Annotated in this window: 45 protein-coding genes and 1 tRNA gene (1 of these 46 running past the window's edge); 17 read left to right on the top strand and 29 right to left on the bottom strand. The window is 74.9% G+C overall.

Going from position 1 to position 57,671, the window contains the following annotated elements:
• The 8 genes from QK440_RS16575 to QK440_RS16540 all read left to right on the top strand — a co-directional run.
• Positions 1–22, top strand: the final stretch of a protein-coding gene (locus QK440_RS16575; protein WP_282793867.1) for an NACHT domain-containing protein. The gene continues 3,215 nt to the left of window position 1, outside the view; only the last 22 of its 3,237 coding nucleotides appear in the window; its start codon lies off the left edge, out of view; the stop codon is at positions 20–22.
• Between the two features lie 308 nt (positions 23–330).
• Positions 331–2,676: an ATP-binding protein gene (locus QK440_RS16570; protein WP_282793866.1), complete on the top strand. Its 2,346-nt coding sequence runs from the start codon at positions 331–333 to the stop codon at positions 2,674–2,676.
• 6 nt (positions 2,677–2,682) lie between these two features.
• Positions 2,683–4,284, top strand: a complete 1,602-nt coding sequence (locus tag QK440_RS16565; RefSeq protein ID WP_282793865.1) for an ABC transporter substrate-binding protein — start codon at positions 2,683–2,685, stop codon at positions 4,282–4,284.
• Between the two features lie 306 nt (positions 4,285–4,590).
• Complete coding sequence (locus QK440_RS16560; protein ID WP_282793864.1) at positions 4,591–5,727, top strand: radical SAM protein; 1,137 nt, start codon at positions 4,591–4,593, stop codon at positions 5,725–5,727.
• Between the two features lie 257 nt (positions 5,728–5,984).
• Entirely contained in the window at positions 5,985–8,126 is a 2,142-nt protein-coding gene (locus QK440_RS16555) for a DegT/DnrJ/EryC1/StrS family aminotransferase (RefSeq protein ID WP_282793863.1), read from the top strand.
• Positions 8,123–9,496: a hypothetical protein gene (locus tag QK440_RS16550; RefSeq protein ID WP_282793862.1), complete on the top strand. Its 1,374-nt coding sequence runs from the start codon at positions 8,123–8,125 to the stop codon at positions 9,494–9,496. Before QK440_RS16555 ends, QK440_RS16550 begins: the two co-directional genes overlap by 4 nt.
• Positions 9,497–9,582: 86 nt before the next feature.
• Positions 9,583–10,731 carry a hypothetical protein gene (locus tag QK440_RS16545; protein WP_282793861.1) on the top strand — a complete coding sequence of 383 codons (1,149 nt, stop codon included), beginning with the start codon at positions 9,583–9,585 and terminating at the stop codon, positions 10,729–10,731.
• Positions 10,732–10,935: 204 nt separating this feature from the next.
• Complete coding sequence (locus QK440_RS16540) at positions 10,936–11,772, top strand: phytanoyl-CoA dioxygenase family protein (protein ID WP_282793860.1); 837 nt, start codon at positions 10,936–10,938, stop codon at positions 11,770–11,772.
• Positions 11,773–11,790: 18 nt separating this feature from the next.
• Here the strand turns inward: QK440_RS16540 and QK440_RS16535 are convergent, their stop codons facing one another.
• Together QK440_RS16535 and QK440_RS16530 are read right to left on the bottom strand one after the other, a co-directional pair.
• Entirely contained in the window at positions 11,791–12,792 is a 1,002-nt protein-coding gene (locus tag QK440_RS16535) for a Gfo/Idh/MocA family oxidoreductase (RefSeq protein ID WP_282793859.1), read from the bottom strand.
• A 13-nt stretch (positions 12,793–12,805) separates the two neighbouring features.
• Entirely contained in the window at positions 12,806–13,828 is a 1,023-nt protein-coding gene (locus QK440_RS16530; protein WP_282793858.1) for a zinc-binding dehydrogenase, read from the bottom strand.
• 423 nt (positions 13,829–14,251) lie between these two features.
• On the opposite strand from QK440_RS16530, the gene QK440_RS16525 reads away from it, so the two are divergent.
• Positions 14,252–15,865 carry a glycoside hydrolase family 3 N-terminal domain-containing protein gene (locus QK440_RS16525; RefSeq protein WP_282793857.1) on the top strand — a complete coding sequence of 538 codons (1,614 nt, stop codon included), beginning with the start codon at positions 14,252–14,254 and terminating at the stop codon, positions 15,863–15,865.
• A gap of 221 nt (positions 15,866–16,086) precedes the next feature.
• Here the strand turns inward: QK440_RS16525 and QK440_RS16520 are convergent.
• The 18 genes from QK440_RS16520 to QK440_RS16435 all read right to left on the bottom strand — a co-directional run bounded on the left by QK440_RS16520 (position 16,087) and on the right by QK440_RS16435 (position 39,031).
• Positions 16,087–16,174: transfer RNA gene (locus tag QK440_RS16520), tRNA-Leu, on the bottom strand.
• Between the two features lie 244 nt (positions 16,175–16,418).
• On the bottom strand, positions 16,419–17,519 hold the full coding sequence (locus tag QK440_RS16515) for a sugar phosphate isomerase/epimerase (protein WP_282793856.1): 1,101 nt from the start codon (positions 17,517–17,519) through the stop codon (positions 16,419–16,421).
• Between the two features lie 220 nt (positions 17,520–17,739).
• On the bottom strand, positions 17,740–19,143 hold the full coding sequence (locus tag QK440_RS16510; RefSeq protein WP_282793855.1) for a nucleotide pyrophosphatase/phosphodiesterase family protein: 1,404 nt from the start codon (positions 19,141–19,143) through the stop codon (positions 17,740–17,742).
• The gene (gene eboE / locus QK440_RS16505; protein ID WP_282793854.1) at positions 19,140–20,345 is read right to left on the bottom strand and encodes a metabolite traffic protein EboE; all 1,206 of its coding nucleotides are present in this window, start codon (positions 20,343–20,345) and stop codon (positions 19,140–19,142) included. The genes QK440_RS16510 and eboE overlap by 4 nt, the downstream gene beginning before the upstream one ends.
• A gap of 3 nt (positions 20,346–20,348) precedes the next feature.
• Positions 20,349–21,197, bottom strand: a complete 849-nt coding sequence (locus tag QK440_RS16500) for a TatD family hydrolase (protein ID WP_282793853.1) — start codon at positions 21,195–21,197, stop codon at positions 20,349–20,351.
• Entirely contained in the window at positions 21,197–21,934 is a 738-nt protein-coding gene (locus QK440_RS16495; RefSeq protein WP_282793852.1) for an EboA domain-containing protein, read from the bottom strand. Before QK440_RS16495 ends, QK440_RS16500 begins: the two co-directional genes overlap by 1 nt.
• On the bottom strand, positions 21,931–23,010 hold the full coding sequence (locus QK440_RS16490) for a sugar phosphate isomerase/epimerase family protein (protein ID WP_282793851.1): 1,080 nt from the start codon (positions 23,008–23,010) through the stop codon (positions 21,931–21,933). The genes QK440_RS16495 and QK440_RS16490 overlap by 4 nt, the downstream gene beginning before the upstream one ends.
• Complete coding sequence (locus QK440_RS16485; RefSeq protein WP_282793850.1) at positions 23,007–23,960, bottom strand: SCO3242 family prenyltransferase; 954 nt, start codon at positions 23,958–23,960, stop codon at positions 23,007–23,009. Before QK440_RS16485 ends, QK440_RS16490 begins: the two co-directional genes overlap by 4 nt.
• A 3-nt stretch (positions 23,961–23,963) precedes the next feature.
• A complete protein-coding gene (locus QK440_RS16480) occupies positions 23,964–25,385 on the bottom strand; it encodes an inositol-3-phosphate synthase (protein WP_282793849.1) in 1,422 nt (473 codons plus the stop codon).
• A gap of 133 nt (positions 25,386–25,518) precedes the next feature.
• Positions 25,519–27,090 (bottom strand): ThuA domain-containing protein, encoded by a 1,572-nt coding sequence (locus tag QK440_RS16475; protein WP_282793848.1) that lies wholly within the window; start codon positions 27,088–27,090, stop codon positions 25,519–25,521.
• Between the two features lie 15 nt (positions 27,091–27,105).
• The gene (locus QK440_RS16470; RefSeq protein ID WP_282793847.1) at positions 27,106–29,553 is read right to left on the bottom strand and encodes a PQQ-dependent sugar dehydrogenase; all 2,448 of its coding nucleotides are present in this window, start codon (positions 29,551–29,553) and stop codon (positions 27,106–27,108) included.
• A gap of 464 nt (positions 29,554–30,017) precedes the next feature.
• A complete protein-coding gene (locus tag QK440_RS16465) occupies positions 30,018–31,016 on the bottom strand; it encodes a sugar phosphate isomerase/epimerase family protein (RefSeq protein ID WP_282793846.1) in 999 nt (332 codons plus the stop codon).
• Between the two features lie 103 nt (positions 31,017–31,119).
• The gene (locus QK440_RS16460) at positions 31,120–32,535 is read right to left on the bottom strand and encodes a Gfo/Idh/MocA family oxidoreductase (RefSeq protein WP_282793883.1); all 1,416 of its coding nucleotides are present in this window, start codon (positions 32,533–32,535) and stop codon (positions 31,120–31,122) included.
• Between the two features lie 294 nt (positions 32,536–32,829).
• Positions 32,830–33,876 carry a substrate-binding domain-containing protein gene (locus QK440_RS16455; protein ID WP_282793845.1) on the bottom strand — a complete coding sequence of 349 codons (1,047 nt, stop codon included), beginning with the start codon at positions 33,874–33,876 and terminating at the stop codon, positions 32,830–32,832.
• Between the two features lie 12 nt (positions 33,877–33,888).
• A complete protein-coding gene (locus QK440_RS16450; RefSeq protein ID WP_282793844.1) occupies positions 33,889–34,908 on the bottom strand; it encodes an ABC transporter permease in 1,020 nt (339 codons plus the stop codon).
• Positions 34,905–36,521, bottom strand: coding sequence for a sugar ABC transporter ATP-binding protein (locus QK440_RS16445; protein ID WP_282793843.1), 1,617 nt, complete (start codon positions 36,519–36,521; stop codon positions 34,905–34,907). Before QK440_RS16445 ends, QK440_RS16450 begins: the two co-directional genes overlap by 4 nt.
• Before the next feature lie 119 nt (positions 36,522–36,640).
• The gene (locus QK440_RS16440; protein WP_282793842.1) at positions 36,641–37,822 is read right to left on the bottom strand and encodes an ROK family transcriptional regulator; all 1,182 of its coding nucleotides are present in this window, start codon (positions 37,820–37,822) and stop codon (positions 36,641–36,643) included.
• A gap of 261 nt (positions 37,823–38,083) precedes the next feature.
• A complete protein-coding gene (locus QK440_RS16435) occupies positions 38,084–39,031 on the bottom strand; it encodes a beta-ketoacyl-ACP synthase III (RefSeq protein ID WP_282793841.1) in 948 nt (315 codons plus the stop codon).
• 105 nt (positions 39,032–39,136) lie between these two features.
• Here QK440_RS16435 and QK440_RS16430 point away from each other — a divergent pair, with 105 nt between their 5' ends.
• Both QK440_RS16430 and fdhD read left to right on the top strand, forming a co-directional pair.
• Positions 39,137–39,337, top strand: coding sequence for a hypothetical protein (locus QK440_RS16430; protein ID WP_282793840.1), 201 nt, complete (start codon positions 39,137–39,139; stop codon positions 39,335–39,337).
• 5 nt (positions 39,338–39,342) lie between these two features.
• The gene (gene fdhD, locus QK440_RS16425; protein WP_282793839.1) at positions 39,343–40,206 is read left to right on the top strand and encodes a formate dehydrogenase accessory sulfurtransferase FdhD; all 864 of its coding nucleotides are present in this window, start codon (positions 39,343–39,345) and stop codon (positions 40,204–40,206) included.
• A 199-nt stretch (positions 40,207–40,405) separates the two neighbouring features.
• Here fdhD and QK440_RS16420 read toward each other — a convergent pair whose 3' ends face one another.
• A complete protein-coding gene (locus QK440_RS16420; protein ID WP_282793838.1) occupies positions 40,406–40,852 on the bottom strand; it encodes a MarR family winged helix-turn-helix transcriptional regulator in 447 nt (148 codons plus the stop codon).
• A gap of 92 nt (positions 40,853–40,944) precedes the next feature.
• On the opposite strand from QK440_RS16420, the gene QK440_RS16415 reads away from it, so the two are divergent.
• The 3 genes from QK440_RS16415 (at position 40,945) to QK440_RS16405 (ending at position 45,367) form a co-directional block, all read left to right on the top strand.
• The gene (locus QK440_RS16415; protein WP_282793837.1) at positions 40,945–41,868 is read left to right on the top strand and encodes a zinc-binding dehydrogenase; all 924 of its coding nucleotides are present in this window, start codon (positions 40,945–40,947) and stop codon (positions 41,866–41,868) included.
• A gap of 228 nt (positions 41,869–42,096) precedes the next feature.
• The gene (locus QK440_RS16410; RefSeq protein ID WP_282793836.1) at positions 42,097–44,046 is read left to right on the top strand and encodes a sialidase family protein; all 1,950 of its coding nucleotides are present in this window, start codon (positions 42,097–42,099) and stop codon (positions 44,044–44,046) included.
• An 85-nt stretch (positions 44,047–44,131) separates the two neighbouring features.
• Positions 44,132–45,367, top strand: coding sequence for a hypothetical protein (locus QK440_RS16405; protein ID WP_282793882.1), 1,236 nt, complete (start codon positions 44,132–44,134; stop codon positions 45,365–45,367).
• Here QK440_RS16405 and QK440_RS16400 read toward each other — a convergent pair.
• Positions 45,303–46,382, bottom strand: a complete 1,080-nt coding sequence (locus QK440_RS16400) for a bile acid:sodium symporter family protein (protein WP_282793835.1) — start codon at positions 46,380–46,382, stop codon at positions 45,303–45,305. The genes QK440_RS16405 and QK440_RS16400 overlap by 65 nt on opposite strands.
• Before the next feature lie 239 nt (positions 46,383–46,621).
• Between QK440_RS16400 and QK440_RS16395 the strand changes: the two genes are divergently transcribed.
• Positions 46,622–47,488, top strand: a complete 867-nt coding sequence (locus QK440_RS16395; RefSeq protein ID WP_282793834.1) for a LysR substrate-binding domain-containing protein — start codon at positions 46,622–46,624, stop codon at positions 47,486–47,488.
• A 16-nt stretch (positions 47,489–47,504) separates the two neighbouring features.
• On the opposite strand, the gene QK440_RS16390 is transcribed toward QK440_RS16395, so the two are convergent.
• Complete coding sequence (locus tag QK440_RS16390; RefSeq protein ID WP_282793833.1) at positions 47,505–48,482, bottom strand: Lrp/AsnC family transcriptional regulator; 978 nt, start codon at positions 48,480–48,482, stop codon at positions 47,505–47,507.
• A 142-nt stretch (positions 48,483–48,624) separates the two neighbouring features.
• Between QK440_RS16390 and QK440_RS16385 the strand changes: the two genes are divergently transcribed.
• Both QK440_RS16385 and QK440_RS16380 read left to right on the top strand, forming a co-directional pair.
• The gene (locus tag QK440_RS16385; protein WP_282793832.1) at positions 48,625–50,142 is read left to right on the top strand and encodes an MFS transporter; all 1,518 of its coding nucleotides are present in this window, start codon (positions 48,625–48,627) and stop codon (positions 50,140–50,142) included.
• 214 nt (positions 50,143–50,356) lie between these two features.
• On the top strand, positions 50,357–52,183 hold the full coding sequence (locus QK440_RS16380) for a long-chain fatty acid--CoA ligase (protein WP_282793831.1): 1,827 nt from the start codon (positions 50,357–50,359) through the stop codon (positions 52,181–52,183).
• 51 nt (positions 52,184–52,234) lie between these two features.
• Here QK440_RS16380 and QK440_RS16375 read toward each other — a convergent pair whose 3' ends face one another.
• The 6 genes from QK440_RS16375 to QK440_RS16350 form a co-directional block, all read right to left on the bottom strand.
• Positions 52,235–53,347 carry a PQQ-dependent sugar dehydrogenase gene (locus tag QK440_RS16375; RefSeq protein WP_282793830.1) on the bottom strand — a complete coding sequence of 371 codons (1,113 nt, stop codon included), beginning with the start codon at positions 53,345–53,347 and terminating at the stop codon, positions 52,235–52,237.
• 54 nt (positions 53,348–53,401) lie between these two features.
• Positions 53,402–54,229, bottom strand: coding sequence for a Tat pathway signal sequence domain protein (locus QK440_RS16370; protein WP_282793829.1), 828 nt, complete (start codon positions 54,227–54,229; stop codon positions 53,402–53,404).
• Positions 54,230–54,309: 80 nt separating this feature from the next.
• Complete coding sequence (gene pqqE / locus QK440_RS16365) at positions 54,310–55,344, bottom strand: pyrroloquinoline quinone biosynthesis protein PqqE (RefSeq protein WP_282793881.1); 1,035 nt, start codon at positions 55,342–55,344, stop codon at positions 54,310–54,312.
• A 152-nt stretch (positions 55,345–55,496) separates the two neighbouring features.
• Positions 55,497–55,769, bottom strand: coding sequence for a pyrroloquinoline quinone biosynthesis peptide chaperone PqqD (gene pqqD, locus QK440_RS16360; RefSeq protein WP_282793880.1), 273 nt, complete (start codon positions 55,767–55,769; stop codon positions 55,497–55,499).
• 80 nt (positions 55,770–55,849) lie between these two features.
• Complete coding sequence (gene pqqC, locus QK440_RS16355) at positions 55,850–56,563, bottom strand: pyrroloquinoline-quinone synthase PqqC (protein ID WP_282793879.1); 714 nt, start codon at positions 56,561–56,563, stop codon at positions 55,850–55,852.
• Between the two features lie 128 nt (positions 56,564–56,691).
• The coding region (locus QK440_RS16350) for an MBL fold metallo-hydrolase (RefSeq protein ID WP_349239297.1) at positions 56,692–57,671 on the bottom strand (980 nt) is incomplete at its 5' end.

The following is a 57,671-nucleotide window of genomic DNA, read 5'->3' as shown; positions in this document are numbered from 1 at the left end:
GCTGCTCCGGCCCCGGCACTGAGAGCACCCCGGGCGGCCGTACCGGGACGGGACCCTGCGCCGCCGCCCCGGCCGTGACCCCGCGTATACCTCACGCCTGACGCGTTCCGCCGCGATACGCCCGATCCAACACGCGGAAAGCCCTGGCCAGGGGAGGGTGGTGGGTGTAACTTCTGGGGCCTTCCCGGCAGTTGACAGGCTTCGGGCGGCACCGGCGAGGAGGGGTTCTCCGGGCAGTCGACGGCATCGGGCGGCACCGGCGAGGAGGGCGCGGGACCCGGCAGGGACGGCGGCGGCAGGCAGCGACGGACGGGAGCGGTATCCGGCGAGATGCACACATCCGAAACGCCTCGGCTGTACGCACGCGATCCGCTTCTGCACCACCTCGTACCGCGCCTCACCGGCCTCGCCTACGCCGAACGCGCCCGGGTGCCCTGGGAGCACACCAAGGACCTGCCGGTCGTCCTGCTCACCGGACGGCACGGCATGGGGCGCACCGCGGTCCTGGAGGCCCTGGAGCGGCACTACGCGGGGCGGCTGCCGCTCGCGCGCGTGGACACCGCCGCCTCCGGGCTGGTAGTCGAGCTCCTTGAGGAGCTGGTGCGCTCGCTCGCGCCCGGCCTGAGCCGGCGCTTCCCCCTGCTGCTGCCCGGTCTGGTCGCCGTCTTCGGCGGCTACGACGACGGCCGGGACGAGCGGGGCCGGGCCACCGCGCGGATCGCGCGGCTGCTCGTCGCCTGCGGCCTGGAGTCGGGGACGGAGGCGGCCGTCGGGCAGGCGTGGGACACCCGGCTGCGGACCCGGCTCGCCGGGGCGGGCACCGGAGGACGGGACGGAGCGGGGCAGGGGCCGGGCGGCCCAGCCGGAGGCGGCCCGGACTCGGGCGGCTTCGGAGCCGACGGGCCGGGGCGGGGCGGGGGTCCGAGGCAGGGCAGCGGGCTAGCGCACGGCAGTGGGCCGGAGCACGGCAGCGGGCCGGGGCAAGGCGGGTGGGCTGGTGTCGGTGGGCTCGGGCACGGCACCGGGCCGGGGCAAGGCGGGTGGGCTGGTGTCGGTGGACTCGGGCACGGCAGCGGGCCAGGGCAAGGCGGCGGGCCGGGCCTGGAGCGGCGGGCCGTCGTGCGCGCCGTGCTCACCGACTACTTCGAGCGGTACGCGCGCGGCCGCGCCGCCGCCCCGCTGCGCCAGTGGTACCAGGACCGGTACGCCGAGACCCCGGCCACCGCGCCCGGCGACGCCCCCGGCTCCGGCGGCTCCGGTGGCTCCGGCGGCCTGGAGGGCCTGGTGCGGCTCGCCGACTGGTTCCACCGGGGTGGCGACTACCGGCACGCCGCCGAGCAGACGCTCGTCCACGCCTTCCTGGAGGACGTGGCCGCCGCCCGCACCAAGTGGCAGCGCCTGAACCGCGACCCGCGCCCGCTCGCGCTGCTCGACAACACGCACTCCCCCGCCGGGGCGCGCCTGCTCGACCTGGTCCTGGAGTACCGGGCCCGGCCGGGCCCGGCCCGCCACGACCCGCTCGTCGTCGTCGCGACCCGGCTCGGCGACGCGCCCCCGCAGGCGGCCGAGGCCGTCCACCGCGAGCTGCCCGACCTGGTGACCTCCACGGGCTGGCTGCGCACGGGGCACGCGCCCTCCGCCGGCCTGGTCGTCGTACCGCTCACCCCGCTCAGCCGGGCCGACATCCTGCTGATGCTGGACGCCGCCTCCGCTCCCCTGCACCCCTATCTGGCGTCCGCCCTGCACACCCTGACCGGCGGCCACCCGCTGGCGAGCCGGGTGCTCTGCGACGCCGTCCTCGCCCACGCCGCCGCGTCCCGCGAGCGGCCCGGGACGCCCCCGCTGTCCCCGCGCAAGCTGCTCGACCTGACCACCGAGGACGGCCACCCCGTCAGCCGGGTGATCCTGGAGCGGCTGCTGCCTTCGCCGCACCAGCGCGCCCGGCTCGTACCGCTGTCGCTGGCCCGGGACAGCACGGCCGCGCAGGCCCTCGCCGAGCACCTGCGCCTGGAGGGGCCGGAGCAACTGCCCGCGAACGCCGCCGCCGACTACCTGGAGGCCGAGCACTGGCAGCGCGACACCCCGCAGGACCGGCCGCTCGCCGCCGACCCCCTGCTGCACACGCTGCTCGTGCACGAGGCCCGGCGCACCTCGCGGGGCGCCGACTCGCGCCGCGGCTGGCAGGAGATCCACGGCTTCCTGCGCCGCCACCACACCACGCGCGGCGAGGACAGCGAGGCCGACGCGCTGCGGCACACGCTCGCCGCGGGGGACGCCAGGACGGTGGTGGCCGCGCTCTCCGAGGAGTTCCAGTCGGAGCAGGACCGGCAGAGCGCGCTGCGCTGGCTGACGTGCCTGGCGTACGCGGCCACGGCCCCGCCGCCGCCCGCCGCCGACTGGGCCGACGAGCGGGCCGCGATGGCCGCGGGCGCGCACGACGACCGCTACCGCGACATAGACGAGATCGACCGCTGCATCAACAGGCTGCTGCACGGCCTGTGGTACCTGTCCGACGCGGCCGCGGAACCGGAGGCCGACCTGTGCGCCGACATCGGCGCAGAGCTCGCGTTCCTGTCGCTGCGCCACCGGACCTGGCGGGCCGTGCTCGGCCAGGCCGCCCGCACCTGGCCGGCCGCCGCCCGCGACAAGCGTCCCCTGCCGCTGCCGGAACTGTGAGGAAGCATGCGTCTGAGCCGCCGCCGCAACGGGTTCGGTCCCCTCGACAAGGCCGTCGCCGTCCTGGTGCCGCTGGTGCTCGTCGCCGTCGGCGTGGTCGTCTACCTGGCGCTGCGCCCCGACGACTGCGCGGGCGGCCTGGTGAAGCGCGACGGCGAGTGCGTGGGCGTCACGGACGGCGCCTTCGAGGCCGACGACGGCCTGGAGGAGCTGATCCGGGCGGTCGCGGACGAGAACGCGCGCGTCCGGCGCGCCTGGGAGGACCCCGAGCAGGGGCAGGCCCCCATGCCGTACGGGCGGATCGCGCTGATGATGCCGTTCACGTCGGACGACGCGAGCGCCATGACCGCGGACATGATCCGCCGCGCCCTGGCGGGCGCGCACGCCGCCCAGATACGGGCCAACAGCGGCAGCGGGCCGCACTACCAGCTCCTGCTGGCACCCGACGGCAAGGACCTCGACCAGTGGCAGCCGGTCGTCGACGACCTCGTGGACCTCGCGGACGACCGGCGCTCGCCGCTCGTCGGCGTGACGGGGCTGCCGAGCAGCACGCCCGAGACCCGGAACGCGATGAAGGCGCTGAGCGCCCGGCGCATCGCGACCGTGGGCCCGGTCATCACGTCCGCCGACATGAACGCCCCCTATTTCTTCAAGACCTCACCGAACAACAGCATGTTCGTGGACGCGCTCGATCACTATCTGAAGAAGAACAAGGGCGCCGGAAAGGGGTTCCTCGTCTACGACAGCCGCCCCGACGACGTGTACGCGCGCAATCTCCACCGGCTGCTGGAGAAGAAATTCGGCACGGCCTACGGGCTGCGCCAGCGGTCCGCCTCCTTCCTCGGTTCGACCGGGCCCGCCGCCGGTATCCCGCAGCGATTCCAGTCCGCCGCGCAGAAGATCTGCCTCACCCAGTCCGACACGGTATTCTTCGCGGGCCGCGACCAGGATCTCCCGGCACTCGTGAAACGCCTGTCACAGGAGCCGTCCTGTGACCGCAGCCGCCCCGTGCGCATCCTGAAAGTCGGCATCGGCCTCGAGCCGACCCTGACCACGGACGAACTCACGCAGATGCTGCGGGAAACCAGGACGCGTATCGTCGCGGCCTCCTCGGTGACGCCCGCCTGGTGGACGCGCGCCCTGCGGCCCGCCCCGGGCGCGCCCGCGGGCCTCGGGGGTTTCCTGCGGGTCTTCAAGGACCTCGACGAGCGGTACGGCATCGGCGAGAAGGCCCTCGACGACGGCTACGCGATCATGTACCACGACGCGTTCACGCTGCTGGCCGACGCCTACGACAAGTCGTACTCCGAAGCGAACGAGAAGCAGGACGGCGACGCCGGGACCACGTCCCCCACGCGCACGCCCACCAAGGACGACGTCTACAACACCCTTATCAACGCGGGCCTCGTCGAGCGCGACGGGCGGCTCCTGTGCACCAACTGCCTCCAGGGCGCCGCCGGCACGTACGCCTTCGAGCAGTCGGCCGAAACCCGGCAGTGGCCGATGTGCAAGCCCGTACCGGTCATCGAGCACCCGGCGCCGCGGGGCACCCGCGCGGCGTCGACGTACCGGACCTTCGAGGACACCTTCCGCCACCCCTGCCCCTGAGGCCCGGCGGCCCGCGCGCCGCGCCCGCCGGTACCGGCGTCCCCTCACCTGCGCCGGGGCTCCAGGCACATGACAACCACACGTGCCGAACACATTTGGCCGGAATCCACGGCGCGTTGGATGTTTACTCAACTTCCTGGTTGTCTAGACCCGTTGACACTTCTGGAAGCGCTCTCCTACCGTCACGAAGGTCGCTCGGACAACGCTAAACACCGCCAAAAGCGTGTGGAGGGGTTCGTGAACAGCACTGAAGGTGCCCGCGATATCGAAATGGCCGCCCCCCGGAACCGCGAAGGTCTCCCCGAGGTGAGTCTCGACCAGGCGCACTCCCCCCAGAAAGTCCTGGCCCACGGCGACCTGCTGCGCCGATTCGTGGCCGACGAGGAGATCAAACCGGTCCACATGCGGATCGGCATCATGGGCGCCTGCAATATGCGTTGCAATTTCTGCAACTTCCATTCGCCCAACGAGGAGCAGTTCTACGACCTGTTCTCGTTCAAGGACTCCATCACCACCGACAAGGCGATCACCCTGCTCAAGGAGTTCGCCGAGAACGACGGCCGCGCGGTGACCTTCTGCGGCAGCGGCGAGTGCACCATCCACCCGGGCTACGCGGACATCTGCGCCGCCGGGCACGGGGTGGGCCTGCGCATCGGCCTGATCACCAACGGCTCCCGGCTCGGCCGCCCGAAGGTCGCCGACGCCGTCGTCAACACCCACACCTGGGTGCGGGTCGGCATGAACGCGGGCACCGAGGCCACGTTCAACGACATCACGCGCGACCGCGAGCAGACGTTCTCGAAGTTCATCGACAACATCGGCCACCTGCGCGAGAACGCCGTCGCCCCCGACTTCCGCATCGGGTTCAACTACGTGATCACGATGCAGAACTACCGCGAGATCGTGGCGGCGGCGCGGATCGCCCAGGCCTCCGGGGCGCACTACGTCCGCTTCGAGCCCGAGTTCTACAGCGCGATGGGGCACGAAACGATCGAGACGGTCATGGAGGAGATCTCCGCCTCCCTCGTCGAGGCCGCCGCGCTGTCGACGGACTCCTTCGAGGTCTCGGTGCCCAAGCTGGACCGCGGCCCGATGGACCAGGTCGAGGCCGTCGAGGGTGACTTCGAGCGCTGCCACTACAGCCGCTTCGTGACGGCGGTCGGCGCCGACGGCCATCTGTACCCCTGCCCGCAGGTGCACCTCAACAGCCGGTACCGCATCGGCGACGTCGTCGACCTCGGCTACCCGCAGGTCCTCGAGGGCGGCCCGCGCGCCGAGTGGGAGGCCACCAACCCGCGCCGCACCGACCTGTGCAAGTCCTGCTTCTACCGGCCGCAGAACGAGCTCCTCGAACTGCTGAAGCGGGGGCAGATCAAGCTGGACGAGGCGCTGACCCAGTACGCCCTCGAAGTCCCCGAAACCCTGCACGCCGACTTCGTCTAGCCGCCCGCTTCCCACCCGCCCGCCCTTTCCGGCGACATCGAGCCCCTGCCGCTTCCCGCTCGAGGGCGCTCCCGCCTCCCGCCCCCTCCGGGGCGCCGAGCGCGGGGGTTCCGGCCCGTCCCGCGTTCGAGGACGAGGCGCGGAGCACCGAGAAAGCGGGGCCCAGGGGCGGCAGCCCCTGGTTCGGGAAGGGGCGGGCCCGGGGCGCCCCGCGCAGGCACCCACCACCCGCACCCACAGGAGCGAGCCCCACCCTCATGCAGAGCACCCACGCCCACCACCTGCTCACCACCGAGCCCACGCTCCGCTTCACCCCGGCCACACCCCACCCCGCCTGGTCCCGCGCCGTACGCGGCGTCGTCGCCCGCCTCGCCCGCGCCGAGCGCGCCCCGCTGACCGCCAAGGCCACCGCCACGACCACCGCAGACGGCCTGCGCCGCGAGCGCCTGACCTTCGACTCCCCGCTGCGCGGCACCTTCCACGGCACCGTCACCGCGCCGCAGGACGCCACCGGGCCACGCCCCGCCGTGCTGGTCCTCGGCGGCAAGAACGCCCGCATGGAGCAGCTCACCGGCGAGACAACCCCGGACTTCCCCGACCGCAACGTCGCCGAGCACCTGGCCCGCGCCGGCTTCGTCACGCTCTCCTTCGAGCACGGCATCGGCGACGGGCTCGACGAGGAGCGCCGCGCGGGCCGGGACGAGGGCGCCCTGCTCGCGCACGCGTTCGCGCTGACCGGCCGCTCGCTCCTGGGCGCGCTCGTCGGCGACGCGCTGGGCGCCCTCGACGTCCTCGCCGCGCACCCGCTGACCGTCCCCGACCGCGTCGGCCTGTTCGGGCACAGCCTGGGCGCGGCGGTCGCCCTGCACACCGCGCTGCTCGCGCCCCGCCCCCTGCCGGTGTGCGCGGCCAGCCACCTGGGCAGCTACCCGGCGCTGTACCACCGGCTGCTGACCGGCTACGAGGGCGCCGTGCTGCCCGGCGTCCTGGAGTACGCCGACCTGCCCGACCTGTACGGCGCGCTCGCCCCGGCCCCGCTCCAGCTCCAGTACGGCACCGCCGACCCCTACCTCGAACCGGCCGACGCGCGCGCCGCCGCCGAGGCCGTCCGCCGCGCCCACACCGCGGCCGGAGGCGACCTGGAGGTGCGCGAGCTGGCGATGGGCCACGGCACGCACGTCCGGTACACCACCGAGTTCTTCGCCCGGACGCTGGCCGGACCGCCGCCCGCACCCGCCGACGTACCCGCGCAGCGCGTCCACTTCGACGTCTCCGACCGGCGCGCGGTCCTCGACCGGGTGGACGCCGCGCTCGCCTCCGGACACCTCACCCAGGGCCCGGAACTGGTCCGCTTCGAGGGGCTCGCGCGGACCTGGACCGGTGCCGAGAGCGTGGCCGTGGCGTCCGGCGCCGCGGCGCTGGAGATCGCCCTGCGCGTCATCGGCGTGGCGGGCCGCACCGTGCTCGTCCCGGTGAACACGTTCTTCGCCACGGCGGCGGCCGCGGTGCGGGCGGGCGCCACCGTGCGCTTCCTGGACATCGAGCCGGACGGCCTCGGCCCGGACCCGGAGGCGCTGCGCGCCGCGCTGGACCGCCATCCGGACACGGCGGCGGTCCTTCCCGTCCACATCGGCGGCATCGTCTCGCCCGCCCTGGACGAGGTCCTCGCGCTGTGCGCGGAGCGCGGCGTGCCGGTCGTGGAGGACGCGGCGCACGCGCTCGGCGCCACCCTGCGCGGCCGGTTCGCGGGCTCCTTCGGCCGCTTCGGCGCGTTCTCCTTCTTCCCCACCAAGGTGGCGGTCAGCGGCGAGGGCGGCCTGGTCACCTGCCCCGGCGGGGACGCGGCGGCCGACGCCGAGCAGGTACGGCGCTGGCGCGACCACGGCAAGAGCGCGCAGGGCTCCACGCTGCACGACCGGCCGGGCGGCAACTGGCGCATGAGCGAGCTGCACGCCGCCGTCGGCGCGGTCGACCTGGAGCGCTTCGGCCGCACCCTGGCCACCCGCCGCGAACTGGCGGGCGCCTACGACGCGTTGCTGGCCGACGTGCCCGGCCTGCGGGCGCACGTGGTGCCCTCCGACGCGCGCAGCAACTACTACAAGTACCTCGCCCGCCTGGACGCGTCCGTCGACCGTGCCGCGCTGAAGCAACGCCTGCGGGAGCGCCACGGTGTGGCCCTCGCGGGCGAGGTGTACGACCACCTCCTGTGCGACCAGCCGTACTTCGCCGACGCCGCGGCGCCCCCCGGCGGCGGAACCACCTCGTCCGCTGCGGCGGAGGACCCGTACCCGCAGGCCCGCCGGTTCGCGCGCCACCACATCGCGCTGCCGCTGTACCCGACGCTCACCCGGGACGAGCAGACGCGGGTGGTCGCGGCCCTGCGCGCCGAGCTGTCGTGACCGCCGCACCGGAGGCCCCCGTCGTCCCCGCCTTCCGGCAGGGGGCGTGGCGCGACTCGCTGGACACCGCACCCCTGCCGGGCTCCCCCGCCCGGCGCCTGGCGCTGGTCCCGGAGATCGTGGCGCACGCCGACCGCCGCTGGTGGGAGGCGACCGGCGCGACGCTGCCGCCGCTCACCGGCCGCCGCGCGCGGATCCTCACCGCGCTGGACCTGTTCGCGCACGGCACGGTGACCGTCGGCGGCCTCGGCCCGCAGAGCGCGGCGGAGTTCCGTAGGGCGCTGTGGCAGAGCGCGGGGCTCCCGGAGCCGCTGGTGGACCGCTGGTGCGGCATGCTGCGCGAGGGCGCCGACCGCCGCGAACCGCCGGATTCCGACGGGGCGCTGGCCCTGGTGGCGCTGCCCGGCAACACCTTCACCTGCCTGGACTCCGTCCTCGACCAGGCCGAGCGGTCGGCCGCGGTGTGGGTGCGCCCGAGCCGCCGCGAGCCGCTGTCGGCGGCCCGCCTGGTCGCCGCGCTGCTCGCGGCGGACTGGCCCCCGGAGCGGATCGGCCTCTACCCCGGCGAACAGCGCGCCCTGCACGGCCTGGTGAAGCTCACCGACCGGCACGTCGTGTACGGCGGCGCCGGCCTCGCCGCCTCGGTGCGGACCGCGCCGACGCTCACCCTGCACGGCCCCGGCCGCGGCTGCGCCCTGCTGCCGCCGGGCCTTGCGACGGCGGACGCGGTGGCCTGGCTGCTGCCGCTGGTCGCCGCCGACTCGGGCCGGTTCTGCAGCAACGTCCGTACCGTGGTCTGCCTGGACCCCGCCGACGCCGAGCCGGTGGCGAAGGCCCTGGCCACCGCGCTCGACGGCCTGCACCCGGGCCCGGCCCCCGACCCCGCCGCCCGCGACTGGCCGCTCACCGTCTTCCGCGGCCCCGGCGAGGCCGAGCGGGCCGCCGCCTCCGTGCGCGGCCGGCTGCGCCCCGGCGACCGGCTGCTCACCCGCGAGCCCGCGGTCGTGCCCGGCCGCGACGGCGAGCTGTACGTCCGGCCGCACCTCGTCCTGCTCGCCGGCCCCTTGGGCACGGCCGACACCGCGCACCCGCTCGTCGGGCACGAGGTGCCCTTCCCCTTCGCCGCCGTGCTCGGCGCCACCGCCGACGCCGCCCGCGCGATCGCCGAGCACTCCTTGTTCGTTCACCGGCCACCGGGTGCGCACCTGCGGGGGCCTGCGCGTCCGGCGGGGCTTTCGCATCCGGCGGGGCCCGCGCGGGGGCTCGCGTATCCGCCGGGGCCCGCGCAGGAGCCCACGCATTCGCAGGGGCCCGCGCAGCCGCCGCCGGGTTCCGCGCAGCCGCCTTCGAACCCCCCGCCCCCGCCGTGAGCCGCGCCGCCGTCAGCCGCACACCCGCCGCCGGGCCCCGCACGTCCGCGCCCCGGCCCGTGACACCGCACCCCAGGAGGAGGCCCATGATCGACACGGCCCGCGACGGGCAGGCCCCGCAGGTCACGTTCGCCACCCTGTACGACACGCTGCGTGGGCGTGTGCCCGAGCTCGCCGTGGACCTCGACGCGTGGACGCGGCGCATGATGCGCTGGCACTTCTCACCCGACACCGGTTCGCGGTTCTGGGTCTCCCGGCTGCCCCGGCTCGGCTTCGACCCGCTGAAGGACGTCGACTGCTTCGCCGCCCTGGAGCTCTTCGGCCTGTTCGACAAGGCCGAGCTGCGCGCCGCGAGCGCCCTCGGCCTGCGCCCGCGCGGCTACCGCGACCGGCCGTTCCGCGTTTTCGAGACGGGCGGCACCACCGGCGCGCCCTGCCGGATCGTCAACGTCACGCGCCTCGCGTACGACGTGGAGATCTACCGCACCGTCCTGGAGGCGCGCGGCGTCGCGGGCGGTGACGTCCTCGCGATGACGCCGAGCGGCCCGCACGCGTACGGCCACTTCGTGGAGGGCCTCGCGGACAGCTGGCGCGGCGCGGTGTTCGCCATCGACTTCGACCCGCGCTGGGTGAAGGCGTCCCTGCGCGCGGGCGGCGAGGCCGACGCGTACACCTCCCACCTGGTGGAGCAGACCCTGACGCTGCTCACCGCCGAGCGGGTCTCGCTGCTCTTCACGACCTCGCGGCTGCTCCTCGAACTCGCCATGCGGCTGCCGCGCCCCCTGCACACGTACGGCGTCCGCGCGGTGTGCACGGGCGGCACCACGTGCAGCGCGGCGGAGGCCGCGTTCCTGCGCCAGGAGCACCTCGACGGCGTGCAGTGGATCGACACGTACGGCAACACGCTGGCGGGCCACGCGCTCCAGGCCGACGCGGTACCGGGTGCCCCCGCCCTTCCCGGGGGCACCGGCCACTCCTACCACCTGCCGCCGCCCTTCGCGGTGCTGCAGGTCGTCGACCCGCAGGACCCGTGGCGCGAGGTGGCACACGGCGAGCGCGGCCGGGTGCGGGTCACCACCCTCCTCGAAGACCTCTTCCTGCCCAACCTCCTCGAACGGGACAGCGCCATCAGGACCGGGCCCCACCCGTGGTTCCCCTGGGACGGCGTGGCGGCCGTCCAGCCCTTCCGCGACGGACCGACCGGCGGCGGGGAGGCGGTCGAAGGCGTCTACTGAACTGCCCCTGGGGTGCTGGGGTACCCGGCGTGCTGGTTTCCCAGGGTGCTGGGGTCCCGGGGCCCCGCGGTCCCGGCCCCGGGTGCCACCACCCCGCCGTCGACGGCCCCTCGCCCGGGGCGCCCTCCCCTCAGGCGCCGGTCCCCGTCGGTTTCTTGACGACCCCTGACGTAAGGACTTCTCGTGCATCTCTCGTCGAACGGTGTGCCCATACCCTTCTCGCCGGAGCTCTTCGGGCCGCTGCGCGCCACCGGCACCGCCCCGCTGCCGGACCCCGCCGCCCTGCGGGAGCGGCTGCGCGTGGACGGCTACCTGTACCTGCCGGGGTTCCTGGACCGCGAGGCGGTCCTGCGGCTGCGCGCCGCCTACTTCGCACGGCTGCCCCGCGCCTACCTCGCGCCGGGCACCACCCCCAGGGAGGGCGTGTTCTCCGGAGAGGTGCCACCGGAGCTGCCCGAGCACGGCGTGGCCGGGCACCCCGCGCACGCGTTCGTACGCTCGCGGACCTTCGACCGGTTCCTCGGCGACCCCCGCCTCGCCCGGCTCGCCGCCGACCTGCTGGACGGCGACGCCCGGATGCTGCCGCGCCGCATCCTGCGCCACTTCCACCGGGGCACCCGCCGGGCCTCGCGCGCCCACGTCGACTTCGACTACATGGACCAGGGCTCACCCAGGGTCGTGACGATGTGGATCCCCGTCGGCGACTGCCCGCCGCGGTCGGGCGCCCTGGTGTACCTGGAGGGCTCGCACACGCTGCCCCCGGAGTCCTACGAGCCGCTGCGCGACACCACCGACCGGCCCGGCGACCGGCGCCAGATCTGCCACGACCTGGAGTTCACCGCGCGCAGCCTGGGCCGCCGCTGGCTGTGCGCGGACTTCGCGGCGGGCGATCTGATGGTGCACGTACCGAGCGTCATCCACGCGTCCCTGGACACGACCACGGACGCGATGCGCCTCTCCGTGGATGCCCGCTTCGTCCGCCGGGGCGACACCCCGGACCCGCGCTGGCTGCGCCCGTGGTCGGCGGACGACGGGGCGTGAGGGGCGCGCGGTACGCCGTTACGGGCGGCGTGCCCGGCCTAGCGGGCCCTTGCCGGAGCGACGGCCGTCGCGGCGCTGCCCCCGCGAGGCTGCCGCCGGGTCCCCGGCGGCCACGATGACCTCGTCGACGAGGCGGGCGTCCGCCACCGGGCACACCGGCGGCCGCCCGGTCCTGACCGCGTCGACGAAGTCGGCGACGAGGGGTTCGTGCGGGTTGGCCGCGGGCGGCAGGGTCGCCTCCCACGAACCGTCCGGGCCCCGCGACCGCAGCCTGCCGCTGTCGAGCGGGTCGAGCGTCAGGGTGCGCCCGCCGCCGGTGAACTCCATCCGGTCCACGGGCGGTTCGTTACTCCACTCCGCGAGGAGGCGCGCCCGCACCCCGGAGGCCCAGCGGAGTTCGACCTCGGCCCGGCGCTCCGCGCCCCGCGGGAAGCGGTGCGTGAGGGACCCGCGTACGACGGCCGGGCGTCCGAAGAGCAGCACCAGCAGGTCGATCCGGTGGCTGCCCGCGTCGGCGAGCACCCCGCCGCCCGAGACGGCCGGGTCGGTACGCCAGCGCATCGGGTGGTCCGGCCCCGGGTCGAAGGCGCAGCGGAACCGCACGTCCACGCGCGCGGGCGTCCACCCGTCCAGCTCCGCGCGCAGCCGGCGGACGGCCGGGGCGAGCCTGCGGTAGTACGCGACCCCGGCGCACGGCCCGTCCAGCGCGCCGGTGGCCGTGGCCGTGGCCAGGGCTCCGGCGAGCGGCTTCTCGACGAGCACCGGCAGCCCGGCCGCCGCGGCGGCGCGCGCCAGCGGCACATGGCGTACCACGGGGGTCGCCACGTACACCGCGTCCACGCCGCGCACCAGGGCGCTCTCGTCGCCGCCCGCGGCGGGCACGCCGTGCCGGGCGGCGACGCGGGCCGCCCGCTCCGGGTCGCGGCCCCACAGGTACGCCGGTTCCTCGCCGAGGGCCCGCAGCGCGGGCAGCACCCGCCGCTCGACGACGTCGCCGTACCCGGCGACGCCCCACCTCATCGCCTCGCCGCCGTCACGGGACGACGACCACCTTCAAGGTCTCCGGCGGGGGCCCGTCGTACGGCGCGCGCTCCGCGTCCGGGTACAGCGACCTGCTGGCGGAGAGCTGCTTCATCGCCTTGGGCAGCTCGTCGAGGGCGTACGTGTGGGTGTGCAGGTCGGGCAGGCGCAGGAGGTCCGTACGGCGGAGGGCGAGGCGTTCGGCGACGGCCAGCGCCTCGGCGCGCGCGGTGTCCACGGGCTCCGCCGAGCTGTGCACGCGCAGGCCCTTGCGCTCCCACGTCACGAGGTCGACGGTGACGTGCGTGTCGACGTGGTGGGTGCCGAGCATGACGACCAGGCCGTTCTGCCGGACCAGGTCGACGCAGGCGTTGAGGGTCGTGGGCGTGCCGACGGCGTCGACCGCCACGTCGTACTCCTCCCCCTCGGCCGCGAACTCCGCCTTGAGCGCCGCCAGGTGCGCCGCGCTGCCGTCGACCCGGCGTACGGCGTCCGCCCCCGCCCGCGTGGAGCGCTCCAGGCGCCACGCGTCGAGGTCGACGGCGGTGACGTGCGCGGCGCCGCGCCACACCGCCATCCGCAACGCCATCTGGCCGACCGGCCCCTGCCCGATCACCACGACCCGGTCGCCGAGCGTGACGCCGCGCGTGGCGTGCACGGCGAGCGGCAGCAGTTGCAGCATGGAGCCCTGCTCGAAGGGGACGGAGTCGGGCAGCGCGCCGACGGCTATCTCCCGCGCCAGGGCGAACTCGGCGTACCCGGAGGTCAGCGGGGTGCGCACGAACACGCGCCGCCCCGGCGCGACCCGGGTGACGCCGGGCCCGACGGCCTCGACGACCCCGGCGATCTCGTGGCCGTAGCAGCCGGTCGCGCAGTGGTCCCGGAGGCCGTAGTAGTGGTAGTAGGCGAGGTCGCTGCGGTTGCAGACACTGCACGCCCGGACGCGGACGAGCACCTGGCCCGGTCCGGGCTCCGGCACGGGGGCGTCCGTGACCAGCCTGATGTCGCGCCGTCCGACAAGTTCGTACCGCCGCAAGGGTCCTCCTCGGCTCGCCTGACTCGGCCCGTCAGGGGAATTCCACCTCGGGAACGGGTGTCCGACAAGGTCGCCTCGTGGCGACGGGCCGCGCGGCGAAGCGGAGGCAGAGCGTCAGCCGCTGCCGGGCCGTGCTCGCCCGCCGACTGCCGGTTCACCTGCCGTTTTCTGGCAGTTGGATGTCTTGACAGCCTCAAACGGGCTGAGTCAACATCCGATTGGCCTGTACCAAGTCGCTCCGGTACGGAGACACGCGGGGCGAGTCCGCGCCACCGGTCGTCGGGACACACGGGCCAGGGCACGGCACGGCACCGTACGGCACGGCACGGCACCGCACGGCACCAACGCACTGGCTCACTGGCTCACTGGCTCACGCAGCACCCCCAGTTCCGCAGCTCTTCCGTCTTCCCCGGAGGTCCCGGCATGGTCCCGAGCAGTCACCCGGCGCTGGAGCGACTCGCCAACTCCGTGCTGCAACCGGGGTTCGTGGGTACGACCTCGCCCCCCGACTGGCTGCGCCGCCGGATCGCCGACGGGCTGGGCGCCGTGGTCCTCTTCGGCCGGAACATCGTCACGCCGGAGCAGGTCGCCGTGCTGACCGCCGCGCTGCGCGCCGAGAACCCGGACCTGATCATCGCCGTCGACGAGGAGGCGGGCGACGTGACCCGCATGGAGGCGTGGACCGGCGCCTCCAGACCGGGCAACCTCGCCCTCGGCGCCGTCGACGACATCGATCTCACCGAGCGCGTGGCCCACGACATCGGCCGCGAGCTCCACGCGGCGGGCGTCACGCTGAACTACGCGCCCAGCGCCGACGTGAACTCCAACCCCCTGAACCCGGTCATCGGCGTGCGCTCCTTCGGCGCCCGCACGGACGTCGTCTCCCGCCACACCGCCGCCTGGATCCGCGGCCTGCAGTCCGCCGGGGTCGCCGCCTGCGCCAAGCACTTCCCCGGCCACGGCGACACCGTCGTGGACCCGCACTTCGGCCTGCCGCAGGTCGGCGGCGGGGCCGAGGAGATCGCGCGCACCGCGCTGCCGCCGTTCATCGCCGCGATGGAGTCGGGCGTACGGGCCGTCATGACGGCGCACCTCCTCGTGCCGGCGTACGACCCCGCGCTGCCCGCGACGCTCAGCCCCCGCATCCTGGAGGACCTGCTCCGCGGCGAGCTGGGCTTCGACGGCATGGTGGTCACGGACGGCATCGAGATGGGCGCGGTCACCGACCGGTACGGCATCGACGGCGCCGCGGTCAGGGCCGTGGCGGGCGGCGTGGACGCGGTCTGCGTGGGCGGCGAGAACGCCGACCAGCCGACCGTGGAACTGCTCGCCAACGCGCTCGTGAAGGCGGTGCTGGAGGGCGGGTTGCCGGAGGACCGGCTCGCGGAGGCGAGTACGCGGGTACGGGCGTTCGCGGCCTGGTCGGGGGCGTGGTCGCGGACCGTGGCGCGAGGGACGGGGACGGGCGGCGGCTCCGAGGTCGGCCTGGAGGCGGCGCGGCGGGCGGTACGCCTCGGCCGACGGCGCTTCCCGGCCACCGGTCCGGTCCCGGAGGCCGGCGCGGAGCCGCTGCTGCCGCTCGGCGCGGGCACGCACGTCGTGGAGCTCTCCCCGGTGATGAACCCGGCCGTGGACGGGGGCACCCCCTGGGGAGTGGCGGGCCCGCTGCGCGCGCTGCGCCCCGACACCACCTCCGTGCGGCTGACGGAACCCGAGGCCAGCGGCTCCGACGACGTGCTGGACCGGTCCGCCCTCGCACCGGCGCGCGGCCGGGCCCTCGTGGTGGTCGTACGCGACGCGGCCCGGCACCGCTGGATGTCGGAGGCCCTCGCCCGCCTGCTGCGCCTGCGGCCGGACGCCGTCGTCGTGGAGATGGGCGTCCCGACGGGTGCCGCACTCGGCGCCGTCCACCTGATCACCCACGGGGCGACCCGCGTCTCGGGCATCGCGGCAGCGGAACTCCTCGCGGGCGTGACCCGGCACACCACCTCCCCGACCCTCACGGCCACGGGCCAGGTGGGGACGCTGGTGCCCTGAGGACACCGCGCGGCGGTGCGAGGGCCGGCACCGGGCCGCCCTCGGCTCCCACGAGTTCTCGTCCATGAACGCACAGTAAGGCCGACCACTGACAATCGACGTCGGCGCCCGGAGCCGGGCAGAGCGGTGCGGGGGCGGCGGGGGGCGGCGCCTGCTGGGCACGCGGCTCGTCGAACCACCCGGAGAAACAGAAAAACCCCAGATCAACTGGGGTTTCTCACTGGTGTCCGAGGGGGGACTTGAACCCCCACGCCCGATAAAGGGCACTAGCACCTCAAGCTAGCGCGTCTGCCATTCCGCCACCCGGACCAGGTGTCTGCCGCCTTGCGGGTTTTCCCCGCGGCGACGAAGACAACAATACCAAGGTTTCGGAGTGCCTTTCACCTGCGTATCCGCCAGGTACGTGGGGCCGCCCCGCACCGGTCTCCCGCCTCCGACCTCGGTGTTCCGCCCTCTCACCCTGGGTGACGGTGTGCGTACGCGTGCACAGGGTGACGTGTGGGAACCGGCCGGACCGGGTGACGGCCGGTGCCCCGCGCCCCGCTGTCGCTGTTCAGGCCCCGCAGCGCTCGCGCAGCCCGTGCAGATGGGCGCTGGACTTGCGGGCGAACGCGAAGGAGTCGGCCGGGTTGTCGTGCTCGGCCTGCCAGTGGTGGTAGCGGCGCCCTCCGGGAGTGCGGGCGGTCACCCGGGACAGGAACCTCCTGTAGTCGATGTCGCCGTCGCCGACGTCCACCATGCGGTAGCCGTCCCGGGCGGAGTCGTCGCGTATGCCGTCCTTGACGTGGAACAGCGGGTACCGGTGCGGCCGCCGCAGCACGTAGTCGAGCGGGTCGAACGGCCGGGGCGTGCCGTCGGCCTGCTTGCCGAAGCGGAACTGCGCGCAGTACGCCCAGTAGATGTCCATCTCCAGGTACACGAGGTCGGGGTCGGTCTCGGCGAGCAGCACGTCGTAGAGGCGCACACCCGGCTTGTCCGTGGCGAAGGAGAACTCCTCGGCGTGGTTGTGCTGGTAGAACCTCATGCCGCGGGCGCGGGCGGCCTCGCCGTACGTGTTGAAGTCCTCGGCGGCCCGCTTCCACGCGTCGACGGTCGCCCCGTGGCGGAAGGGGGCGGACGCCGTGCCGATGTGCTTCAGGCCGAGGGCCTCTGCGTCGTCGAGGACCTTGGTGAGGTTCTGCGCGAACGTGTACGCGTTCGGGTTGCCGTCGTCGTGGTAGCCGACGTGGCTGCCGATCGCGCGGAGCCCGTGGTCGCGGGTCAGCTTCCGGAGCTGGGCGAGGGTGATGGGACCCGCAGCGCCCTGGGTGTATCCGGCGAACTCGACCTCGTCGTACCCGTACTTCTTCAGCTCGGCGAAGACGGTGGCGAAGCCGAGGGTGGAGACCTTGTCGCGGAGGCTGTAGAGCTGGACGCCGAGACGGCCGGGCGGCAGCACGGGGCGGCCGCGGCCCCGGCCGTGGGCGGCCGGGCGGGGGGTGGCGCCGGCGGCCGTGGTGCCCGGGGCGGTGCCTGTGGCGGCGGCGGCCGGTGCGGCAGCGGCGGCGAGGGCCGCTGCGGTGGCGCCCGCGGCGACGCCGAGGACGCCGCGCCTGCTCAGTCTGCGGGCGAGGTCGGGATCGGACGTGGGTGTGGGTGTGGGCTTGCGGGTCATAGGGGTCTCCCGAGGTGGGGTCGGGTCAGGGTTGTCTCAGGGATGGGTTCGAAGAACGCGTCAGGGTGGGATGGGGGACGGACCCCGATGGCAGGGGCGGCGCCCTCTGGTTCAGTGGAATGCGCGGGGACGAGGTGGCCCGGTCGGGGCGGCGCGGACGGGGCCACCGCTGCCGAGCGAGGCGCGGGCGACGCCACGTCCGCGTGACCGCTAGCGGGCTTCAGCCGAGCCCCGCGAGCCGCAACAGCAGCGCTTTCACATCGGTGGCCGCGACGCGGCCGGAGACGGCACGGGGGGTGGAGCACAGAATGAGCGGCGCGGAGTCACGGTCCTCGCCCGCCGGGAGGCGGCCATGGCTGCCCCGCACCGGTGACGGGTCGAGGGGCACGACCGCCATGCGGTACCGCAGGCCGAGCTTCTTGCGGGCGAGGGCGCCGACGGCCTTGAGCCGGACGTAGGGGTCCTCCGGGTCCATGAAGAGTTCGGCCGGGTCGTAGCCGGGTTTGCGGTGGATGTCGACGAGCTGCGCGAAGTCGGGCGCGCGGGCGTCGTCGAGCCAGTAGTAGTACGTGAACCAGGCGTCGGGTGCGGCGATGGCGACGAGCTCTCCCGAGCGGGGGTGGTCGAGGTGGTGGGCCTTCTTCCCTTCGTCGTCGAGGACCTGCTCGATGCCGGGCAGGCCGTCGAGCGCCGCGCGGGTGGCCTCCAGGTCTTCCGGGCGGCGTACGTAGACGTGGGCGATCTGGTGGTCCGCGACGGCGAAGGCCTTGGACGCCATCGGGTCGAGGTACTCCATGCCGTCCTGGGTGTGGACCTCCAGGAGTCCGGCGCGGCGCAGCGCGCGGTTGATGTCGACGGGGCGGCTCACGGGTGTGATGCCGTACTCGGACAGCGCGACCACGGTGCGGCCCTCCGCGGCGGCGTCGGCGAGGAGCGGGGCGAGCACCGCGTCCAGGTCGGCGGCGGCCTGGTGGGCGCGGGGGTCGTCGGGGCCGAAGCGCTGCAGGTCGTAGTCGAGGTGAGGGAGGTAGCACAGGACGAGGTCGGGGTGGCGGGTGGCGACGATGTGGCGGGTGGCGTCGACGATCCACCGGCTGGACACGATGTCCGCGCCGGGGCCCCAGAAGTGGAAGAGGGGGAAGGTGCCGAGTTTCCGGGTCAGCTCGTCGTGCAGGGCCGGGGGCCGGGTGTAGCAGTCGGGTTCCTTGCGCCCGTCGGCGTAGTAGACGGGGCGGGGGGTGACGGTGAGGTCGGTGTCGGCGCCCATCGCGTACCACCAGCAGATGTTGGCGACGGTGTAGCCGGGGTGAGCGCGGCGGGCGGCGTCCCAGAGCTTGTCCCCCGCGACGAGGCCGTTGTGCTGGCGCCACAGCAGGACGTCGCCCAGTTCGCGGAAGTACCAGCCGTTGCCGACGATGCCGTGCTCGGCGGGGGTGGTGCCGGTGAGGAACGTCGACTGGGCGGCGCACGTGACGGCGGGCAGGACGGTTCCCAGGGAGGCCTGGGAGCCCGTCTCGCCCAGGGCGGCCAGGTGCGGCATGTGGTCGAGCAGGCGGGGGGTGAGGCCGACGACGTCGAGGACGAGCAGCGGGGTCGGCCGTCGTGGGGCGGAGGAGGGGGTCATGGCAGTTCCTTCAGGCCGAGGTCCGTCAGGAGGTCGCGGGCGAGGGCGAGTTCGGCGGCGATGCCGTCGGCGAGCTGGGCGCGGGCGCGCGGCCGCAGGCCGGGCGGGAGGGCCTGCCAGGTGTAGGTCTCGACCTCGAGGTGGTGGGTGCGCGGGCGCGGCCCGCCGACGAGACGGGCGAGCGCCTCCTGGAGGACCGGGAGCGTGGAGGTGAGAGGAGGTGCGGGGGCCGCGTGCAGCGGCACGTGGAAGTGGGAGCGCCAGGGGGCCGTGTCGGGCAGGGCGTCGCCGGTGAGGGCCTCGCCGAGGTCGTCGGTGCCGCGCAGGGCGGCGGCTGCGGGGGCCGTGCCGGTCGCCGTGCGCGGGCCGTGGGGCACGGTGCGGGTCTGGTGCAGGAAGCGGGGCTCGTCGAAGGCGGCGAGAGCCGCGCGTACGGCGGGGAGATGGGGGTGTTCGGCGTGCAGGGCGGCGGAGAGCTGGGTCTTGACGACGGGGACGCCCGCGACGGCGAGGGCGTCGAGCGCGGTGCGCGGATCTTCGAAGGAGGTGGCGAGATGGCAGGTGTCGACACAGACGCCGACGCGGTCGTGGCCGATCGCGGTGAGGGGCTCGATGGCGTCGCCGGTGGTCTCCACGGTGCAGCCGGGTTCGGGTTCGAGGCCGACGCGGACGGACCTGCCGGTGAGGTCGGCGAGCGCGTCCAGGCGCCGGCCGAGGGTCGCCAGGGCTGCGTGGGCCGCTCGGGCGCGGTCCACGCCGAAGGCGGTGCGCCAGGCCAGCGGCAGGGTGGAGATGGTGCCTTCGGTGACGTCGTCGGGCAGCAGCCGGGTGAGGACGCGGGCCAGGGCGGTGGTGTGTTCCAGACGCTCGGGGTCTGCCCAGTCCGGCTTGTACACGCGGTACTTGACCTCGCCGGCGCCGAACCCGTCGTACGGGAAGCCGTTGAGGGTGACCACTTCGAGGCCGCGCCGGTCGAGTTCGGCGCGCAGTCCGCGCAGGGCGGCCGGGTCGGAGTCGAGCGTGTGGGCGGCGTCCTTGGCGAGCCAGAGGCCGATGCCGATGCGGTCGCGGCCGAGCCGTCTGCGGACGGGTTCGCAGTGGTCGCGGAGCTGGGCGAGGACGCCGTGGAGGGTCTCGGCCGGGTGGACGTTGGTGCAGTAGGCGAGGTGGACGGTGGAGCCGTCGGGGTGGCGGAAGCGCATGGCTCACGCCCCGCCGCGCAGGACGGAGTTGCCCTCGTGGGTGGCGCCGGTGGCCGCGACGTCCAGGACGAGGCGGTTGCTGAGGCCGTAGAAGGCGACCGGGTTGCGCCACAGGACGCGGTCGACGTCGTCCTCGGTGAAGCCGGCGCCGAGCATGGCGTCACCGACCTTGCGGGTCTTGAGGGGATCGCTCCTGCCCCAGTCGGCGGCCGAGTTGACGAGGACGCGCTCCGGGCCGTACCGGCGCAGGATCGCGACCATCCGGTCCTCGTCCACCTTGGTGTCGGGATAGACGGAGAAGCCGAGCCAGCACCCCGCGTCCTTGGCCTCCTCGACGGTGGTCTCGTTGAGGTGGTCGACGAGGACCCGGTCCATGGGCAGGGCCGACTCCTTGACGACGTCCAGGGTGCGGCGCAGGCCCGCGAGCTTGTCGCGGTGCGGGGTGTGCACGAGCGCGGGCAGCTCGTGTGCGACGGCCAGCTCCAGTTGTGCCGCGAGGGCCGTGTCCTCGGCGGGTGTCATGGAGTCGTAGCCGATCTCCCCGACGGCGACGACGTTGTCCTTCACCAGGTACCGGGGCAGCAGGTCGAGCACGGGCGTGCAGCGCGGGTCGTTCGCCTCCTTCGGGTTGAGCGCGATGGTGCAGTGGTGGGCGATGCCGTACTGGGCGGCGCGGAAGGGCTCCCAGCCGAGGAGGGAGTCGAAGTAGTCGACGAAGGTCGCGGGCGAGGTGCGGGGCTGCCCCAGCCAGAAGGCGGGCTCGACGACGGCGCGCACGCCCGCGGCGTACATCGCCTGGTAGTCGTCGGTGGTGCGGGAGGTCATGTGGATGTGCGGGTCGAAGATGCGCATCAGGACTCCTGCTCCTCGCCGGTAGGGGCCGATGGGGAGGCGACGGCTGCGGGGGCCGTCTCGCGCCGGGGGCCCGGTGGGGGTGCCGGTGGGGCGGTCAGGGCCAGGACGCGGTGGAGATCGGCGGGGACGGGGCGGCCGGCGGCGGTGCGCTCGTCCGCGTAGTCGACGAGCATCCGGGCCAGTTCGGTGTCGGCGCGGGCGCGGCGTTCCAGGTCGGCGACGGTGTCCACGGGCACGCCGGTGAACAGGCACTTCAGGAGGGCGTGCCGCCAGGCGTGCGGAGGGAGGTGCGCGGCGGCGTACGGGCCGAGGGCGGCGGCGATCAGGCGGGTGTCGTTGGTGCGCAGGGCGTCCTCGACCAGGGGCAGGGCGTCCGGGCCCGGTACCAGCAGCGGCAGGGCGCGTAGGACGGCGCGGCGTTCGGCGGCGGTGCCCTGGTCGTAGAGGCGGGCGAGGGTGGTCCGGTCCGCGCGGGCGGTGTGCAGCAGGAGCAGCCGGGCGGCGTCGGCGTGCTCGGTGCCACAGCGTCGCCCGGCTTCGGCGAAGCGCATCTCCCAGGTGGGCGGGGCGGCCTGGCGGACGGCCGGCCGGGCGTCCTCGGCATCGGCATCGGCATCGGCAGAGGGGTGCGCGGCGGCCTCGGCGGTGGCCTGGTCGAGCCAGGCGCGGGCGGCTCCGCCGAGGGCGGCGTCGAGACGGGAGCGGAGGTCGGCGACGGCGGACGAGTCGGTCACGGGGTTCCTCCTGGGGGTGACGCGGCGTCGTGGGCCGTCCCCGAGGCGGCGGAACCGGAAGCGGAAGGAACGGCGGTGGCGGAAGAGGAGGCGGAAGCAGCGGAGGTGCAGTGCCCGGGAGCACGTGCCCGGGCGACGGCGGCGGCCCGGCGGAGGAAGTCCAGGGACTGCTCGGCCAGTTGGGGGCCCGCGTGGGAGTGGCGGGGCAGCTCGACGACGGTCAAGCCCTGGTAGCCGCTGTCGGTGAGGGCGCGAAGGACGGGCGGGAAGTCGATCTCGCCGTCGCCGAAGGGCAGGTGCTCGTGAGCCCCGCGGCGCATGTCCTCGATCTGGACGTGCCGCAGCCAGGGTGCGGCGGCGCGTACGCAGTCGGCGGGTGGGAGGGGTTCGAGGCACTGGCAGTGCCCGATGTCGAGGGTCAGGCCCAGGGGTTCGGGGTCGTCGAGGAGGTGACGGAGGTGGTGGAAGTGGGCGAGGGTGGCGAGGAGGTGGCCGGGCTCCGGTTCGACGGCGAGCGGCACGGACGCGGCGGCCGCGGCGTCCAGGACGGGCGTGAGGACGTCGGCGAGCCGCGCCCAGGCCGTGTGCTCCGGGGTGCCGTGGGGTGTGCTGCCGCTGAAGCAGTGCACGGCGTGCGCGCCCAGGTCGGCGGCGACGTGCACGGCCCGGGTGAGGAGGCGGACCCGCTCGGCCCGGCGCCGCGGGTCGGGGTCGAGCAGCGAGGGACCGTGCTTGTGGCGCGGGTCGAGCACATAGCGGGCGCCTGTCTCGACGGTGACCGCCAGCCCCAGCCGGTCCAGCCGCCGGGCCAGCCGCCGGGTGCGGGCGGCCAGGTCGGGAGCGAGCGGGTCGAGGTGCATGTGGTCGAGGGTGAGCCCGACACCGGCATAGCCCAGGTCGGCGAGGAGGCCGAGGGCGTCGTCGAGCCGAAGGTCGGTGAGGCCGTTGGTGCCGTAGCCGAAGCGGAGGCCGCCGGGGGCGCCCGGCCTCGCCGGGCCCTGGGGCCGCCGGACGCCGGCGGGAAGCCGTCCATCGCCGCCGCCCCCGGCCGGGGGCCATTCGTTCCGGGGCGTCATGTGACGCTCACCAGGCGGGCGAAGTGGCGGGCGGCCGGGGCCAGGGCTGCGGTGAGCAGGGCGGTGACGGGAGCGCCGGAGCGTGCGGCCAGGGCTGCCTGGAGGGGGATCAGGGCACGGATGCCTCCGCCGACGGCGCGTTGGGTCAAGGGAGGTGACGGGTTGAGGGCCGCGTGCAGGAAGGGACGGCCGGCGGTGGTGAGGTAGGCGGCGGCGAGACCTGCCCGGGCCAGGTCACGAGTGCTGACAGCGGCGCGCCAGGGCCGGGCCACCGCGTGGCTCAGGGAAAGGGCCGTGGCGAGCGCGCCCAAGGGAGCGGCGGTGGACCCGCCTCGGGTCTCGTGCCGGGAGACGGAGGTGACGGCGAGGGTGTGGGCGCCGACGGCCAGGGCGGCGGGCAGCGCGGAGGCCACCGGGCCCGGGCCCCCGTGGACGCCCCGGGCCGCGGTGCCGTCGCCGGGGGTGCCGCCGGTGCGGTGCGTGGGAGCCGTGGCCGTGGCGGTCGCGCCGAGGAGGACGTCCAGGGCACGCGCCGTGGCCATGGCGGTGGGACCGGCCTTGGTGTGTTTGAGGGACAGGTCGTAGGCCCAGACCGTGCCGGCGAGGGCGGTGGCCACCGTCAGGACGGGGCGGCCCGCCCGGGCGGCCAGGCTCAGGCCCGCCGCTGTGAGGGCCGCGGCGGCCGTGAGCGCGGCGGCGGGAGCGACGCGGCCGGACGGGAGGGGACGGTGGGGGCGGTCCACGGCGTCCTCGGTGCGGTCGGCCCAGTCGTTGAGGGCCATGCCCGCCTCGTACAGGCAGAGGGAGGAGGTGAGAGCGAGGGCGGTGCCCCGGCCGGGGCGCAGGCCGGTCGCGGCGGCACCGGCGAGGGCGTCGCCCGGGACGGTGAACAGGGCGGGCAGGCGCAGGAGTTCGGCCCAGGCACGGGTGTGTGCGCGGAGGTTCGGCATGTGTCACTCACCCCGTTCCCGGAGCCGGGCGGCGAAGGCGACGAGAGCGGCGTACTGGTCGGCGAGGCCCGCGGGCGCGCCGGGGTCGGGGTCCTTGAAGTAGAAGGCGAGTTCCGGGCGGGGGCCGGTGAGGCCGCGCTCGTGGGCGCGGGAGAGGAGGCGGGCCAGGTCGAGGACCAAGGGGGCGGCGAGGGCGGAGTCGCAGCCCTGCCAGGTGGTCTGGAGCGTCATGCGGGTGCCGAGGAAGCCCTCGAAGGCGATGTGGTCCCAGGCCGTCTTCCAGTCGCCGAGGGCGGGCACGTCGTCGATGTGGACCTCGCCCTCGGGGACGGCGCCGAGGGTGTCGGCGAGGACGCGCTCCTTGCCCGCGTTCTTGGCGGCGGCCGCGCGCGGGTCGGCGAGGGCGGCACCGTCGCCGCCGCCGAGGAGGTTGGTGCCGGACCAGGCGCGGACCACCAGGGCCCGGTGGGCGAACATCGGGCCGAGTACGGAGCGCAGCAGGGTCTGGCCCGTCTTGCCGTCCCGCCCCGCGTGGGGCAGGCCGGCGGAGGTGGCGAGGGCCGTCAGGGCCGGGTGGTGGAGACCGGTGGAGGGGGTGAAGTTCACGTAGGAGCACCCGGCGCGCAGGGCCGCCGCCGCGTACAGGGAGCTGGCAGGCAGCCTCCCCCCGCCGTTCCCCGCACCGGACGCCGCACCCCGGCCAGACCCACCGGGCCCACCAAGCCCTGCGGACTCCCCAGGCTCACCGGGCTCACTGGGCTCACCAGGCGCTGGAGGCTCTCCAGGCTCACCGGGCTCACTGGGCTCACCAGGCGCTGGAGGCTCTCCAGGCTCACCGGGCACTAGCGGCTCTCCAGGCCCACCGGGCTCCGGGGGCTCCACGGACGCTCCCGGCTCCCGGGGCTCTCTCGCCGGGCCGGAGCCTGCCCCCGGAGGGGACGGTCTCGCCGCGCCGGAGAGGGCAGTCGCCGGGGCCGGTTCCGTGGAGGCCACGTTCACGACGACCGCCCGGGTGAGGTTCCGGCGGCGGAGGAAGTCCAGGATGTCGGAGGTGAAGGCCGTGATGAGGTCCTCGTCGGTGCGGGTGTCGCCGGGGTGGGGGCCGCCGGGGCGTATCTCGGCGTCGGCGGCGAGGAGTTCGGCGCGGACGGCCAGGGGGAGGTCGTGGGGCAGGACTCCCCCGGCGGCGAGTTGTTCGGCGCGCTTGGGGAGGGGGCACTCCACGACGTCGTGGCCGCCGAAGACGAGTGCGGACAGGGCGGGCAGTCCGGCGTCGGCGAAGGCCGGGGTCTCCGTGGCCATGCCGGTGGGCGGGTGCAGGCCCGCCGCCATCGCCGCGCAGCCCGCGACGGCCGTCGTCGCGACCGACCCCCGGGCGCCGATCAGCCACACCCCGACGCGGTCCGCGGTAGCAGTACTGGACACGGCTGCCTCCTGTCCGCGCGCACGGGTCGTGCGCGCACTCGCTCGGTCCTCACTCGTCACCCATGCCTCGCGGTGCGGGCGGGACGGTGACAAGACGGTGGGCGGAGGTCCGGCGTCCTCCGCCCACCGCCGTCTATCGGGCGCCGGGCCCTGCGGCCCCGGACGCGCCCCCGCTCCCGGCCGCGAGACGACCGTCCACCGCGAGGCGGCCGGCCGCGAAGCCGCCGCGAGCCGCGGGGTCGCCCTGGGCCATGGGGCTGCCGTGAGCGGTGGGGCCGGTGTGGGCAACGGGCCGCAGGGTGGTGGCGGTGGCGGGATCGGGTTCCGGCGCGGTCCGGCCCGTGGGCAGTTCCCGCAGCCGGATGTCGCGGAACGCGACCTCGTCGTCGGCGCCGTGGTTCTGGATGCCGATGTGGCCGTCGCGCAGGCTCCGCGCCGGGTCCGTGTTGGTGAAGTCGTTGATCAGGACGCCGTTGAGCCACAGGCGCAGGCGCTCGCCCTCGACGCGGATCTCGTAGGTGTTCCACTCCCCCGGCGGGTTCAGGGCGCGGTCGCGGGCGGCGAGGTCGGCCGACCGGAAGCCGTAGACGGAGCCGGTGGTCTTCTCCGGGACGTCGGTGGCGTCGATCTGGATCTCGTAGCCGTGGTGCACGGCCGACCAGGGGTCGTCGGAGGGCGGGAAGCCCACGAAGACCCCGGAGTTGTCGTCCTTGTCGGCGCCGCTCATCCGCCAGTCGAGCTTGAGCGAGTACGAGCCGAAGGACCGGTCCGCGTACCAGAGCATGCCCATGCCGCCGACGGAGGTGAGGGTTCCGTCGTCCTTCAGGGCGAAGGAGCCGGGCCCGGCCTGTTTCCACTTCGCCAGCGAGGCCTCGCTGCCGTCGAAGAGCGGGGTGTGGCCGCGCTCGGGGCGGCAGTCGGCGTGGGCGGCGCCGGTGGCGTAGCGGATGCCGCCGAGGAGGTGCTGGCGGAAGGCGGGTTCGGCGTACGACTCCTTGGTGTGGCCGCCGCCGGTGTAGAACGACCGGCCTGCCGTGCCCGCGACGGACGCCTGGCACCAGGCGATGGGGTGGTCGCCGCCCATCGTGCCGCCGCTGTACGACGACTCGTCGAGGGAGGCGAGCACCCGGGCCCGCTCGCGCGGGTTGGAGCGGTAGTCGTACCACTCGTCGGTGCGGTGCCAGTCGGCGCCGAGGTGGGCGGTGGCCGGGTGGGCGTGGTCCTCGACCGTGATCCTGGCGCGTTGGACCGCGGGGTGGGACCGGAAGTAGGCGCCCGCGAGGGCACCGTAGAAGGGCCAGTCGTACTCGGTGTCGGCCGCCGCGTGGACGCCGACGTAACCGCCGCCCGCGCGGACGTACTGCTCGAAGGCGCCCTGCTGCCGGGTGTTCAGGACGTCGCCGGTGGTGGAGAGCCAGACGACGGCGTCGTAGCGGGCGAGGTTCTTGCGGGTGAAGGCCGCGGCGTTCTCCGTCGCGTCGACGGAGAAGCCGTGGGCGGCGCCGAGGGCCTTGACGGCGGCGATGCCGTCCGGGATCGAGTCGTGGCGGAAGCCGGCGGTCTTGGAGAAGACCAGGACGCGTCCGCCGTCCTTGCCGGGGCCCGACCGGTCCGGCCCCGGGTCGGCGGACGTCGGCCCCGACGCGCACCCGATCAGCAGGGTGGCGGCCGCCGTGGCGACGGCGAGCCGCGCGCGTGCGCGCATCACGGTGCCTCCCTCTCAGCTCGTGGTGAAGGTGAAGTCGTCGACGTCGTACAGCGCGCCCGTGCCCGTGCCCTTGAAGACGAGGAAGAGCGTCGTGGTGGAGGCGGGTGCGCCCGTGAGGGCCGTGCTGACGTCGGTGTACGTCTCCCAGGAGCCCGTCGGGGTGACCTGGGCGCTGCCGAGCAGCGTCCCGTCGGGCGCGCCCGCGCGGACCTCCAGGGTGCCGCCGGAGCCGGCCGAGGCGACGCGCGCGGTCAGCTTGGTGGCGTTGTCGAGGAGGTACGGCGTGAAGGAGATCCAGTCGCCGTGGTGGATGTCGCCGACCGTCCTGCCGCCGTGGGCCGGGGTGTGGCTGACGACGCGCACGCCCTGGGAGTCGCCGTGGTGCTCGGCCTGGCGGAGCCTGGTCTGGGTGACGTTCTGGTCGTGGGTGGTCAGCGGGGGCTGGCCGTTCGCGCCCTGGTCGGTGTACTCGGCGTCGAAGACCCCGAAGATGTTGGCGTTCGGGTCGTGCTCGCTGTCCGCGGAGGTCTGCAGGGTGCCCTCGCAGCCGTTGGCGGAGGTGACGGGGTGGCCGTGGCTGTCGTGGCCGAGGATGTGGGTGACCTTGACCTTGGAGCAGTCGACGGGCCCGTCCTCCGGGTCGGTCACCGTCACCTTGAACGGCACCTTGTCGCCGAAGGTGAAGAGCTGCCCGTCACCGGGGAGCTGCAGTTCCACGGTCGGCGCGGTGTTGCCGACGGTGACGTGCGCGCTGGCGGTGCCGGTGCGGCCGGAGGGGTCCTTGGCGGTGACGGTGGCGGTGTAGGTGCCGTTCTTGTCGTACGTGTGCGTGGGGTTCTGCTCGGTGGAGGTGGTGCCGTCGCCGAAGTCCCACGCGTACGTCAGGGTGTCGCCGTCGGCGTCCGTCGCCTCGGCGGTGAACTGGGTTCTCAGCGGGGCCTGGCCGCTGGTCACCGACGCGGCGGCCTCCACGACGGGCGAGTGGCCGCCGGTGGCGTTCTCGATGCGGTAGAGGGCGGAGTTCTCGTCGCCGTTGAAGAAGCCGGTGCCGTAGTCGAGGACGTACAGCGCGCCGTCCGGGCCGAACTCCATGTCCATCACCTGGGTGCCCTTCCACGGGAAGGCGTTGATGGACGTCACGGTGCCGTCGCCGCCGTGCTCGATGCGCTTGATCCAGCGCCGCCCGAACTCCCCCGCGAAGAAGTCCCCGTCGTACGCCTGCGGGAACTTGACCGGCGAGTCCAGTTGCGCGTCGTAGCGGTAGACCGGGCCGCCCATCGGGGACTCGGAGCCCGTGCCGAACTCCGGTACGGAGCCGCCGTCGTACGGGATCCACGCGGGCTGCGCGGGCGGCAGGGCGGTCAGGCCGGTGTTGCGCGGCGACTCGTTCCTGGGTGCGGCGCAGTCGAAGGCCGCGCCGGAGGTGCCGGTGGCGAAGTCGTGATCGACGTAGGCGTCGTTCTTGCCGGTGCAGTACGGCCAGCCGTAGTTGCCGGGCCTGGTGACGCGGGTGAACTCGACCTGTCCGGCAGGGCCGCGCTTCGGGTCGGCCGTGCCGGCGTCGGGGCCGTAGTCGCCGACGTACACGATGCCGGTGGGCTTGTCGACGCTCATCCGGAACGGGTTGCGGAAGCCCATCGCATAGATCTCGGGCCGGGTCTTCCTGGTGCCCTTGGCGAAGAGGTTGCCGCGGGGGATGGAGTACGAGCCGTCGCTCCTGACCTTGATGCGGAGGATCTTGCCGCGCAGGTCGTTGGTGTTGGCGGAGGTGCGCTGGGCGTCGTACGCGGGGTTGCGGGTGGGGCGCTCGTCGATGGGGGTGTAGCCGTCGGAGGCGAAGGGGTTGGAGTCGTCGCCCGTCGACAGGTACAGGTTGCCCTGCTTGTCGAAGTCGATGTCGCCGCCGACGTGGCAGCAGATGCCGCGGCTCGCGGGGACGTCGAGGACCTTCTTCTCACTGGCCGTGTCCAGCGTGCCGTCGGCCTTGAGCACGAAGCGGGACAGGCGGTTGACGCCGTCGAACTTCTTGAAGTCCGCCGCCGTGCCGTCGTTGGGCGCGTCGCCCGGCGGGGTGGACAGGGGCGGGGCGTAGTAGAGGTAGACGGCCCGGTTCTTGCGGAAGCCGGGGTCGAGGGCGATGCCTTGCAGGCCCTCTTCGTCGTGCGTGTAGACCGGGATCCTGCCCGCCACCCGCGTCACGCCGGCGGCGTCGGTACGGCGGACCGTACCGTCGCGGGAGGTGTGCAGGACCGAGCGGTCGGGGAGGACGGCGAGCGTCATGGGCTCGCCCGTCTCCGGCTCCCCCTTGGCGAGGGTGACCTGCTGGAAGTCCTCCGCGCGCGGCTGCGCGGCGGGTTGGGCCGCGCTGGGCGGGGTGGCGAGGGTGAGCGTGGCGGTGGTGAGGAGGGTGCCGGTGAGCAGGGCCAGGGGCTTGCGGGTTCTCGGGCGCGGTCTGTGCACGGGGTCCTCCGGTGGGGGACGGTGGTGCCGGGGGGTGCGGGCGCCCGGGGTGCGCCGTCACCCCGGGAGGGTTATGTCCTGTACACATCAGGGACGGTAGCCATGTTTGTCCGTGACGGGTAGTCCTTGCGCAGGAGGTGCGTGGGGCTTCTTCCTTGGGCGGGACAAAGTTGGCGGGGCCGGGCCGTCGCGGGGCGCCCCAGGCCCACCCCTTTCCCGAAACCAGGGGGCTCCGCCCCCTAGACCCCCGTTTCCGGCGCTCCGCGCCTTGTCCTCAAACGCCGGACGGGCTGGCGGATCTCCGGTGCGGCCACGGCTGCACATCGTCGGCCCGGAGCGACATGTCGTCAGCCCGTCCGGCGTTTGAGGACGAGCGCGTCAGCGCGACAAAGGCGGGGTCCAGGGGCGGCAGCCCTTGGTTTCGGGAAAGGGGCGGGACTGGGGCGCCCCGCGCGGGCGCGGCCCTAACGGGCGAACGCCGCGTCGAAGGATGCGGTCGGGGGCTCGAAGTCGTACGCCTTGAGGCGGCGCAGTGCCTCGGGGGCGCCCTGGAGGCGGTCCATGCCCGCGTCCTCCCACTCCACCGAGACGGGACCCTCGTAGGCGATGGAGCGGAGCATGCGGAAGACGTCCTCCCAGGGGACGTCCCCGTGGCCCGCCGAGACGAAGTCCCAGCCGCGCCGGGGATCGCCCCACGGCAGGTGGGAGCCGAGGCGGCCGTTGCGGCCGTCCAGGCGGCGCCGGGCCTCCTTGCAGTCGACGTGGTAGATCCGGTCGCGGAAGTCCCAGAGGAAGCCCACCGGGTCCAGGTCCTGCCAGACGAAGTGGGAGGGGTCGAAGTTGAGCCCGAAGGCCGGCCGGTGGTCGACGGCGGCCAGGGCCTTGTGCGTCGTCCAGTAGTCGTACGCGATCTCGCTCGGGTGGACCTCGTGCGCGAAGCGGACGCCCTGCGCGTCGAACACGTCGAGGACCGGGTTCCAGCGCTCGGCGAAGTCCTCGTAGCCGCGTTCGATCATCGACTCCGGGACGGGCGGGAACATCGCCACCAGGTGCCAGATCGCGGAGCCGGTGAAGCCGACCACCGTGGTGACCCCGAAGGCCGCGGCGGCGCGCGCCGTGTCGGCCATCTCGGCGGCGGCCCGGCGGCGTACGCCCTCCGCGTCGCCGTCGCCCCAGACGCGGGCGGGCAGGATCGCGCGGTGGCGCTCGTCGATGATGGCGTCGCACACCGCCTGGCCGACGAGGTGGTTGGAGATCGCCCAGCATGTGAGGCCGTACTTGTCGAGCAGCGCATGGCGGCCTTCGACGTACGCCGGGTCGGCGAGGGCCTTGTCGACCTCGAAGTGGTCGCCCCAGCAGGCGAGTTCGAGGCCGTCGTAGCCGAAGTCGCGGGCCAGGGAGCAGACCTCCTCCAGGGGCAGGTCGGCCCACTGGCCGGTGAAGAGCGTGAACGGGCGGGGCATGGCGGGTCCCTTCGGAGTCGTCGGCCGCGGCGGGCCGCGGGGCGGGAGCGGGCTCAGGCCACGAGCGGACGCAGGCCCGAGCGGATGCAGGCCACGGGCGGGCTCAGGCCACGACCGGGGTGTACACGGAGTTCTTCGCCGCGCTCTCCTCCACCGCGGCCAGCACCCGCTGCACCGCGAGCCCGTCGGCGAAGGAGGGTTCGGGCGTGGTGCCGGTGGCGACGGCGTGCAGCAGGTCGCGGGCCTGGTGCACGAAGGAGTGCTCGTAGCCGAGGCCGTGGCCGGGCGGCCACCAGGCGTCCAGGTAGGGGTGGTCGGGCTCGGTGACGAGGATGCGGCGGAAGCCGGCCGAGGCGGCGGGCGCGGTGTGGTCGTGGAAGGAGAGTTCGTTGAGGCGTTCCAGGTCGAAGGCCAGGGAGCCGTCGGAGCCGTTGAGTTCGAGGCGCAGGGCGTTCTTGCGGCCCGCCGCGCACCGCGTGGCCTCGAAGGTGGCGAGGGCTCCGGAGGGGAACCGCGCGGTGAACACGGCCGCGTCGTCGACCGTGACCTGGCCGACGGCCGCACCCGCACCGACACCCGGACCCGCACCGGCACCTGCACCGGCACCTGCACCCGCACCCGTACCCGCGCCGACGCCCGCACCGGCTCGTCCGGTCCCCACTCCGGCTTCCCCGGCTCCGGCTCCCCCGGCTCCAGCTCCTCCGGCTCCGGCACCCGCACCGCCCGCCGCCCCCGGGCCGCCAGGAGCACCCGCGCCCAAGCCACCGGCAGCACCCGAACCCGGACCACCGGCAGCACCCGAACCCCTGCCGTCCGCAGCCCCCGCCGGGTCCGCGCCGCCCGCGGCCCCCGCCCCCGCACCGCCGGCCAGCGGCCGTTCCCGTACGAACGTCTCGGTCAGCGCGGAGACGCCCGCGACGGCCTCGCCCGTGAGGTACTGCGCGAGGTCCACGATGTGCGCGCCGAGGTCGCCGAGGGCGCCCGAGCCCGCCCGGTCCTTGCGCAGCCGCCAGGTCAGCGGGAAGCCGGGGTCGACCAGCCAGTCCTGGAGGTAGGTGAACCGCGCGTGCCGCAGCGCGCCGAGGCGGCCCTCGGCGACGAGGCGGCGGGCCAGCGCCAGCGCGGGTACGCGGCGGTAGTTGAAGCCGACCATCGCCACCTGGCCCCGCGCGCGGGCCCGTTCGGCGGCGGCGGCCATGGCCTCGGCCTCCTCGACGGTGTTGGCGAGCGGCTTCTCGCACAGCACGTGCTTGCCCGCCTCCAGCGCGGCGATCGCGATCTCCGCGTGGCTGTCGCCGGGGGTGCAGATGTCGACGAGGCCGACGTCGTCCCGGGCGACGAGGGCACGCCAGTCGGTCTCGGCGGCCGCCCAGCCGAGCCGGTCGGCGGCGGCGCGCACGGCGGCGCCGTCGCGGCCGCAGACCGCCGCGAGCCGCGCGCCGACCGGCAGGTCGAAGACGTGTCCCACGGTCCGCCAGCCCTGGGAGTGGGCGGCGCCCATGAAGGCGTAGCCGACCATGCCCACGCCGATGTGGCGCCGCACGCTCCCCGGGCCGGACACCGCCGTCTCCGGGCCGGACACCGCCGTCTCCGGGCCGGACACCACCGTCTGCGGACCGGACACCGCCGCGGCCCCCGGCCCGGACGCGGCCACGGCGCCCTGGTCGGCCGCCGACCCGGCCCCGGCCCCGGCCCCGACAGCGCCCCCCGCGGCGGCCTCGTGCTCCGTCTCACTCATGCGCCAACTCCTCCCGCTCGACCTGTACGACCTGCTCGACGCCCGCTCCGCGGGGCGCGGTGGCGGTGGGCCGCCTCACTTGAAGCCGGTGGACATGTACTGGTCGACGTTGTCCTTGTCGACGACGGCCGAGTAGAGCGTGATGGAGGCCGGGATCTCGAACTCGGCCATGCCGCCGACGCCCTTGCCCTGGCCGAGCGCGCGGGCCAGGTCGATCGCGGACGCGGCCATCGTCGGCGGGTACAGGACGGTGGCCTTCAGCACGCCCCGGTCGGCCTTGATCTCCTGGAACGCGGAGAGCGCGCCCGCGCCGCCGACCATCAGGAAGTCGTCGCGCCCGGCCTGCTTGACGGCGCGCAGGGCGCCGACACCCTGGTCGTCGTCGTGGTTCCACAGGGCGTCGAAGTCCTTCTGCGCCTGGAGGAGCTGCGACATCTTCGCCTGGCCGGACTCGACGGTGAACTCGGCGGCCTGGCGGGCGACCTTCTTGACGTTCGGGTAGTTCTTCAGGGCGTCGTCGAAGCCCTTGGTGCGCTGCTTCGTCAGCTCCAGGTTGTCGAGCCCGGCGAGCTCGACGACGCGGGCGTTCTCCTTGTGCTTGAGCTGCTCGCCGATGTAGTGCCCGGCGCTGAGGCCCATGCCGTAGTTGTCGCCGCCGATCCAGCAGCGGTAGGCCTGCGCGGAGGCGAAGACCCGGTCGAGGTTGACCACGGGGATCCCGGCCTTCATGGCCTTCAGGCCGACCTGGGTGAGGGCCTTGCCGTCGGCGGGCAGGACGACGAGGACGTCGACCTTCTTGTTGATGAGGGTCTCCACCTGGCCGATCTGGGCGGCGGTGTCGTTGGAGCCCTCGGTGAGCTCCAGGGTGACGTCCTGGTACTTCTCCGCCCGCCGCTTGGCGTTGTCGTTGATGGCGTTCAGCCACCCGTGGTCGGCCTGCGGTCCGGCGAAGCCGATGGTCACCTCCTTGCCCGGCTTGTCGTCGGCGACGGCCTGGTCGTTCCTGGCCGGGCCGTCGTCGGACTCCTTCGGCTCGTTGCTGGTGCAGCCCGTCAGGACGGCGCCCGCGGACACGGCGGCCGCGCCCATGAGCAGCCCTCTGCGGCTCGTGATCGGTGGCATGGCGGTGACCCCTTACGTGGTGGAGGCCCGGCGCTGGACCAGGACGGCGGCGACGATGATCGCGCCCTTGGCGATCTGCTGGACGGCGGTCTCCAGGTTGTTGAGCGCGAAGATGTTGGTGATCGTGGTGAAGATCAGCACGCCGAGCACGGAGCCGGTGATGGTGCCGCGCCCGCCGCTGAGCAGGGTGCCGCCGATGATCGCGGCGGCGATGGCGTCGAGTTCGTACAGGTTGCCGTTGGTGTTCTGGCCGGAGCCGGACAGGACCACGAGCAGGAAGGCCGCGATGCCGCAGCACAGGCCGGACAGCAGGTAGAGGTAGAGCCGCTGCCGGCGTACGTCGATGCCGGCCAGGCGGGCCGCCTCCGCGTTGCCGCCGACCGCGACCGAGCGGCGGCCGAAGGTGGTGCGGTTGAGCAGCAGCCAGCCGACGACGGTCACCGCGGCGAAGACCAGCACCAGGGGCGGTACACCGAGGACGTACGCGTCGCGCTCGCCGAGTCTCAGGACGCCGTCCACGGTGACCATCTGGGTCTTGCCGTCGGTGATCTCCAGGGCGAGGCCGCGGCCCGACGCCAGCATGGCGAGCGTCGCGATGAACGGCACCATGCCGCCGTACGCGATGAGCAGGCCGTTGACGAGCCCGCAGCCGAGGCCGACGACGACGGCCGTGAAGAGGATGCCGGCGAAGCCGTACTCCTGGGTGGCGACCGTGGTCGCCCACACCGACGCGAGCGCGACGATCGCGCCGACGGACAGGTCGATGCCGCCGGAGATGATGACGAAGGTCATGCCGACGGTGACCACGCCGATGACGGACGCCTGGGTGAGGACGAGCTGGAGGTTGTCGGTGTCGAGGAACGCCTCGGGCTGGGTGACGCCGCCGATCACCACGAGGGCGGCGAGGACGCCGAGCAGGGACAGGGTCCGCAGGTCGGCGCGGGCGGCGAGAGCCCGCAAGGGGCTGGGCGCGCCGTCCGGCGGCGGGCTCTTCTCGGTCACGGGCCGGGCGGGCGAGGCGGGCTGCGTCATGGCGCCGGGCTCCCTTCGGTGGTGACGGTGTCTTCCGGTGCGCCGGGACCGGTCCCGGACCTGCCCGCGCCACCGGGCACACCGGCCCCGCCGGCCCTCCCCGACCCCAGGACGAGGTCGAGCACCCGGTGTTCGTCGAGGTCGTCCGCGCGGGCCGTGTGGACGACGTGGCCCTCGCGGAGCACCAGGACGCGGTCCGCGAGGCCGAGGACCTCGGGCACCTCGCTGGAGACGAGCAGCACGGCGAGGCCCTCGTCGGCGAGGCGGCGTACGACGGCGTACAGCTCCGCGCGGGCGCCGACGTCGACGCCGCGCGTCGGCTCGTCGAGCAGCAGGACCCGGCAGCCGCGCAGCAGCCAGCGGGCGAGCACGGCCTTCTGCTGGTTGCCGCCGGACAGGGTGCGTACGGGTACGGACGGGTTGTCGGGCCGGAGCGACAGCTCCCGGGTGGCGGCGCGGGCGGCGGCGCGCTCCGCGCCCCGGTCCAGCCAGCCGCCGCGCGCGAAGCGGGACATGGAGGAGACCGAGACGTTGCGCGTCACGGACTCCAGCATCAGCAGGGCCTGGGCCTTGCGCTCCTCGGGGGCGAGGCCGAGCCCGGCGCGCACGGCCGCGCGGACGCTGCCCGGCCGCAGCGGCCTGCCGTCGACGCGGACGTGTCCGGCGGTGGGCCTGCGCGCGCCGTAGACGGTCTCCAGGATCTCCGAGCGTCCGGAGCCGACGAGCCCGGCGAGTCCGACGATCTCGCCGGGGCGCAGTTCCAGGTCGAGGGGTGCGAACTCGCCGTGCCGGGCGAGGCCGTGGACGGTGAGGACGGGCTCGGGCGGCGCCGGGGCGCGGTCGGCGGGCGCGCGCTCGGGGAAGGCGTACTCGACGGTGCGGCCCGTCATCAGCGCGACGATCTCGCGCGTGGGCGTCTGCTTCGCGGGCAGCCCGACGGCGACGGCACGGCCGTCCTTCAGGACGGTGACGCGGTCGCCGATGCGGCGGATCTCCTCCAGCCGGTGCGAGATGTAGACGACGGCGACGCCCTCGGCGGTGAGGTCGCCGATGACGCGGAAGAGGTTGTCGACCTCGTCGGGGTCGAGCGCCGCGGACGGCTCGTCCATGACGATCAGGCGGACGTCGTGGGAGAGGGCGCGGGCCATCGACACGATCTGCTGCTGGGCGGCGGACAGGTCGCCCACCAGCCGCCCCGGGTCGATCTCGGCGTGGCCGAGCCGGGTGAGCAGCGCGGCGGTCGCGGCCCGGGCCCGGCCCGGCCGGACCACGAAACCGGCCGCGGTCGGCTCGTGCCCGAGGAAGACGTTCTCGGCGACGGACAGGTGCTCCACCAGGTCGAGTTCCTGGTAGATGGTGGCGATGCCGAGCCGCATCGCGGCGATCGGCGAGCGCGGCGCGACCTGTTCGCCGCGCCAGGCGATGGTGCCGCCGTCGGGCTGGAGGGCCCCGGCGAGGACCTTGATGAGGGTGGACTTGCCCGCCCCGTTCTGGCCGAGCAGGCAGTGCACCTCACCGGCCTGTACGTGCAGGTCCACGCCGTCGAGCGCGCGGACGCCGGGGAACGACTTGGTGATGCCGGACATGCGGAGCAGCGGTGGTTCTGGTGCCATGACGGTTCCCTCGCGCGGGTGCGGCCGGTTTCAGGGCAGAGCAGGGTGAGCGCCGTGTGCGTCGTACGTGCCGGGTGGAGCGTGCGGGGGGGCCGGGACGGCCGGTCGCCGCGGGCCGGTCAGGCCGGGGAGAACAGGTGGTCGCTGATGAGCCGGGCGCCGCCGATGACTCCGGCGGCGGGGCCGAGCTCTCCGAGGACGATGGGGAGGTTGCCGGTCGCGAGCGGCAGCGACTGGCGGTAGACCTGGGTGCGGATCGCGGCGAGCAGGGTGTGTCCGAGGCCCGTGACGCCGCCGCCGATCACCACGAGGCCCGGGTTGAAGAAGCTGACGAGGCCCGCGATGACCTGGCCCGCGCGGGTGCCGCCGACGCGGATCAGGTCGAGCGCGGTGGGGTCGCCGGCGGCGGCCGCCGCGGCGACGTCGGCGGCCGTGAGCGTCCCGGCCGCCTCGAGACGGGCGGCGAGCTCGGGTGAACGGCCCTGCTGGGCGGCCTCCTTCGCGTCACGGGCGAGTGCCGCGCCGCTGAAGTAGGCCTCCAGGCAGCCCCGGTTGCCGCAGGCACAGGGGCGGCCTTCGGGCTCGGACTGGATGTGGCCGATGTCGCCGGCGCTGCCGGTCGTGCCCCGGTACACCTCGCCGCCGACGACGATGCCGCAGCCGATGCCGGTGCCGATCTTCACGCACAGGAAGTCGCCCACGGAGCGGGCGACGCCCGCGTGCTGCTCCCCCGTCGCCATCAGGTTCACGTCGTTGTCGACCATGACCGGGCAGCCGAGCTCCTGACTGAGCGCCTCCCGTACGGGGAAGCCGTCCCAGCCCGGCATGATCGGCGGGGCGACGGGGACTCCCTCGGGGAAGCGGACGGGCCCCGGCACGCCGATGCCCGCCCCGTCGAAGCCCTCGGCGAGCCCCGAGTCGCGCAGCTTCGCGGCCATGGCGAGGACTTGCTCGAAGACCGCGACCGGGCCCTCCCGGACGTCCATGGGCTGGTTGAGGTGGCCCAGGACCTCCAGCTCGGCGTTGGTGACGGCGACGTCCACGGAGGTGGCGCCGATGTCCACGCCGAGGAAGCGGAGGTTCGGGGCGAGGCGGATGTTGTGGGAGCGGCGGCCGCCGCGGGAGGCGGCGAGGCCGTCGGCGACGACGAGGCCGGTCTCCAGGAGCCGGTCCACCTCCACGGCCAGCTTGGACCGCGACAGGTCGACCTGGTCGCCGAGCTGCGCACGGGAGTTGGGGCCGCCGTCACGCAACAGGCGCAGCAGGCGCGCCTGGTGCGCGTTGGCGGGTCGAGCCGTCATACGTCTCACGCGCCCCTCCCCGCCTCATCGGCCGTGTCCCTCGTACGCGTTGGGCTTTCGAGGGGAACGTAGCAGCGGGTGCCCGGCCTGGGAAGCACTTGCGCCCGAATAACCGCCGACTTTCTCCTCGCACAGGACAAAGGCTCCCCGCCGCCCCGGAGTTCGCCACCGTCACGGGGCCAGGCGCGCTCAGGGGACCGGTCGCGCCCGCGGAACCGGCCGCCGCCAGGGGACCGGCCGCCGCCACGGCACCGGCCGCCGTCACGGGCAGCGCACCACCTGCCCGGCGTACGACAGGTTTCCGCCGAAGCCGAACAGGAGCACCGGGGCGCCCGTGGAGATCTCGCCCCGCTCCACCAGCTTGGACAGCGCGATCGGCACGGACGCCGCCGAGGTGTTGCCGGAGTCCACCACGTCCCGGGCGACGACCGCGTTCACGGCGCCGATGCGCTCGGCGAGCGGTTCGACGATGCGCAGGTTGGCCTGGTGCAGCACGACCGCCGCCAGGTCGGCGGGGGCGAGCCCGGCCCGCTCGCAGGCGGCGCGGGCCAGCGGCGGGAGCCGCGTGGTCGCCCAGCGGTAGACGCTCTGGCCCTCCTGCGCGAACCGTGCCGGCTCCCCCTCGATGCGCACCGCCCGCCCCATCTCGGGCACCGAGCCCCACAACACCGGCCCGACGCCGGGCGCCTCGTCCGGGCCGCACGCCTCCACCACGGCCGCGCCCGCCCCGTCGCCAACCAGGACGCACGTGGTCCGGTCGGTCCAGTCGGTGACGGCGGACATCTTGTCGGCCCCGACGACCAGCGCCCGCGTGGCGGCACCGGCCCGCACGGCGTGGTCGGCGGTGGCGAGGGCGTGCGTGAAGCCCGCGCAGACGACGTTGACGTCCAGGGCGGCGGGCGAGGGCACACCGAGGCGGGCGGCGACGCGCGCGGCCATGTTCGGCGAGCGGTCCACCGCCGTGGACGTGGCGACGACGACCAGGTCCACGGACGCGGGGGGCCGCCCGGCGGCAGCGAGGGCCTTGGCCGCGGCGTGCGCGGCGAGCTCGTCGACCGGCTCCTCGGGGCCCGCGATGTGCCGGGTGCGGATGCCGACCCGGGACCTGATCCACTCGTCACTGGTGTCGACCATGCCCGCCAGCTCGTCGTTGGTCAGTACCTTGGCGGGCTGGTAGTGGCCGACGGCGGTGATGCGTGAGCCGGGCATGTGCGGGTCCCCTCGTGGTGCCGGATGTGCGGGACCGTCCAGTCTGCTGAGCGACTCACGGGTACGAGGTGAGGTGAAGCGACAGTATTGGGAGCGGTCGTTTGGATGCTTCGCAACATCGCGTCACCCCGTGACGAGCCGCCCGGCCTGGTGTGCGAGTGCGTACGGGCGGCGCGCCGGGGCACCCTGCACGTGCACGACAATGTGCACGTGGAGGGCACCTCGCGCACGGCCGCGGCCGGTGCCCCGCGCCCTCCGCGCGTCCAGGGCCGCTCGGGCCGCCAGCACGTACAGAACCGGGACTGATCGACATGGGACGAGTCACGGAGCGCCGCCGCGTCCTCCGCATCCGCGACGGCGCGGTCACCGAGCGGCCGGACACCCTCGTCGCCGAGGAGCCGCTGGAGATCCGCCTGAACGGCAAGCCGCTCGCGATCACCATGCGCACGCCGGGTGACGACTTCGCGCTGGCGGTGGGCTTCCTGGTCAGCGAGGGCGTGCTCGGCGCGGCGGACGAGCTGCGGAACGTCGTGTACTGCGCGGGCGCGACGCGCGACGGCTCCAACACCTACAACGTGGTCGACGTGTCGACCGCCCCGGGCGTGGTCCTTCCGGACATCACGCTGGAGCGCAACGTGTACACGACCTCGTCGTGCGGGCTGTGCGGCAAGGCGAGCCTGGACGCGGTGCGGACGACGGCCCGCTGGGCCGTCGACGACGGCGCGGACGGCGGCGCCGGCCCGCTGCGCCTCACGCCCGAGCTGCTCGCCGCCCTGCCCGACCGGCTGCGTGCCGCCCAGCGCGTGTTCGACCGGACCGGGGGGCTGCACGCGGCCGCCCTCTTCTCCGAGCAGGGCGAGCTGCTGGACGTACGCGAGGACGTGGGGCGCCACAACGCCGTCGACAAGCTCGTGGGGCGGGCCCTGCGGGACGGGCGCCTGCCGCTGGCCCGGACCGTCCTGCTGGTGTCCGGGCGGGCCTCCTTCGAGCTGGTCCAGAAGGCCGTGATGGCGGGCGTCCCGGTGCTCGCCGCGGTGTCGGCGCCGTCGTCGCTCGCCGTCGACCTGGCCGCGGAGGCGGGGGTCACGCTGGTGGGGTTCCTTCGCGGGGCGTCCATGAACGTGTACGCGGGGCAGCACCGGGTGGCCCTGCGGGCCGCTGCCGACCAGGTGTAGGCCCTGCCGGGGCGGGGCGTTTCCTCCCACCCGCCCGCCCCTTCACCGCGCTCCGCGCTCGTCCTCAAACGCCGGACGGGCTGGATCACCCCTTCGCGTCCGTCCACCCGTGCCGGTTCAGACCTTCGCGCTCCGCGCTCGTCCTCAAACGCCGGACGGGCTGAATGCTCCCGGTCGCGCCCGTCCGCCTCCTACCGGTTCATGCGTCCCCCGCCGTCACCACCCGCGTCAGCATCTCCACGAAGCGCTCCCGCTCCCCCTCCTCCAGGGGGGCCAGGAGTTCCGCGTTGGCCCGGTGGGCCGCTCGGGCGCAGCGGCGGAGGGTGCGGTGGCCCTCGGGTGTGATGGTGACGGCGTTCTTGCGGCGGTCCCGGGGGTCCGGGGTGCGTTCGACGAGGCCCGCGTCCTGGAGGTCGTTGAGGACGCCGACCATGTCCTTGGGGTCGAGCGACACGCTGCGGCCGAGTTCGGCCTGGGCGACGGGGCCCAGGTCGGCGACGGCGGCCAGCACCACGTGGTGCCACATCTTCATGCCCTGTGCCGCGAGGGCCTCGGCGACCAGGGCCCGGCCGCGGGCGGCGGCGCGGCCGAGGAGCCAGCTCGGCAGGGTGCGGATGGCGGACGGGGCGGGCGGGGTCTCGGGCATGGGGAGAGGGTAGCGAAGAATCGTTGGACTTCCCCATGAAGATGCGGATACCGTTGGGGCAACCAATGGTTTTCCGTTCCTGGGAGGCATCCATGCGTCGTGTGCGGTACGACCACCGCGGCGGTCCCGACGTCCTGCGGATCGAGGAGGTGCCCGTGCCCGAGCCGGGCCCCGGCGAGCTGCTCGTCCGGGTGGCGGCGGCCGGTGTGACGCTGCCGGTCGTGCGCAAGGTGCGCGAGTCCGCCGAGCCCGTGCCGCTCGGCGGCGAGGTCGCGGGCGAGGTGGCCGCGCTCGGCCCGGGCGTCACCGGCTTCGCTGTGGGCGACCGCGTCACCGGCCTCGTCTTCGGGCACGGCTACGCCGACTACGCGCTGCTCGGCACCGCGATGGCCTCGCCCGTGCCGGAGGGCGCGAGCGCGACCGAGGCGGTCGCGCTGGTGCGCAGCGGCCTGGTCGCGTACGGCGCGCTCCAGGCGGCCCGGCCCGCGCCCGGCGAGGCCGCGCTGGTCACGGCGGCGGCGAGCGGGGTGGGCCATCTGGCGGTGCAGCTCGCCCGGCTCCAGGGGGCCGGGCGCGTGGTGGGCGCCGTGTCGGGCCCCGGCAAGGCGGACCTCGTGCGGGAGCTCGGCGCGGACGAGGTGGTCACCTACGCCCGGGAGAGCTGGGGCGAGCCGGTCGACTACTGCCTGGACGGGGTGGGCGGCGAGCTGCTGACCCCGGCCCTGGCCGCGCTCGCCCCGGGCGGCCGCCTGGTCGCGTACAGCTCGGGCGGCGGCACCGTACAAGCGTACGACCTGCTGGTCGGTGCCAAGACCGTGACGGGCTTTCAAATGGGCCTGATCGCCCGCGAGCGGCCGCAGGCGTACGAGGTGTGGCGGAAGGAGCTGTGGCGGCTGTTCCAGGAGGGGGCGCTGCGACTCGCCGTGCACGCGGAGTACGCCCTGGAGGACGCGGCCGAGGCGCACCGGGCCGTCGAGTCCCGCGCCAACCGCGGCAAGGTGGTGCTCGTGCCGTGACCCTCACCCGACCGGCGCGCACGCCGTCCTGAGAGGCACTCAACAGCCGCCCGCGCACGTCATTCGCACCCGTTGGGAGGGTTGATCGGGAACCGCTCGCCCGTATGGCGTCAGCTTGCCGCACGGTTGTTGTGCGGCCCGAGTGGCCCAAGTAGCGTCGTCGCCCCGCACTTGCTCATGGGATGTCCATATGTCCGGTCGATATGGTCACGACGAAGGGCCCGCAGCATGCCGCCGAGACACCGCGTACGCCCCAGACCGCCCCGGCTCAGCCACCCCCGCTCCCGCCCGCGTGCGACACGGCGCGCCCTCGCCGCCCTGACCACCGCCGCCCTCACCGCGCTCACGCTGCCGTCCGCGCTGAGCGGCGCGACCAGGGCCACGGCCGCGGAGGCGGCGCCCTCCTTCGAGCAGCAGACCCTCTTCAAGGCCACCCAGGACCCGGGGTACACGTGCTTCCGCATACCGGCCGTCGTGCGGACCACGAAGGGGACGCTGCTCGCCTTCGCCGAGGGCCGCGTCAACGACTGCAGCGACGCGGGCGACATCGACCTGGTGCTGAAGCGCTCCCGCGACGGCGGCCGCACCTGGGGGCCGATGCAGGTCATCAACGAGGGCGCGGGCGACACGCACGGCAACCCGACGCCGATCGTCGACCGCAGGACGGGCCGGATCGTCCTCGCGGAGACGTACAACAAGGGCCGCACGGACGGCCAGAACTGCGCCACGCCGTGCGCCCGCACGCCCTACCTCCAGTACAGCGACGACGACGGCGTGACCTGGTCCAAGCCGCGGGACCTGAGCGACCAGATCCTGCCCGCGGACTGGAACTCCTGGTACGCCACCGGGCCCGTGCACGGCATCCAGCTCACCCGCGGCCGCCACAAGGGCCGCCTGGTCTTCGCGGTGAACGCCGAGACGTGGAACGGCAGCCGGGTCACCGCCAACCACGCCGCGCTCGTCGTCAGCGACGACGGCGGCACCACCTGGCGCATCGGTGCCACCGACACCTACCCCGTCGACGCCGCCGACGGCACGTTCCGGCAGAAGCCGTCGGAGATGACCGTCACCGAGCGGTACGACGGCGCGATCTACGTCAGCGGGCGCGAGCAGGACGGCACCGACCTCGGCCACCGCTCCCACACGCTCAGCCGCGACGGCGGCGACAGCTTCGCCGCGCCCTTCCGCCCGCAGCCCGACCTGTACTGCCCGCAGGTGCAGGGCTCGACGCTGCGGATCGGCCAGCGGCTGCTGCTCGCCTGCCCGGCCGACCCGGACCGGCGCCGGACCATGATCGTCCGCTCGTCGTACGACGGCGGCCGCACCTGGGACAGCGTCGACCGCGGCACCGTCGTGACCACCGACTGGTCCGGCTACTCCGACATGGTGCGCGCCGACGCCGAGCACGTGGGCCTGATGTACGAGGGCGGCCCGGTCGACGCCCGGGACGAGATCCGCTTCGCCCGCTTCACCGAGGAGTGGCTGAAGCCGCGGCGCGGGCCCGACCCGACGACGCCCGACCGGGTGCCGGGGGCGCGGCCCGCCGCCGTCCTCGGCGACGCGGACACCACCGACGGGGTCGCGGGCGGCGCGCTGGAGTTCGACGGCGTCGACGACGCCGTGCGCCTGCCCTACCGCACCCGGCTGCCGCTCGGCACCCGCGACTTCACGGCCTCGCTGTGGTTCCGCCACTCCGCCACCCGCGGCGAGCAGCCCCTGCTCTGGATGGGCGGCGTGGGCGGCAACCAGCCCCAGGTGTGGCTGCGCGACGAGCCCGCCGAGGACCGCCTCACCGGCCTGATCACCACCCGCGAGGGCAGCGCGCCACCCCGCTCGGCGTCGCTGAGCGCCCGGGGCGCGTACGACGACGACGAGTGGCACCACGTGGTGCTGCGCCGCGGCGGCGGGCAGCTCAGCCTGTTCGTGGACGGCGAGAAGGCCACCCGGGCGGACGTGCCGGGCTCGGTCAGCCGCACCTCGCCGTTCGGCGTGCACGTCGGCCAACGCGTCGACAGCCGGGCCCACTTCACCGGCGACATCGACGAGGTGTGGGTCGTCGCGCGGGCCCTGTCGGACGACGAGGTGGCCGAGCTGCGCCGCAGTCCGGGCGACCGGACCGCTGTGACACGGGACACCGTCCTCCGGCTCCCCATGGACCGCGTGCGTTCGAGGAACTAGCGTCCCGGGCGTGTCCCAAGCCACACGGCCGCACACCGGCCCGCCCGCCACCGACCGGGGGCAGGGCAGCCGCAGTCCCCGGGGACTGTGGCTCGCCCTGCTGCTGGCGCTCGCCTGCGTGGCGGTGCTGCTCACCGTCCTGCCGGACGCCGACGACGGCACGGACGACCGGAAGGACGGCGCCGCGTGCCCGGCGCGCACCGTCGGCTCCTGGCGGGCCGAGCCCCGGCTGAACGACGCGTTCGCGGCGTACGGCGACGACGGCGCCCGCGACGACGACTGGTCCGGCGGCGACGGCAGCCACTCGGTGCGGCTTCCCGACGGGCGCGTGCTGTGGCTGTTCTCCGACACCTTCCTCGGCCGGGTGCACCCGCCGCCCAACCCCGAGGGCAAGCCGCACAAGTGGCGCGACGGCGGCGCGCCGATGGTGCGCAACTCGGGCGTGGTGATGTCGCGCTCGGGCACGCCGGAGCAGACCCTGCCCACACCGCTGTTCCACGACGCCGGGCCGGGGCAGTGGCGCTGGCCGGTGGCCGCGAAGGTCGAGCCGCGGACGCCCGGCAGCGACGAGGACGTCGTACGCGTCCTGCTGTGGACCCGTGCCACGGCCCCCAAGCCGTGGATCTTCGGGGTGCCCGCCGCCACCGAGGTCGCCACCCTCACGCTGCCGGACCTCGCCCTGGAGGGCATCACCCAGATCTCCGACCAGCGCGGCATCGCCGACCCCGAGCGGCGCGTGCTGTACGGCACGACCGCGGTCGACGACGGCGAGTGGACGTACGTCTTCGGCGGCAACGACGCGCAGACCGCCTCGCGCCCCTCCTCGCACGCGTACGTCGCCCGCGTCCCGCAGGGAGCCCTCGGCGACCCCGCGGCCTGGCGCTACTGGGACGGCCGCGATTGGTCGCGGCACGGCGCGAAAGCGCGCTCCGTGCTCGGCAACGGCGACCACAAGGGCGTGGGCAGCGCGTTCACCGTGGTCCGCGACGGCGGCACGTACGTGCTGTTCACGATGGCCGCGGGCACCAGCGGCCTGACCGACGTGACGTCCTACTGGGCGTGCGCGCCGACCGGGCCCTGGCACGGCCCCGGCGCGGGCTTCGCTCCCCCGCTGCCCCGGGACGCGGCTGCGAACGGGGACACGGCCGCCTACAACCCGCAGGCCCACCCCGCGCTCAGCCGCGACGGGCGGATCGTGCTGAGCTACGACGTCAACGCGCTCGACGCGGCGGGCACGGCCGGCGGCCAGGCTCTCGTCAACCGGAACGTGGAGCTGTACCGGCCCCGCTTCGTGTCGCTGCGCCTGACCGCGCGGCCCTGACGTCCCCGCCGGGCCCTCGCCCCCCGGCCTCCCCCGGCTCCCGGGCCTCGGGGTCCCGGGAGCGGCGCCGGGCGATGACCGCGCCCACCATGAGCTGCATCTGGTGGAACAGCATCAGCGGCAGCACCGCGAGCGAGGCCTCGGCGCCGAACAGGACGCTGGCCATGGGCAGGCCGGCCGCCAGGGACTTCTTCGACCCGGCGAACTGGATCGCCACCCGGTCCGCGCGGCCGAAGCCGAGCCGCTTCGCGCCGTACCAGGTCACGGTGAGCATCAGCGCGAGCAGCACCGCCTCCACGCCGAGCAGCGCCGCCAGCCGCGCCGGGGTGACCTGGCTCCAGATGCCCCGGACCATGCCCTGGCTGAAGGCGGTGTAGACGACCAGCAGGATCGAGCCCCGGTCGACGAGGCTCAGGACCTTCTTGTGCCGGCTGACGAACCCCCCGATCCAGCGCCGCAGGAGCTGTCCCGCGAGGAACGGCACGAGGAGCTGGAGCACGATCTTGACGAGCGCGTCGGCGGAGAACCCGCCGCCCTTGTCGCTGAGCAGCCAGGCCACGAGCAGCGGGGTGACGACGACCCCGGCGAGCGAGGAGAAGGAGCCCGCGCAGATGGCCGCGGGCACGTTGCCGCGGGCCAGCGAGGTGAAGGCGATCGACGACTGGATCGTGGAGGGCACCAGCGTCAGGAACAGGAAGCCGCTGTAGAGCGCGGGCGTCAGGACGTACGGCACGAGCCCCCGTGCGGCCAGGCCGAGCAGCGGGAAGAGCGCGAAGGTGCACAGCAGGACGGTCAGGTGCAGCCGCCAGTGCCGCAGGCCGTCCAGCGCCTCGCGGGTCGACAGGCGCGCGCCGTACAGGAAGAACAGCAGCGCGACGGCCGTGGTGGAGGTGCCGGACGCCGCGTCGGCGGCGGCGCCCCGGGCGGGCAGCAGCGCGGCGAGGCCGACGGTGGCGAGCAGCGCCGCGATGAAGGGGTCGACCGGTATCCAGGACGGCCAGGACGGGCGTTTCACGATGCTCCGGGCTCTCGGGGACGGCGGTGGTGCGGGCGGCGGCGGGCGGGACGGCGGTGGTACGGGACAGCGGTGGTGGTGCGCGGCAGCGGTGGAGCGCGGACGGCCCCGCTCGCCGGTGAGGGCCGGTACGTGCCGCCCTTCCCCTGGCCCTCCTTCCCATGGTCCTCCTCCCGGGGGCGATCGGGAAACCCGTACACCGCTCTGACTGTCATCACGTTCCGCGATAGCCTGGCGCCGTGTACGACCCCGGTCAGCTCCGGACGTTCCTCGCGGTGGCGCAGACGCTGAGCTTCACGCAGGCCGCGCGCCGGCTCGGCGTGCGCCAGTCGACGGTCAGCCAGCACGTGCGCCGCCTGGAGGACGCGGCCGGCCGGGCGCTGTTCTCGCGGGACACGCACCGCGTGGAGCTGACCGAGGACGGCGAGGCGATGCTCGGCTTCGCGCGCAGCATCCTGGAGGCGCACGAGCGGGCGGCGGCGCACTTCGCGGGGGCCCGGCTCGGCGGACGGCTGCGCTTCGGCGCGTCCGAGGACTTCGTGCTGACCCGCCTCACCGACATCCTGGAGTCCTTCCGGCGCGGCCACCCGGAGGTCGACCTGGAGCTCACGGTCGAGCTGTCCGGCACACTGCACGAGCGGCTCGACGCGGGCAAGCTCGACCTCGTCCTCGCCAAGCGGCGCCCGGAGGACCCGCGCGGCGAACTGGTCTGGCACGACGGCCTGGTCTGGATCGGCGCGCCCCGGCTGCGCCTGGCAGCCGACCGCCCGGTGCCCCTCATCGTGTACCCGCCGCCGGGCATCACCCGTGCGCTGGCCCTGGACGCCCTGGAGCGCAGCGGCCGCCCCTGGCGGATCGCCTGCACCAGCGGCAGCCTGAACGGCCTGGTGGCCGCGGCGCGGGCGGGGCTCGGGGTGATGGCGCACTCCCGCGGCCTGGTCCCGCCGGGCCTGGAGCGCGTGTCGGACCGGGCCGGGCTGCCGGAGCTGGGGTCGGTGGACTTCGTGCTGCGGTACGGGGAGCGCCGCCCCTCGCCCCCGGCCAGGGCGCTGGCGGCGGCGATCCTCGCGGGCGGCGACCGGCTGCAGCGGGGGCGCGGCGGCTGAGCGTGCCCGCCCCGGCTCAGCGCCGCGGCCGGTACGTCAGTTGCTTCACCCGGCGCAGGAACGGCGCCGTCTCCACGTGCTGCACGCCGTCGAGGTGCCCGAGCCGGCCGCTCACGTACGCGTACAGGTCCGCCGTGTCCCGGGTGACGGCGGTCGCGACCAGGTTGGAGGGGCCCGCGGTCGCGGCGACGTAGGCGATCTGGCCGTGCCCGGCGAGGGCCTGGCCGACGGCGTTCAGGGCGGCGGGCGCCGCGGTGATCCACAGGGCGGCGCCGCAGCGGTAGCCGAGCGGCTCGGCGGCGTACTCGATGTCGACGAAGACCGCCCCGGACTCGAGCAGCGCGGTCAGGCGGCGCTTGACCGAGGACTCGGAGAGGCCGGTGGCGCGCTGGAGTTCGGGGTAGGTGGCCCGGCCGTCCGCCTCGAGCGCGGCGACCAGCGGCTCGTCCTCCGGCGTGATCCGCACCGGTCCCGGGGGCGGGGCGGTCGGCTTCGGGGTCAGCGCGGCCACCTGCTCGGGGCTCAGCGGGGCCAGCTTGCCGAGCCAGCCGCGCGGCCCGCCGAAGAAGGTGTGCAGGATCTGGTGGGCGCGGATCTCCACGATGTGCGGGGTGCGCGGCAACTTGCCGAGCAGCAGGTCGTCGTGGTCGCCGGGGGTGCGCGGCCGGGTCATGCAGACGACCTCGGTGCCGCCGGACGCGAGGCCCACCCAGAAGGTGTCCGGGCGCCGGGCGAGCGCGTTGGCGAGGGTCAGGGCGCCGTCCGGGGCGCAGCGCAGGCGCAGCATCCAGTGGTCCTTGCCCATGCGCTCGGCGTTGCGCACGCCCACGACGCGCAGGCCGCCCTCGGCGGTGAGGCGGCGGAAGCGGCGCGCGACGGTCTGGTCGGAGACGCCGAGGACCGCGGCGATCCGGCTGAAGGGCGCGCGGCCGTCGGTCTCCAGGGCCTGGAGCAGCCGGATGTCCAGCGCGTCGAAGACCGTGGAGGATTCCATCGCCGTGCGCCCCTTCCCTGTCGGATTCCGCCGCCCGCGCGCCGGTGGCCCGCGTCCGGCGCGCGCCCCACGGATCGTACGACGTCGGAAAACGCCGGGCCGTCACGGGCGGCCGGGCCGGAGCGAGACCAAGGAGTACGACATGCGCTCATGGGGGCCGCTGACCGCGGTGTGCCTGGGCACCTTCATGCTGCTGCTGGACGTGACGATCGTGATCGTGGCGCTGCCCGACATGGCGCGAGCCCTGGACGCCTCGCTGAGCGAGCTGCAGTGGGTCATCGACGGCTACGCGCTGGCGCTGGCCGCGCTGCTGCTCGGCGTCGGGGCCGCGGCCGACGTGCTGGGCCGCAGGCGGGTGCAGGTGGCGGGCACGGTGGTGTTCGCGCTGGCCTCGCTGGGGTGCGGGCTCGCGGGGGACGCGGAGCTGCTCGTGGCGGCGCGCGCCGTGCAGGGACTGGGCGCCGCCGCGATGTTCGCGACGACGCTGCCGCTGCTGGGCGCCGCCTACCAGGGCAAGGAGCGCTCGGTGGCGCTCGGCGTCTGGGGCGCGGTGAGCGGCGCCGCCGCGGCGCTCGGGCCGGTGGCGGGCGGGCTGCTCACCGCGGGGCCCGGGTGGCGCTGGATCTTCTTCATCAACCTGCCGGTGAGCGTGGCCGCGATCTGGCTGACGCTGCGGGCGGTGCCGGAGACGCGCGGCGACGTCCAGCGGCGCGTGGACTGGGCGGGCACGGTGACGTTCGCGCTGTTCGCGGGTGCCCTGACGTACGGGGCGGTGCGGGCGTCGGCCGTGGGCTGGACCTCGGCGCGTACCGGTGTGACGTTCGCGGTGGCGGTGCTGGCCCTGGCCGCGTTCGTGGCGGTCGAGCGGCGGGCCGCGTATCCGCTGCTGGATCTGGGGCTGCTGCGGAAGCCCGCGTTCACGGGCGTCCTGATCGGCGCGGTCGGCTACAACGCGGCGGCGTTCGGCGTGATCCCGTACTTCTCGATCTGGCTGCAGACGGTGCTCGGCATGAGCCCGGTGCGCGGCAGCCTGGTCCTGCTGCCGCTGGCGGCCACGTCGTTCGTGGTGGCGGCGGTCGGCGGGCGGCTGCTGCACGGGGTGCCCGCGCGGTACGTGATCGGGGTCGGGCTGCTGCTGATCGGCGCGGGCGGGGTGGCGACGGCCGTGCTCGACGCGGACTCCTCGTGGGGCGCGCTCGTACCGGGCCTGACGCTGGCGGGCGTCGGCACCGGCCTGGTCTCGCCGGGGCTCGCGGGCGCGGCGCTGGCCGCGGTGGAGCCGCATCGCGCGGGCATGGCGGGCGGCGCGGTGAACACCTTCCGGCAGCTCGGCTACGCCCTCGGCGTGGCCGTGTTCGGCACGGTCCTCACCTCGCGGATGGCCGACGGGCTCGGCCAGGACGCGGCGCACACCGCGGCGGGCGGCGGCGCGGCGGCCCTGCGGGGCGCGGTCCCGGAGCACAGCGTGCGGGAGGCGTTCGCATCCGGCCTGAACGGGGCGGCGCTCACGGCGGGCGTCACGGGCCTGGTGGCGGGCGCCGCCGTCCTCCTGATGGTCCGGACCAAGCGGGCCTCCGCCGCAGGTCAGGAGCCCGTCGCCGGTGCGCGGGCGCCCGGTGGGGCCACCGCCGAGGGCGCCGGGAAGCGGCTCCGGGCGTAATCCCGGCGTACAGATTCGGTGGAGATTACGCCACCGAAACTTACTCCGGCGTAAGGATTCCAGAGGAATCTGTCCGACCCTTCCCCTTGTGGCCGCATTTACCCCGCTGACCTGTGACGATCGTGCCAGTTGGCGCGCTCCCCACCCCTCTCCCGGACGGGTCCGGGGTGGGGTACCGTCACCGGCGCTGTGCGGAGCGCCACAAGGAGCACCATTGCGCGAGTTCACGAACCCTCCCCTGGCGTCGGCTCCGAGAGCGGGCGGCCTCGCCGACGCCGTGTTCGACCATGCCGCCGAGGATCCGGAGCGGGTCGTCCTCGGCCGCAAGTCCGAGGAGAGCGGCCTGTGGCGGGACGTGACGGCCGCCGCGTTCCGCGACGAGGTCCTCGCGGTCGCCAAGGGGCTGCTCGCCCAGGGCGTCCGCTTCGGCGACCGGGTCGCCGTCATGTCCCGTACGCGCTACGAGTGGACGCTCTTCGACTTCGCGCTGTGGACGGTCGGCGCGCAGGTCGTCCCGCTCTACCCCACGTCGTCGGCCGAGCAGGTCTTCTGGATGCTGCACGACGCGCAGGTGACGGCGGCGGTGGTGGAGCACGAGGACCACGCGATGACGGTCGGCTCGGTCGTGGACCGGCTGCCGCTGCTGCGCCGCCTGTGGCAGCTCGACGGGGACGCGGTGGGCGAGCTGACCCGGGCGGGCCGCGACCTGGACGACGAGGTGGCGCACCGCCACCGCCGCGCGGTCACGCCCGCCTCCGTCGCCACCGTCATCTACACCTCCGGCACCACGGGCCGCCCCAAGGGCTGCGTGCTCAGCCACGCGAACCTCATGTTCGAGGTGGACACGGTGGTCCGCCGCTGGGAGCCGGTGTTCCGCTCCCGGCGCGGCGACGAGGCCTCGACGCTGCTGTTCCTGCCGCTCGCGCACGTCTTCGGCCGCATGGTGCAGATCGCGGCGATCCGCGGCCGGGTCAAGCTCGGCCACCAGCCCAGCCTGAGCGCGGCCGCGCTCCTGCCGGACCTGGCCGCCTTCCGGCCGACGTTCTTCCTCGCCGTGCCGTACGTCTTCGAGAAGGTCTTCCACGCGGCCCGCCGCGCGGCCGAACGGGAGGGCAGGGCGGGCCCGTTCGACAAGGCCGTGGACGTGGCGGTGAAGTACGCCGAGGCGCTGGAGGCCAGGGCCTTCGGCACCGGCCCCGGTCCGTCGGCCGCGCTGCGGGTGCAGCACCAGCTCTTCGACAAGCTCGTGTACGCCAAGGTGCGCGAGGCCCTGGGCGGGCGGGTGCGGCACGCCATGTCCGGGGGCTCGGCCATGGACCGCCGCCTGGGTCTGTTCTTCGCGGGCGCGGGCGTCACCGTCTTCGAGGGCTACGGCCTGACCGAGTGCTCGGCCGCCGCGACCGCGAACCCGCCCGAGCGCACCCGCTACGGCACGGTCGGCCAGGCCGTCCCCGGCACGGCGGTGCGCATCGCGGACGACGGCGAGGTGTGGCTGCGCGGGAGCCACGTCTTCCAGGGCTACCTCAACGACCCGAAGGCCACCGACGCGGTCCTGCGGGACGGCTGGCTCGCGACCGGTGACCTGGGCTCCCTGGACGAGGACGGGTACCTCACGATCACCGGCCGCAAGAAGGAGATCCTGGTGACCTCCGGCGGCAAGAGCGTGTCGCCCTCGCCGTTGGAGGAGCGGGTGCGCGACCACCCGCTGGTCGCGCAGTGCGTCGTCGTCGGCGACGACCGCCCCTACGTCGCGGCGCTGGTCACCCTCGACGCCGAGGCCGTCAACCACTGGCTCGCCCTGCGCGACAAGCCGCCGATGTCCCCCGCCCAACTGGTGCGCGACCCGGACCTGGAGACGGAGGTGCGGCGCGCGGTGGTCGCCGCCAACACCCTGGTCTCGCAGGCCGAGTCGATCCGCACCTTCCGCATCCTGGCCCACCAGTTCACCGAGGAGCACGGCCTGCTCACGCCCTCGCTCAAGCTCAAGCGCAAGGCCATCGAGGAGGCCTACGCGGCGGAGATCGAGGCGCTGTACCCCTGACGGGCCCGACGGGCCGCCCCGGGCGCGCGCGGGCCGGCCGAGGCGGGCCGGTCAGCCCAGGCGCACCCCGAGGATCCGGTCACCGCCGTCGGGCCCGTTGCCGGTGTCGTCGGCGTTGCTCGTGGTCAGCCACAGCGCCGCCGCGCCGGGCACGGCCGTCACCGTCCGCAGCCGCCCGTACCGGCCGGTGTAGTACGCCTCGGGGGTGCCGACGGTGTCCTTGCCGCGCAGGGGGACGCGCCACAGGCGGGCGCCCTTGAGGGCCGCCAGGTAGATCGCCCCGCCCACGACGGCGATGCCGCTCGGTGAGGCCTCCTCGACGCCCCAGGTCTTCTGGGGAGCGGTCATGCCGGGCTCGTCGCAGGGGCCTTCGCAGAGGGGCCAGCCGTAGTTCCGGCCGGGCTCGACGAGGTTGAGCTCGTCGTGGAGGGCGTCGCCCAGCTCGGCCTCCCACAGGCGGCCCCGGCGGTCGAAGGCGATGCCCTGCGGGTTGCGGTGGCCGAGGCTGTACACGAGCGTGCCGAAGGGGTTGCCGGGGGCGGGCCGCCCGTCACGGGTCAGGCGGAGCACCTTGCCGTTGAGGGAGTCCTTGTCCTGCGCGAGCTTGCGGTCCTGCGCGTCGCCGGTGGTGGCGTACAGATGGCCGTCGGGGCCGAAGGCCAGTCGGCCGCCGTTGTGGTAGCGGGCCTTCTTGATGCCGCGGACCAGGACCGTGTAGTCGCCGAGCGAGGAGCCGTCGTACGTCATGCGCGCGATGCGGTTGCCCTCGGCGGAGGTGTGCATGACGTACACGTAGGGGTGGGACGCCCACCGCGGGTCGACGGCGATGCCCATCAGGCCGCCCTCGCCGCCGGTGGCCTGGGTCTCGGGCACCGTGCCGAGCTGCCTCCTCGTACGGCCGTCGGACGACACCGCCCAGACGCGGGCGGCGTCCCGCTCGGTGACGAGCGCGGCCGTGCCGTCGGGCAGCCAGGCGGTGCCCCAGGGGACGGTCCAGCCCTCGGAGAGGGTCGCGACACCCACGGGCCGGCCGCCGTCGGGGGCGGGCGGCGCGGCCCCGGCCGGGGCGGCGGGCGTCACCAGGACCGCGGTGAGGACGGCGGCGACCGCCAGCGCGCTGCCGCGGTCCTTCGATCTGCTCCTGCTCCTGCTCTTGCCGGGCACGGGGCCTCCTGGAAGGTGGGCGGGGGCGGCAGGCGCGTGGACGTGCCGGACGGCTCAGACGAGCTGGTGGGCGTGCATGCCGGTCAGGAGCATGTACGTGTCCCGCAGCGAGCCGGAGGTGTCGCCGAGCGAGCGGTAGATGCCCCACTTGGGGCGCACGCGGTCGGCGAGGAAGGTGTCCACGCCGGACTTCGACGCGTCGACGACGGTCGCCCCGCCGTTCTTGAGGATCCAGCGCACCGCGCCCGACGCGCCGTCGCCGACGGTGATCCGGAAGTCGACGTCGGTCCAGGAGTCGTGCAGCGGCTCCAGGGCGGTGCGGCCGACCAGGACGTCGCCGCCGAAGACCTTCAGCTCAATGGTCTGCTCGCCGCCCACGCGGCGCAGCGACTGCACGACGATCGGCGAGGTGCCCGTGCCCGGCTGCTTCATCTGCATGATGTGCGTGAACGTCGTCGTCGCCCGGAGCGACCGCGGCAGGTACATGCGGTACGTGACGCGCCACGTCTCGCCCTCGCGCCACGTCAGGTACGTGTCGCCGGTGCGGCAGCCGGTGACCTCCTGGCGCTGCCGGTCGGTGTGGGTGTCGCGGTCGACGGTGTGGATGTCGAAGCGGAAGGCGTCGCCCTCGGTCCTGATGTGCGGCTTGGCCGCGGGGTGGGAGGCGGCGCGGTCGTCCTCCACGGTCTCGAAGGCGCGGGTGCCGACGTCGCGGGCGGACGGGGCCCAGCGCAGCTTCCACGCGGCGGCGCGCGGGATCCCGGCGGCCGTGGCGGATGGGAGGCCGGTAGCCGCGGCGGGCGGGATCCCGGCGGCCGTGGTCGCCGCGCCCGCCCCTGCGCCGAGCGCCGCTGCGAGTACGGTCCTGCGCGAGGTGGTCATACCGGGCTCCTCTGTCTCCGTCGCTGGTCGTGGGCGCGGTGCGGGACGTGCGGGGGCGGTTCAGGCCGTGCGGGGGCGGTTCAGGCCCCTGTGCCGCGGTAGGCGTAGTCGTCCGCGGCGGCCGTGGGCGGCCGCGCGGCGTCGACGAGGGCACGGACGAGCCCGTGGTCGGGCGCGTGCCGGCAGGCGGGGTCCGTGCGCGCGGCGTCGCCGGTCAGGGCGTACGCCTGGCAGCGGCAGCCGCCGAAGTCGACGGACCGCAGGGCGCAGGAGCGGCAGGGCTCGGGCATCCAGGCCTCGCCCCGGTACCGGGTGAAGGCCTCGGACTCCCGCCAGATCCAGGCCAGTCGCCGCTCCCGTACGTTCGGCGCGCCGTCGCCGAGGAGGTCGGCGGCGGCCGGGCAGGGCAGCACCGTGCCGTCGGGCGCGACGGTCAGGGACACCGCGCCCCAGCCGCCCATGCAGGGCTTGGCCGTGGCGTCGACGTAGTCGGGCGCCACCCACACCAGCTCCAGGCGGCCGGTCAGTTCGGCCCGTCTGCGCTCGACCGCGCGGCGGGCGCGGGCGACCTGGTCGGGGTGGGGCAGCAGCGCGTCGCGGTTGCGCAGGGCCCAGCCGTAGAACTGGGTGTTGGCCAGTTCGATCCGGTCCGCGCCCCAGGCGAGGGCGAGGTTCACGAGGGCGTCGACCGCGTCCAGGTTGGCGCGGTGCAGGACCACGTTCAGGCCGAGCGGCAGCCCGGCCGCGCGGACGAGCCGGGCGGCCCGCTCCTTGGCGCCGGACGCCCGCGCCCCGGCGATGCGCTCGGCCCGGCGGGGGTCGGTGTGCTGCACGGAGAGCTGGACGCTGCGCAGGCCCGCGTCCACGAGCGCGGCGAGGCGGTCCTCGTGCAGGCCCACGCCGCTCGTGACGAGCTGGGTGTGGATGCCCGCCCGGTCGGCGGCGGCGACGATGCCCGCCAGGTCGCGGCGCAGCAGCGGCTCGCCGCCGGACAGATGGGTCTGCACGACGCCGAGGTCACCGGCCTGGCGGAACACATCGGCCCACTCCTCGGCGGTCAACTCGGCCTCGCGTCGTACGAGTTCACCGGGGTTGGAGCAGTAGGCGCAGCGCAGCGGGCAGCCGTGGGTGAGCTCGGCGAGGAGGGCCCAGGGCGGGTCGGGGGCGGGTGCTTCCGGCGGCCGGGGGGAAGGGTGCGGCTCGGCGGCCGGGGCCGGGGCGGGGGCAGAGGCGCGCGGCCCGGCGGCCGGGGGTGGCGTGGGAAGGGTCACCGGAGCCACCCCTCGCGGCGCAACCGGTCCAGGAAGACGGGGACTTCGTCGGCCACCGGCGCCCCCGGGTGCCGCCGCTCCAGCTCCGCGACGATCGCCCGTACGTCGCGCTCGCCGTCGCACAGCGCCACGATGCTCGCGGCGGCGCCGCGCAGCACCACGACGCGCTCGGGCAGGACGAGCAGGTCGAGGCCGCGCACCCGGTCGTGGCGGAGCGTCACGGAGCGGACAAGGGCGGGCCGCCAGTCGGGGCGTACGTCGGGCCGCACGTCAGGGCGTACGTCGGGCCGCACGTCGGGCCGCCCGTCGGATCGTACGTCGGGCCGCCCGTCGGATCGTACGAGGTCGGTCACGGCGATCCGGCCTTCCGCTCGGCGGCGGCTTCCGGGGCGGGCGCGCCGGGCGCGGGGCCCCGGTCCACGGCGTCCAGCAGCGTCCACAGGACGTCGCACTTGAAGGCGAGCGCGGCGACGGCCCGCTCCTGCTGGTCGCGGGTGCGCGCCCAGGCCCGGACCAGGCCGAGCGCCTCCTGGCCGTCGCGGCCGCCCTGCTCGACCCGGCCGCGGAAGTAGGCGAGCCCGTCGGCGTCGATCCACGGGTAGTGCTTCTCGAACGCGGCGATCCGCGTGCGCATCAGGTCCGGCGCCGACAGCTCGGTCAGCGAGGCGGCGACGGCGTCCAGCGCGGGCCGCAGGCGGCAGAAGTTGACGTAGCCGTCGACGGCGAGCCGTACGCCCGGCAGCACCCGCGAGCTGTCCCACAGCGTCGCGCGCGGGAGGCCCGCCGCCTCGCCGAGCCGCAGCCACCGCTCGATGCCGCCCTCGCCCGCGCGCTCCCCGTCGTGGTCGCGGATCCGCCGGGCCCAGCCCCGGCGCAGCGCCGGGTCGTCGAACTTGGCGAGGATCAGGGCGTCCTTGACGGGGATGTGGCGCTGGTAGTGGAAGCGGTTGGCGATCCAGCGGCGCAGTTCCTCGGGGGTGAGGTCGCCCGCGTGCATACGGACGTTGAAGGGGTGGCGGTCGTGGTAGCGCGCGGCGGAGACGGCGCGAAGCCGGTCGGTCAGCTCGTCGGCGGTCCACGGCTCGCGGTCGTCGGCGGCCGCCGGGAGCCGATGGCCGGAGGCGGGGTCCGGGGCGGGGACCGTGGCGGGGCCGTCCGGGCCCGCCGGGGAACCGTCCGGGGAGGTCGTCCTCACAGCTCGATCACCATCCGTTCGTCCGCGACGGCGAGGCCCCACGCGGCGAGCTGCCGGTGCTGCTCGGCGTCCGGGTCGCCCAGCGGGTTGGTGTTGTTCAGATGCGTGTACAGGCAGCGGCCGGGCAGGCGGGCGAGCCGGGCGGCGGTGCCACCCGGACCGGTGATCGGCAGATGGCCCATCCCGGTGGCGGTCCGGCGCGAGAACCCCGCCCGCAGCGGCTCGTCGTCGTCCCAGAACGTGCCGTCGACGAGGACGACGTCGGCCTCCTGGGCGGCCTTCTCGAAGGTGTCGCTCCAGGCGGCGAGCGCCGGGGCGTACAGGAGCGTGCCGCCGCTCGCGGTGTCGCGCAGGCACAGCGCGACGGACCAGGCGTCGCTCGCGGGGGTGGCGTCCGCGGTGGCCGCGGCGGCGTCCGCCGCGGTCAGCGTGGCGGCGGCCCCGGGAGCCGGGGAAGCCGCGTCCGACGCGTACCGCGGGCGCTTGGCCGAAACCGGCACGGCGCTGACGTGCACCCCCGCCCCGGTGCCGAGCGGCACCCCCGTGCCGGTGAGCCGGCGCCAGCGGACGGCGGTGTACGGAGCGAGCACGGCGCCGAGCCCGAGCCGCTCGCGCACGGCCCGCTCCACCGGTGCGGTGGCGTACACCTCGACGCCGTCCCGGGCCTCGCGCAGCCGGGCGATGCCGAGGGTGTGGTCGAGTTCGGCGTCGGTGAGCAGCACGCCCGCGACGGGGGTGCGGCGGGGGTCGCCCTCCGGGTCGGGCAGCAGCTCCGGGCACCGTTCGAGCTGCTCCCCGAGGTCCGGGGTGGCGTTGACGAGGTACCAGCGGTCCCCGCCCGCGTGGACGGCGAGACCGGCGTGGAGGCGGCGGCGCCCCGGGTGGGGGGGGGGGGGGGGGGGGGCCCCCCGCGCGCGCCGCCCCCCCCCGGGGGGCCCCCCCCCCCCCCCCCCCGCCCGCCCCGCCGCCCCGCCCC

It is taken from the genome of Streptomyces sp. CC224B (assembly GCF_030010595.1).
Taxonomy (GTDB): Bacteria; Actinomycetota; Actinomycetes; order Streptomycetales; family Streptomycetaceae; genus Streptomyces; species Streptomyces longispororuber.
Note: the sequence above shows the minus strand (reverse complement) of the source record. Positions and strands in the feature narration are given on the sequence as shown.

What these genes read in the sequence shown, in the direction of transcription:
- QK440_RS16570 (WP_282793866.1), top strand. Translation starts at nt 331, where the DNA reads ATGCACACATCCGAAACGCCTCGGCTGTACGCACGCGATCCGCTTCTG.
- QK440_RS16565 (WP_282793865.1), top strand. Translation starts at nt 2,683, where the DNA reads ATGCGTCTGAGCCGCCGCCGCAACGGGTTCGGTCCCCTCGACAAGGCC.
- QK440_RS16555 (WP_282793863.1), top strand. Translation starts at nt 5,985, where the DNA reads ATGCAGAGCACCCACGCCCACCACCTGCTCACCACCGAGCCCACGCTC.
- QK440_RS16545 (WP_282793861.1), top strand. Translation starts at nt 9,583, where the DNA reads ATGATCGACACGGCCCGCGACGGGCAGGCCCCGCAGGTCACGTTCGCC.
- QK440_RS16535 (WP_282793859.1), bottom strand. Translation starts at nt 12,792, where the DNA reads ATGAGGTGGGGCGTCGCCGGGTACGGCGACGTCGTCGAGCGGCGGGTG.
- QK440_RS16525 (WP_282793857.1), top strand. Translation starts at nt 14,252, where the DNA reads ATGGTCCCGAGCAGTCACCCGGCGCTGGAGCGACTCGCCAACTCCGTG.
- QK440_RS16515 (WP_282793856.1), bottom strand. Translation starts at nt 17,519, where the DNA reads ATGACCCGCAAGCCCACACCCACACCCACGTCCGATCCCGACCTCGCC.
- QK440_RS16510 (WP_282793855.1), bottom strand. Translation starts at nt 19,143, where the DNA reads ATGACCCCCTCCTCCGCCCCACGACGGCCGACCCCGCTGCTCGTCCTC.
- eboE (WP_282793854.1), bottom strand. Translation starts at nt 20,345, where the DNA reads ATGCGCTTCCGCCACCCCGACGGCTCCACCGTCCACCTCGCCTACTGC.
- QK440_RS16500 (WP_282793853.1), bottom strand. Translation starts at nt 21,197, where the DNA reads ATGCGCATCTTCGACCCGCACATCCACATGACCTCCCGCACCACCGAC.
- QK440_RS16490 (WP_282793851.1), bottom strand. Translation starts at nt 23,010, where the DNA reads ATGACGCCCCGGAACGAATGGCCCCCGGCCGGGGGCGGCGGCGATGGA.
- QK440_RS16485 (WP_282793850.1), bottom strand. Translation starts at nt 23,960, where the DNA reads ATGCCGAACCTCCGCGCACACACCCGTGCCTGGGCCGAACTCCTGCGC.
- QK440_RS16475 (WP_282793848.1), bottom strand. Translation starts at nt 27,090, where the DNA reads ATGCGCGCACGCGCGCGGCTCGCCGTCGCCACGGCGGCCGCCACCCTG.
- QK440_RS16465 (WP_282793846.1), bottom strand. Translation starts at nt 31,016, where the DNA reads ATGCCCCGCCCGTTCACGCTCTTCACCGGCCAGTGGGCCGACCTGCCC.
- QK440_RS16460 (WP_282793883.1), bottom strand. Translation starts at nt 32,535, where the DNA reads ATGGTCGGCTACGCCTTCATGGGCGCCGCCCACTCCCAGGGCTGGCGG.
- QK440_RS16455 (WP_282793845.1), bottom strand. Translation starts at nt 33,876, where the DNA reads ATGCCACCGATCACGAGCCGCAGAGGGCTGCTCATGGGCGCGGCCGCC.
- QK440_RS16450 (WP_282793844.1), bottom strand. Translation starts at nt 34,908, where the DNA reads ATGACGCAGCCCGCCTCGCCCGCCCGGCCCGTGACCGAGAAGAGCCCG.
- QK440_RS16445 (WP_282793843.1), bottom strand. Translation starts at nt 36,521, where the DNA reads ATGGCACCAGAACCACCGCTGCTCCGCATGTCCGGCATCACCAAGTCG.
- QK440_RS16440 (WP_282793842.1), bottom strand. Translation starts at nt 37,822, where the DNA reads ATGACGGCTCGACCCGCCAACGCGCACCAGGCGCGCCTGCTGCGCCTG.
- QK440_RS16435 (WP_282793841.1), bottom strand. Translation starts at nt 39,031, where the DNA reads ATGCCCGGCTCACGCATCACCGCCGTCGGCCACTACCAGCCCGCCAAG.
- QK440_RS16430 (WP_282793840.1), top strand. Translation starts at nt 39,137, where the DNA reads ATGCTTCGCAACATCGCGTCACCCCGTGACGAGCCGCCCGGCCTGGTG.
- fdhD (WP_282793839.1), top strand. Translation starts at nt 39,343, where the DNA reads ATGGGACGAGTCACGGAGCGCCGCCGCGTCCTCCGCATCCGCGACGGC.
- QK440_RS16420 (WP_282793838.1), bottom strand. Translation starts at nt 40,852, where the DNA reads ATGCCCGAGACCCCGCCCGCCCCGTCCGCCATCCGCACCCTGCCGAGC.
- QK440_RS16415 (WP_282793837.1), top strand. Translation starts at nt 40,945, where the DNA reads ATGCGTCGTGTGCGGTACGACCACCGCGGCGGTCCCGACGTCCTGCGG.
- QK440_RS16410 (WP_282793836.1), top strand. Translation starts at nt 42,097, where the DNA reads ATGCCGCCGAGACACCGCGTACGCCCCAGACCGCCCCGGCTCAGCCAC.
- QK440_RS16390 (WP_282793833.1), bottom strand. Translation starts at nt 48,482, where the DNA reads ATGGAATCCTCCACGGTCTTCGACGCGCTGGACATCCGGCTGCTCCAG.
- QK440_RS16385 (WP_282793832.1), top strand. Translation starts at nt 48,625, where the DNA reads ATGCGCTCATGGGGGCCGCTGACCGCGGTGTGCCTGGGCACCTTCATG.
- QK440_RS16370 (WP_282793829.1), bottom strand. Translation starts at nt 54,229, where the DNA reads ATGACCACCTCGCGCAGGACCGTACTCGCAGCGGCGCTCGGCGCAGGG.